Source organism: Vibrio bathopelagicus (genome assembly GCF_014879975.1).
Lineage (GTDB): Bacteria > Pseudomonadota > Gammaproteobacteria > Enterobacterales > Vibrionaceae > Vibrio > Vibrio bathopelagicus.
In genome coordinates this window covers 576,714-634,384 of sequence record NZ_CP062501.1, presented here as the reverse complement: position 1 = coordinate 634,384, position 57,671 = coordinate 576,714, and the positions used below count along the sequence as shown (strand labels likewise).

Genomic DNA, 57,671 nt, shown 5'->3' with positions numbered 1-57,671 from the left:
TCATATGAGCGTCTTTCCTTACACCACAAATACTAATCACGTCATTTAATATCGATTATTAACGTAATCTGTGAAATTACAACCTGTAAATTTGCATTCCATCACACTCGGCGTTCAAATTTTACTTAGGGTTGATCAATGAGTTTACTAAGTGTCCCATTTGTTGGAACAGGCGCAGACACCGCATTACACGTTGTAGCAGGTGTTGTGTTGGTCGCAACAATCGCAGCAGCATGTTACGGCTTTTGGCGTGTTCATGAATTACCAATCAATAAAGCTCACAGTAAAGAGCATCACCAGCTCGGTTTAATCACCGCTTTAACGTGGATTGGCTTCATATGGCACTGGGTGTGGGTACTCGCAGTAATCGTATCGTTTGTTGATATGGAAAAAGCCATTATCAACCTTAGGGATACATGGCGTGCGCCAAGCAACACCAGCACAGATAGTACGAGTAATAATAATGCGAATACTGTCGGCGACGTAAACAGCACCCAATCGGTTGATAATAAGGAGAACCCAGCATGTTAGAAGGTTTGGCTGTATGGGCACTCTTTATTTATTTGCTGCGCTTAGTGGGCATGCCGTGGAACAAAGGTACTAAGGCGTTTGCTTACTTAGGTGGTACGTCTTGGTTACTGTTCGTCTGGGTTGGATTGGTCAACTTTACCCCAATGGATCTGTCTGGCGGGTCGGTTGTACAGTCTCCGCATATTCAGCTGCGTCCAGACTCAACATCGGTCACCGGCAAAACCACCAAGGTTTACATCAGTCCAAACCAAGATGTGACGAAAGGTGAGCTAATCTACGAGATTGATGACACCAAATATGTCATCGCGAGAGATAAAGCGAGCGTTCAACTTGAATCTGCTCACGTTGCCTTAGATACCGCTCGCCAAGAAGTCAACATCGCAAAGGTCAGCCATCAGTCTGCGCTTGAAGACATCAAAGCGTCTATCGCACAAATTGAATCAGCAAAAACAGACTTAGTCCTTCAATCGAAGACACTCTCTCGTTACCAGAGACAAAACAGTGTTGTTGAGCATACGATTACAGAGTCAGACATTGATCAACAAACTGCAGCAGTAGATTTAGCGACTCATAATGTCACGACGTTAGAATCTCAACTGAGTAAGAAAGAAGTTGATGCCGAGAACGCAAAGTTAAACATTCACAAAGCAGAAACAAACGTCAGTAAAAAGCAAACTGAAGTCGACTCTGCAAAGGCAACATTAGCCCAAGCGCAATGGGACCTTAACAGCACCAAAGTCACCGCCCCAACAGATGGCTTTGTGACTAACTTTATTCTTCGTGAAGGGCAACGAGTCTCAATGATGCCTCGTATCCAGATGTATACAGAAGAGAAGTACGTGCTAATGCGGGTTAATCACCAAGCAATTCGTAACGTAAAAGTGGGCCAGCCTGCTGAGTTTGCAACACCTGTTTATCCAGGAAAGGTTTTCTCTGCAACCGTCGAAGGTATTGTCGAAGCGACAGGTGAGGCACAAGCCAGTTTGCTTGGTATTGATGAACAGGTTCGCGTCACAACCGGACGGAACCTTCAAAACAAACACCACTTCGTGAGACTGAAGATCGAAGAAACAGAAGGCTATGATATCCCCGTAGGCTCTGTTGGACTGGCATGGGTGAGCGGCGAAAAACCAATCAGCTTTATGGCATTCTTAGATGTTATCCGTGGAATCATTATCAGAATGAAGTCGCAACTCTACTTCTTCTATTCGATATAACACGACTTCAATAAATTAAAACCAATCGTAAGCCCACATAGACCGATGTCATGCGGGCTTTTTGTTTTAGTGCTTGCCTTAGTTTTAGTCTCTGTTTTAGTTTTAGTTTTAGTATCAAACTGGCTTCTTGTCTTTATCGCTTACTTACAACATTACAACATTACAACATTACAACATTACAACATTACAACATTACAACATTACAACATTACAACACTTGAAAATACTCAAATTTCCTTACTGACAAAATGTAAAATTGGTTGCAGAGCATCAACAATTCGCAAAATGCATTTTCATAATGCAAAAACACCATTCAAATACGCACCAAATTGCTGTAAAACAGCCCAATTCGCAGGTTTAAAAGTTGGCACGCTATCTGCAATGTATATATTGACCCTTCTTAAGCCGAGGGTCACCTAGCCAACTGACGTTGTTAGTGAACCTTTCTTGTTCACGATATATATAGGCCAATTGCGAATATTGCGATTGGCCATTTTTTTGCCTGCAATTTAAGAAACATCGTCCATCTAATATACAGACACCCATTCACGATCATAATCGCTAGGATTCATAGTGAAGCTAAGTCCTGACTCATCATCAACGCCATAGAAAACGTTTTCTAATTATTTTTAAAAAATAAATACAAAAAGTAACCTCATGTTTTAAATGTCTATTTTCAACAAAGCTGTCTTAATGGCGGACTTATTGACAAAACTAGCATTGACTATGTGATTTATATCACCATAATGCGCACGTTTGCCTGCAATACGGCGACCGTTAATTTTAATTTTGATCATTTGCGGAGGTAAAAAATGGCTGCTGATAATAACTACAGTCTAGGGCCGGTTCCTACATCGGCTAGGAAAGGAGTTGCTTCACTCACCATGGTAATGCTTGGACTCACTTTCTTCTCTGCAAGTATGTGGACCGGTGGTTCACTCGGGACAGGTCTTTCATTCAACGATTTCTTCCTCGCCGTTCTCATCGGTAACCTAATCCTCGGTATTTACACTTCTTTTCTTGGCTACATCGGCGCATCTACTGGCCTCTCTACTCACCTCCTTGCTCGTTTCTCTTTCGGTACTAAAGGCTCATGGCTTCCCTCTGCTCTACTTGGTGGTACACAAGTCGGTTGGTTTGGTGTAGGCGTTGCCATGTTTGCGATTCCGGTACAGAAAGCCACGGGCATTGATACCAACACCTTAATTGTTGTATCAGGCTTGTTGATGACCGGTACGGTGTACTTCGGTATTAAAGCGCTAATGGTACTCTCAGCTATTGCTGTTCCTGCAATTGCAATTCTGGGTGGTTACTCTGTACTGACTGCGGTAGACAGTGTTGGCGGGCTAGAACAGTTACAACTCATCGAGCCAGAAACACCAATGGACTTCTCAATGGCGCTTGCCATGGTTGTCGGTTCGTTCGTTAGTGCGGGTACGTTGACTGCCGATTTCGTCCGCTTTGGTAAAAAGCCAGCGAGCGCAGTGTTAATTACAATGGTCGCATTCTTCATCGGTAACTCACTGATGTTTATCTTTGGCGCGGCAGGTGCAGCAGCGACGGGTCTCTCTGACATTTCAGATGTGATGATTGCGCAAGGACTACTTCTTCCTGCCATCATCGTTCTAGGCTTGAACATCTGGACAACCAATGAAAACGCACTTTATGCGTCAGGTCTTGGTTTATCCAACATCACTGGTCGCTCAAGTACTACAATGTCTATCATTAACGGTATCGTAGGTACGATTTTCGCGCTTTGGTTGTACAACAACTTCGTCGGCTGGTTAACCTTCCTTTCGTTGGCAATTCCACCAATTGGTGGCGTAATCATCGCCGATTTCTTTGCGAACCGTAAACGTTACAAAGATTTTGCAAAAGCAGAGTTCCAAACCGTTAACTGGGCTGGCATTATCGCGGTAGCAACAGGCGTAGCCGCTGGTCACTTCCTTCCTGGCATCGTTCCTTTGAACGCCGTGTTTGGTGGTGCGATCAGTTACCTCGTGCTTAACCCTCTATTGAATAAAAACGCTCTGAAATCTCAGGCCGCTTAAGGACACACTATGACAACCTTATTAATCAAGAACGCGAAGCTTCAAGACCAAGATGGCTTGAAACAAATCCTGATTGAAAATGGTCAATTTTCTCGCATTCTCGATAATGACGCGCCAATCGATCATCAAGGTGAGATCCTTGATGCTGAAGGTGGCATTGCAGTTTCTCCTTTCTGTGAACCGCATATTCACCTAGATACGACGCAAACAGCTGGAGAACCTAACTGGAACATCTCTGGCACTTTGTTTGAAGGTATTGAGCGTTGGGCTGAGCGTAAAGAATTGTTATCAATCGAAGACGTAAAGTCTCGTGCGAAACAAACACTGAAATGGCAGATTGCTAACGGTGTTCAACACGTGCGTACTCACGTTGATGTATCTGATCCAACGTTAGTTGCATTACGAGCGATGGTTGAAGTTCGTGAAGAGATGAAAGAGTGGGTCGACATCCAGATCGTTGCATTCCCTCAGGAAGGCATTCTTTCATACCCTAACGGCAAAGAATTGCTTGAAGAAGCTGTGAAGATCGGCGCTGACGTTATTGGTGCTATCCCTCACTTCGAATTCACTCGTGAGTACGGAATTGAATCTCTGCACTATGCGTTCGAGCTTGCACGCAAGTACGACTGCCTGATCGACGTTCACTGTGATGAAATCGATGACGAGCAATCTCGCTTCGTTGAAACACTAGCGGCTCTTGCTCATAAATTCGACATGGGTGAAAAGGTAACGGCAAGCCATACCACAGCTATGGGTTCTTACAATGGTGCTTACGCATCTCGCCTATTCCGCTTGCTAAAAATGTCGGGCATTAACTTCGTCGCGAACCCGTTAGTAAACATTCACTTACAAGGCCGTTTCGATGACTACCCGAAGCGTCGTGGCGTGACTCGTGTTAAAGAGATGCTAGCGGCTAATATCAACGTGTGTTTCGGCCATGATGATGTGTTTGACCCATGGTACCCACTGGGTACAGCGAATATGCTTCAAGTTCTGCACATGGGGCTGCATGTAACACAAGTTATGGGCTACGACCAAATCAACACCTCGCTTGATTTGATCAGCAAGAACTCAGCTCGCACTCTGAACATTCAAGACAACTACGGTATTGAAGAAGGGAAGCCTGGTAGCCTATTGATCCTGCCTGCAGACAATGGTTTTGACGCAGTACGTCGCCAAGTGCCAGTTCAATACTCGGTACGACACGGCAAGGTGATCGCTGAAACGCAACCTGCGAAAACAAAAATTAACTTAGATCAGACAGAAGATATCAACTTCAAGCGTTAATATCGTCTATACTGATGAAGAAAAGGAAGCTACAGGCTTCCTTTTTACTTTGTCATGGCGCGTGACTTTATAAAACTATCAGCTATTAAGGGTAGTTTTGTTAACGAGCACAACATGACAAAAAAACTCGCTGATTTCTCAATCAATGAGTGTACAACCGGAAAGACTGTGTTAACATGCACTCGCTCTGTTAGCCGGAGTTATTTAAGTTAGATAAATAGTAAAAAATGACATGTAAAATCGTTACCCGTTTTTGTAAGTAGTTTTTCCTTATTTCTTAGCAATATTAAATAATTCAATTATCAGCGCATTGCAGTAATGCAATCAACAATTTAGAAAATTTATGAATAAGGGACAAATTATGTCTAACACAAATACTGGCACTGTAAAATGGTTTAACGAAGAGAAAGGTTTCGGTTTCATTTCTCAAGACAACGGCGGTGCTGACGTATTCGTTCACTTCCGTGCAATCGCTTCAGAAGGTTTCAAAACTCTGAAAGAAGGCCAAAAGGTTTCTTTCGAAGTTGAAAACGGTCAAAAAGGCCTACAAGCAGCAAACGTTGTTGCTCAATAATTAGCTTTTAGCTAAAAAGAATTTTAAAGCGCTGATTTTTATCGGCGCTTTTTTATGCCTGAAACAAAACTTCCAGCTATCCTTTTCCTCCTACTCTCTCAACTTACCTATCAAAGCTCATCTTCTACTGACTCTTAAAGCACCGAGAAGACAGCCAATCAATCTATCAAAAACATAGCGATTCTTCTTGGCAGTTGCCAACTTTTCACTGAACCCAAACCAATCGACTTAATGAAACGCCAAGTCTGGCCTTCTCCTTTTGGTCAAAGAACACTCTATTTAATGTTCGATATAAATATGCAATCGATGTCCATAATAAAAATGATTGATTTATCCAACCCTTATCCATTAATTATATAATTTTTAAAGCAAATACATGCAAAATCCGCTAACCTTGTTCGCAAGTGGCTTTAGTTGGTTTGGTATCTGTAGTAAAAATAATGAACAAAGATGAATTTCAGAAATCCACCGCTAATTTGAAAAAAGCGGTGCCTCTTATGATGAAGAATAGAGTGTCGACAACACCTGCAAATTACGCACTTTGGTACACCTATGTCGACAACGCTATTCCGCAGCTCACTAAAGATATGGATGGTGTGTTAGAACACTACGGTATCTGCCCTCCTGCGGTAGGTGAACAGCTCTACAACAACTACGTTGCAAGCAAATCCGAAACCAATATCAATGACTTACGAGCAAACCTAGAACTGTTAGTTTCTGAGGTTTCTAACTCGATGAACGATACTCTCACCGACACTTCAGCTTTCTCTGAGATGATCGATAAGAGCTTCGAAGACTTGTCTCGAGTCGACAATGAAAGTTTGTCTATCGATGAAGTGATGTCGTTGGTTCGTCAGCTGGTTTCAGAATCTCGCAATATTCGACATTCGACTCAATTCTTAAGCTCTCAACTGAACTCTGCAACGTCAGAAATCAGCAAGCTTAAAACACAGCTTGTCGAAGTGCAGAAAGACGCACTATTTGATAGCACAACCACACTTTACAATCGACGCTCTCTGGACCGCGATTTGGAAACATTGTGCGAAGCCAAACAGTCGTTATGTCTGATCCTTCTCGATATCGACCATTTTAAAAACTTCAACGACACCTATGGCCACTTATTTGGCGATATGGTTCTTAAAGGCATTGCGCGTAAGTTAAAACAAATGTGTCGCGAAGGTATTTCTGCTTACCGATTCGGTGGTGAAGAGTTCGCGCTCATCGTTCCAAACAAGTCATTACGCATCGCACGTCAACTTGCTGATACCAATAGACGCTCTCTGGAAAAACTGTCGATCAAAGATCGTCGCAGTGGACAACAGGTCGGTAGCATCACCGCATCATTTGGCGTTGCAGAGCTTGAACCTGGTGAAACAGCAGAATCACTGATCGAGCGTGCTGATAAGCTACTCTACGAGGCGAAATCTCTAGGCCGAAATAGAGTAATGCCGCTGTAGTCTGTAATTATCTAAACAGGTTACCGTTAAGCGGCCTGCTTTCTAAGCTCTAAGCTCTAAAATAGACTCGCAGTTACCATCGAAAAGCAAAAAGCCCCAATCAATAACCAATAGGTTAATCATTGGGGCTTTGTCGTTTATGGGCAGTCGTCAGTGTTTAATGCTAAATAAAATCAGAGTGTCTACCCCATGACTCTGCATCTTTCATAAATACCAAAGGGGTAGCTGCAGAACTAAAGGGCGTAACAGTAGTTAAGACAGTAATCCTCACCACTCTTAGCTCTGAACTCTTTGTCTTCGCTGCATGCTTTTGGTTTACCCTTCTCATCACCTTGAACTAGGCTGATCCAGTGACGTATTGCTGTAGTGATTCCTTCACGCTCAGTATTCGTTTGTACCGCTTCCATTGGTGACTGGCCAAAAGTAGTGCACGACTCTAACTGAATATCATCGATATCGACCAATTCAATGCAACCCGTCCCTTTGTGACAACCAAACATCACTTCTAAGTGGCTTCCACTGCTATCTCGGAACAAGATTGAGTCTGGGTCACACTTCTCCCCCATATAAGCCACAAACTGCTTAGGATGCTTTAGGCCGCTGTGTTGGCCATCTTTGAAGTAAGCCATGATATGGCGGTAATCAACTACGTAGCTCGTTACATCTTGATGTGAGCCGTTCTCTAGTGGGAACAATCGGTCTAGCAGTTGCTTCGCTTTGATTTGCTTCTCAGTTTGCTGTTTGGCACTGATAGTCTCCACGGCAAAGACAGCTTCAGCGATAAATGGTTTTGTTTGTTTTTGGATTTCTGTTTTATCGAATGTAAGCATATTCATAGTCTTTCCCTCTTGACTAACCCGGTGAACATTCACCGATTTTTAAAGCAAAAATGTGTCCTAGAGCAATTATTCCAAACTAACGTTTAATTTATTTGTCATTTTGTGAATTGCTTAGTTTGTAGATTAGCGCTTTTTTACATACAATTTCACAACAAAAATTTTACAATGTGAATTTTACAAATATGGCCTTGTCAAAAAGTTTAGTTCGTCAGTCACATTTCCTAGGTACTAAGATCCGTAACCTAAGGAAGCGTAACCATTTAACCATGGAAGATCTGTCTGCGCGTTGTATTAGAATCAACCCAGAGTACGCACCTTCCGTTTCTTACCTTTCAATGATTGAACGTGGAAAGCGGGTTCCAAGCATCGATATGCTGGAAGTCATTGCGCAGGTCTTTCAGAAGAACCCCACATGGTTCCTCGACGATGAATCAGAACAACAAGCCATCGCTCCTGACAAAGGGAATCGTGGTGGGATAAGTGGCATGGCGCTTGAGCCTAGCTTTCTCTTCTCCAACGACATCCTGCAAATTGCGATACCAGAGATGTTGTCGCAAACCGGTATTTCTGGCCGTCAGTTCGCCCACCTCTTGATTCGAGCTCACCAAGAGAGCAATCAAAACCACTTCCCTGATCTAGAGCGAGCAGCAGAAGAAGTTGGCTTGAAACGCCTCAACCTTGGCGTCGAAGACCTTATCGACATCGCGAGAAACTTAGGCATTCAAATTCGCTGGGTAACACGCACGCCCCAAGACGTGGTAGATGAACTAGGAATCAATGCCAAGCAATTGGTGACTTCGTTCTTCGAACCACCGGGTACAATTTTCTTGAACGAAATTCTCAAAGAGTACCCAACTCGACTGAAATACGATTTATCGGTTTATATTGGCCATTGCATTTTGCACAGCAAGGAAGGGCTTAAGAGTGTGTTGTCGGTCGGTAACAACAATACATGGGACGATAACCAAATATCGGGCTCTTCTCAGCTGAACTCTCAAGACATTCTTCAGGCATGGCGAGACTTCGAATCCAGCTTCTTTGCTGGCGCATTACTGTGTCCTAAAGTTCCATTTAGACAGCTGCTTGATCGTACTGGTTATGAAATCGACGTTCATAAAAGAGCGGGGGTTTCCCCCTCTGTTGCGATGCGCCGAATGACGGTAGTATCGCCCTACCCTCACTGGCACTACTTTGATGCTTATGGGCCGGGGAAACTCAAGGCGGTATACCGCGGGAACGGGATTCCACTGCCTTGGGGGAATATGAGAACGGTCGCCGACCCATGTCAACATTGGGCTGTGTTCCGTCGATTATCAGAGCCTCGAGCGGGTAGCTCAGCTCAGATCTCCATTTTAAATGTGGGAGATGAGCCAAGAATCTACTGCTGTGAATCCATCAATATGACGGATCCTGCGGGTAACAATCGTGTGTTGTGTGCTGGTATAGACTTAAACCCGGCGATTGATGCTCAAGGTGGTAATTCGAGAGACATCGCAGAGCAGCTTAAGGCGTCATGCGTCAGCAATGGTGGCTCGGTAGCAATACCGCGTAACATCAAGAAAGATCTCACGACAGTAGCCAAGATTCTAAATATAAATTGGATTGAACGTGGGATCGAAACAGAGGCGAGGCTTATCTGCTCCAGAGGTGGAGAATGCCCACGCCAACCAAGCTGCTATTCAAAGTGTGGTGGGGATTAGCGAGTCTAATGCAGCAAAGCAACAACACGCTCTCAAATAAGAACATAGTGAATTCGTTTGCTATGTTCGATTCATGAGCTTGGTAAAAATAACCAATAGAACTCAAAATTCAGGCAAAAAAAAACCAATCACAATAAAGGCGATTGGTCATATATTTTGTGTGAACAATATGGGTTCACTAACAACGTCAGTTGGCTAGGTGACCCTCGGCTTAAGAAGGGTCACCATTACTAATGCAGCATACGTGCCAACTTCTCACCTACGTATTTACTACGCATCTGAACACGTATTAGACACGAATTGCTGTTTATTTTGCAAAGTGGAATTGCAAATTGCAAAATAAAACAAAAACGCTAGTGATTATGTTGTTATTAAATAATGATTAACGTTCGATTAATCCTCTCAGAGCCTGCCATCTCCCATTTACTCAGCCTATTTCCAACCTAACAACCCATAAAATCCTTATATGACACACATAAAAAAACGCGAACATTGAGTATCAACATTCGCGTTTCATCGGGTTCGATTCAAAGCTTCTAACGTAAAGCTGCTAGTTTCTAACTGCTCATTGCAGAAGGTGGCTTTCTCAAAAAGCGACCTTCGCGGTAATCAACTTCAACTGAACTCGTCTTTACTTTTGAGCAGCAGGCTTAGAACGATTTCTAGATGGCTTACTACCTGACGGTTTGTTCGTCGAAGGTTTGTTGCCAGAAGGCTTGTTAGACGTTGATTGGTTTGATGAACGGCCAGGGCGGCCATAACTACCACCGTAACCTGATTTCTTCGGCTTACCAGCACCGTTTTGAGCGCCTGAATTGGTGTTCTTCTCAGCACCCCCGGCAGCATTACCACGCTTGTAGTTGCTGCCATTGTTTCTTACAGACTTATCATCACCAGCAACTGCAGAGTTGCTGTCAGAGCCTTTGTTACCTGAGTTAGGCTTGTTCGCATTTGGCTTACGCTTAGGAGCAGAACCTGAACCAGAAACATGGCGCTTGTTCTTACCTGCTGGTTTGTGCCCGCGAGCATTCTCACCAGAACGTTGACCATCAGAGTGTTCACGTGTCTTTTTCGGCTTCTTAGGCTTAATCGGGCGCGAATCCAAACGAGATTCAGGCAACTTGTTTACAGGTGCAAAACCTTCAAGTTCACGGCGCTCAAGCACTTGCTGGATAAGACGTTCGATACCAAACAGCTCACCCACTTCATCAGCACAAACCAATGAAATTGCTTTACCCACTTCACCAGCACGGCCAGTACGACCAATACGGTGAACGTAATCTTCTGATACGTTTGGAAGGTCGAAGTTCACTACTTGAGGCAGTTGCGGAATATCAATACCACGAGCTGCGATATCTGTCGCCACTAATACTCGTACTTTACCCGTTTTGAAGTTCTCTAGGGCTTTAGTACGCGCGCCTTGGCTCTTATTACCATGAATAGGTGCCGCTGAGATACCTTGCTCGTCAAGGAAGTGAGAAAGCTTGTTGGCACCATGTTTCGTTTTGCTGAACACGAGCACTTGTCGCCAATCATTATCTTTGATCAGCTTAGCTAGCATTGGTGCTTTTTTCTTTTTATCTACTGGATAAATGCTTTGTTCAACAGTTGGTGCCGTTGAGTTTGCAGGGCTTACCGAGATTTCAACTGGGTTGTTTACTAACCCCTTAGCCAAGCCACGAATATCATCAGAGAACGTTGCCGAGAACAGTAGGTTCTGACGTTTCTTAGGCAAGAAAGCCAAGATCTTACGGATGTCGCGAATGAAACCCATGTCTAACATACGGTCGGCTTCATCTAACACTAGGATTTCTAGTTGATCAAAGCGCACTGCATTTTGGTTGTATAGGTCAAGCAGACGACCCGGTGTTGCCACCAGCACATCACTACCTTTACGCAGTTTTTGCATCTGAGGATTAATTTTCACACCACCAAATACAACCGTAGAAGTCAGAGGTAGATTGATACCGTACTTAACTACGCTACCATTCACCTGCGCAGCAAGCTCACGGGTTGGCGTTAACACTAGCGCACGAACTTGATTCTGACGTACGCGAGGACCTTTCGATAACATTTCAAGAATAGGTAGTGTGAAGCCCGCAGTTTTACCTGTACCGGTTTGAGCAGCGGCCATAACATCTTTGCCTGTTAAGACAGCAGGTACGGCTTTCTCTTGAATTGGTGATGGCTTATCGTAACCTTGCGCTTCAATAGCTTTAAGGATAGGTTCAGAAAGGCCAAGGGAGGTAAAACTCATAGATTATTTTCTCAGTTGAATAACATTTAGTATGAGCAATACCTCATGAAGACGCATTGCTACTGCTTTTGCTTATCAATTAGATTGATACGGAGCAAAGCGCGGTATTCTGAGGCTTTTCCCCACATTCAGCAACTAAATTCTAATCGTAACTAAGATTCTGTCTAGGTAATCTGGCGCTTCTGTTGGTACATTCTTTCATCCGCGGCTTTTAATAGACCGTCCACATCATGGTAGCTGTTGTTATAAATGACCCAACCGACACTGATTCTGATGTCAATAGAATGCGATTCATAGACAATCGGCGTATCACAGATCGCACATTGCAGCTTATTAGTAATCGAGGCCACATGCTGCTCATCGATAATGCGTGGCAGTAAAACCAAGAATTCATCCCCACCAATTCTCGCCACAATATCAGAAGTACGTAACTTATTTTTTATTCGCTTAGCACACTCAATTAGGACTTTATCACCCGCAGCATGACCATAAGTATCGTTGACCACCTTAAAACCATCGAGGTCGAGGTTAACCACAGCAAAGGTCTTTGTTTTCTGTTTTTGTACAGTTTTGAACGCTTGCTTAAGGCTATACATGAAGTAGCGGCGATTTGGCAACATCGTCAGTTCATCGTGCATGGAGCGACTGTCTGCTATGCGATACAACCGATAAGTTATGATGTAAGCGCTCGCAAGGATAAGCATTAGAGTATAACCCACTAGCCTTACGCCATGGACACGATACCAAGGCACATCCATAAGCACATGTTCATTCCCTGACAACGCAAGGTACCACCCACCATAAGGGAAATTTACTTGTTCAGTGGCAAACGCATTCGTAAATACATGTTGTTCACCGTGGAAGATAGGCCCCTCTTTACCTGAACTGTTCGCGCCACGAATCGCGAGTTCATATTTGTTTTCAATCTTGCCAACACCCACGTCTTCAAGCAGCGCATTTAGATCAATCACTGCACTCGACACCCCCCAATAATCTTGATTGAAGGGAGGATCTCTAAAGATTGGTGTGCGCGTAATCAAGGCTTGGCCACCTTGAAACAACTCGAATGGGCCTGCGATAAATGTATTGCCGATATTACGAGCGATCTCAACCGACTCCCATTGATTTGGGTAATCACGATAATCAATACCCAGGATCTGCTCATTGCCTTCCATTGGGTAAACGAAATTAAGAACGTCATTTTCTGCTAAGCCAATCAGTCGAATATGGAAACCATCTCGAATAATATTTTGCGCAATCTGATCCCACCCTTTTTGATCGCCATCAGGGTTGATGGTCACCAGAGTAGAGAAGTTATTGAGGATATACATATCTGATACGATCGCAGCTTCTATGCGAGATCGAATGATGGAAAGCTGCTTTTTTGCCTCAGAGTATGATTCATTTTTGAGGAAGGTTAATTGCTTGGCATGAAAAACCTCTATGGCGGTTACCACCACCAAGAACAACAACAAAGATAATAATTTGGCAGGCCACTGCTTGCTAGAACGACTTGGCATTTACGAACCTCTAACACATTTGTTCTGTTTACTGCCTTAAATCGGCTCATTTCTGGCTAATTCGTTCAGTATGCCGACAAGCAATTAAAAATCCATACTTTGCGTCGGGTCTCATTTCATTATTGAGCGATTCATCACTTCACCGTGAGTTCACTACACTGATTATTAAATCAAAAAACCTTAATGAACCTTATAAAGCTTACATTGTATTGACCCAAACCTTACATTAAAGGATTCATCAGTGTTATTTTATACTCACCATTAATCAGCTTGGTACCTTACGAACATGAAGCTAAAAACGCTAACTCTGTGCACATTGTTATCAGCCTCCGTTGCAGTTGCGGTTCACGCTCAAGCAACGTCTGATGCGCAAACGGCCTTTGACACACAACAGCCGGCTAACATACAAGAGAACAAACAAGCAACAAGCGTACCAAATGTTCCGTCCCCCGCTGATTCTCTCGACTCTCAAGAACAATCTTTCAAGCAATCTGCCAATCTGATTCGCACAACCTACGAAAGCCAACTTTATACTCTACCTGCCTTCAAAGAGGGTCACTATGGTTTGCGTATGTATCGACAAACATTAGACGATAAATATTCTGCCGCGGTATGGAGTGACATGGCGCGTGTATCAAGCAAGCTTAGCCGTCTATCTAATGATGTTCAAACCATGGAACAGATCGTACTCTACTCAGAAAAGCGCGTGGCTTCGTATGTGGGCGATGACGATGAACGCAGTGTTCGACGCTACAACATCACCAAGCACATGCCGGAATATCTCTACCTTGGCGTTGACCTTCTTGGCTCTATGGCGCGTGCCAATGAGTACGGTTTAGAACACAAGAACGATGCCAAACTACGCGAAATCATTCGTCGTTATGACTTTTCACGATACGTGACTAATGAAGACATGATAAAAGCCTGGGCGGCTCAATTAGCTAATCAGGTCTACTGGCTGCGCCAACTGGGTGAGCAAGATGTCGTAGATGAGTTCGTCGACACCTTCAAAAAAGCGTACCCAGACGACAAAGACAAGAAGCTTTCAAGCCAGCAATACGGCAATAAGATCTATGGTATGACACATGTGATCTTTGGTGATTCGGAATATTACCAACACCAAGTCAGCGAGCAAGAACATCAATGGATCTACGATTACTTCAGAGAGAACATCGATACCATTCTGTTGCGCGCTAAAGAAGATGTGATTGCAGAGGTTGGGTTGACCTTCTTACTTGCGGGCTTAGAAGATGACCCCGTTGTAGAGAAAACTCGACTCGCGATCCAAGCCTCTATCGATGAGAAGTACGGGATGATTCCTTCAATTACTGGCGATTTTGACCTTGAGTACGGTGAACACCGCAACGTGCTGGCGATCATGCTACTCGATTGGCAACAAGTGAACGAAGCACCGACGTTAAAAGGCAACCCTAAAGTGTTTACTACGATTCCGTATGGGCTAATTGAGAACCAGCCATTGAGCAAATAGAAACTCCGAGGTTCGTCTACAGAATCTAAAAAGCCGCATACCTCTCTAGGCCTGCGGCTTTTTACTGCTTGCTACATCGGGACTCGTATCAAGAGTTGTTAATATCAAAACCTGCGTAAATATAAAAAGAAAGACGACATCAAGCTCCTGGCACGACTTTGTTCATCACTATCGTGAAATCCCCTTCAGCATAGCCTTCTATCAGAGAGACATCGTCACACAGCGTTTTACAGAAGCGATAGACACCTTGAGGGTGATAACTCATTAAAGTATTACGCGAAGGATATTGGCTTGAATTGAGAAGATTAAAAATCACAGTTTGATTCGCCAACTCAAACATACGGGTAATCATGTTGGTCAGATAATCAGAATCTCGAGAGATGTAATTCAACGACCCACTTGCGATAACTACATCGTGCGCTTCGAGGCTCATCTTACTCATATCACCCGATAAAAACTGGCAACGAGCTTCGGTGTAATTTTGCTTGGCCTTTTTTAGGAAATCTGCGTGTTGATCAACGCCCGTGTACGATTGAATTCGATAGATACTGTCGAGCAGTTCAAACAACTCCCCGTAGCCACACCCTAAATCCAAAACACTTTTTTTCTCAAAGTCGGCCGAGCGAGCAATCACTTCAAAGCGACATAATTGACTCTCTTCGTTAGTCCAGCCTAAAGACTTAGCCCTATCGCCATTCGAGCGGTTAGTCTGCTTTCGGTGATACCAATACACCTTAAAACGATCACGCCAGTGCATTTAGGGTATCTCTCATAACAGCAATAGCATTGACTCACTCATAAACTTGATGATTTAGACAAAGTGCCACCAATTTTATAACCAATCGCATAACAAACCACCGCGATAGTCACAAACACCAGTGCCGAGAAGAAGTAAGCCACCGATGCCGCTACGCCAGTGCCCCATACAACGCTGAAGACTAAACCGAGATAAGCCTCTTGCGGCCACTGAGAGATAGGAAACTGAGTACCACCAGCAATAAGATAAACCATCGCAAACAAGCCGATAAAGGCGGTGATAAGACCGAAGAGAACGCGCATGTTCATGGGGAGACCTTTGAATTATTGGACTTGGTTGCCACTATCTCTTAATCGAAACCGAATATTCTTAATCGAAATCAAATGTTCTTAATCGCAACCTAATGATATTCAAGTATATCGGATAAAACAGGCTTGCTCTATTACTCTTCCGAGTGAGCCAAGCACACAACAGAGCAATGAAAGTGATGATTTGAATCTGAATCAACCTAACGAGCAGGCACAAAAAAGCGGACACCCTTCTCACGTTAACTCCGTAAGCAAGATATCCGCTTTTACTCAATTTAGGCGCTTGAACTGAATCTAGCTTAAAGCAGGATGAAGATACCCGCTAAACATGCACTCATTAGGTTGGCTAGTGTACCAGCAGCAACGGCTTTCAGACCTAAGTTTGCTACTTCAGCACGACGCTCTGGTGCCATAACACCAATCGAACCTAGTTGAATCGCAATAGAGCCAATGTTAGCAAAGCCACATAGAGCAAAAGTCACGATGACTTGGCTGTGTTCAGATAGCAGCGCTTTATTCTCAACGAAGTCGATGAAAGCAACAAACTCGTTCATTACGATCTTCTGACCGATGTAAGAACCCGCCATTAATACTTCATCACTCGGGATGCCAATCAGCCATGCTAATGGTGAGAACAGGTAACCGAAGATAGCTTGTAGCGTAATGCCCGCAAAACCGAACGTTTCACCTAAGCTTTCTAAGCCGGTGTTAACCATTGCAATCACACTCACGAATGCAATCAACATAGTACCAACGGCTACCGCCACCTTCATACCGTTCATCGCACCACTTGCCAATGCATCGATTACATTGCTTTGGTCAGCTTTATCTAGCTCAATGTGCTCGTAGTCACTTGGCGTACTGCGCTCAGGAACAATGATCTTCGCCATCAGTAAGCTACCTGGAGCCGCCATGAAGCTTGCTGCAATAAGGTATTTAAGTTCAACACCTAATCCTGCATAGCCACCAAGCACACTACCCGCAACAGACGCCATACCACCAGCCATTACAGCAAACAGTTCAGAACGAGTCATAGATTTTAAAAACGGACGAATAAGAAGAGGAGACTCACCCTGAGAAAGGAAGATGTTGCCCGTAGCGACCAAAGATTCAGCTTTACTGGTGCCCAGCAGTTTCTGCACGGCTCCACCAAGAACTTGAATCACTTTTTGCATGATGCCTAAGTAATAAAGTGCCGAGATCAAAGCGCTAAAGAAGATGATAATAGGAAGAACGCGAATCGCGAAAATGAAACCATCAGTAGCAAGGTCACCGAAAAGGAAAGCGATACCAGCGTCCGCAAAACCAAGCAGGCTTGAAACACCATTACTCATGCTCGTTAGCGCCAATTGTCCCCATGGGAAATACAACACTAAGGCTGCAAAACCAATTTGAAGTAACAATGCACGAGACACGGTTTTCCAGTTAATAGAAGAGCGACTCTCAGATAGCAGACATGCGCAAGCAATCAGTGCAATAACACCGACAAGACCAAATAGAATATTCATAATGTGTCCTAGTAATCCTTAAAGAGTGAACATGAGCCAAACAAATGACATCAAAGGAATAGGACAAAGAACCGCAAGCAAAACGCTACGCGATGAAGGAGCTAACAACGTTAGCGAGTGTGACAACGAGTTGTTCATGTAAAAATTCACCTTATACAAGCAGTGGAACGTAGCTGGTCCGGTCCGTGGGGTCATTCACATATCCATGTGACGGCTTGTATTGGCTAAGCACCGGCTTAAAACCGGAAAAGAAGTATAAACAGTTAAGTGAGACTTTCATCACATTTCTTGACGCAAACGATCGCGCGGTCAAGGATTAAACAAAACGCGGTGTTTATCATCATTTACGTGCTTCAAATGCTGTAAACAATCTGTATGAGCTTGATTTTGGAATGTTAAATCTTTAAGAGTATTCGAGTAATCACTCGGTTAATTCTATGTCATTATTTAAGCTTTTCTGTGCTCTACCTCATTTCCGAACACTTCAATATTCATCTTGAGTTTAGATACGTATATACTTTGTTTGATCTCACAAAATAATTATCTATAAAATTCCAATAGAGCTGATTAGATATAACGGGCTTCGAGACTAAGAGAGGAAACACGTGAAGAAAATGGACGCTCCACACGACATGACGAACGGAGCTAAATTCAAAACAAATAGACACGGCTATGTGACAGTAGTTGAATATTATAATACCCATACTGTTATTGTCGCGTTTGAAAACACCGGAAATATCCGCGCTATCAGTGCGGCGAAATTACGTACAGGTCAACTTACCGATCGTTCTGTTGCGCCTGAATCAATTATGATTGGTGAAAAAGTTGAATCCGTTAAACATGGTATTCTTACTATTACTCAAGTTGAATCTGAAAACATTGTCGTTCTCACTAATGCTAATAACGAAGAAATTAGAATGTTATTACCAGCTGTGCAAAAAATGAAAGACAAGGTAGAAGAAATCGACAGTGAACAAACCGAGACTCCAAAACCAACCTCTCTGAGTCAATTAACCAAAAGAAATAAAAAGACCAAAGACGTTAATAATATGCTTAAGAAGATGCTTACCGACTATGGTCGATACGATTAGTGCATTAATTCCGCTATAAACTCCACAATATTCACATTCCGATAGACAAATAAAATAAGCCCTGCCTTTCTCAATAAAATACGTTGCATATTCGAGTGAAAAGTTAAATTTGATCAAAGTCTCACTCTGGATCTTTGCCATAAATTAACGAGATCTACATCACAATCTCATTTTGACTTTGTGATGTGGATCTTATTGAAATCTGAATATTTCCATTACTATGCTCTCACACAATAAGAGAACGAAGTTTCTCAACCCTTAAAATCCAATTGAGACAAATATTATGAAAAAGATTCTTGTAGTTTGCGGTAACGGCCTTGGTACTTCACTTATGATGGAAATGGCAGTAAAAGAAGTGGCTAAAAAAATCGGTTTCGAAGCAGAAGTTGATCACGAAGATCTATCATCTGCAGCATCAAGCAATGCTGATATTTGGGTAGCAGCAACAGACGTTGCAAACCAACTAAAAGAAGGCGGAAAAGAGAACATCATCAGCCTTAAAAATATTTTTGACAAAGCATCAATCGAAGAACAACTAAAAACTTTCATGTAAGGTCAAAATTATGCAAAACTTTTTCGAGTTCATGCTCGGCTTATTAAAAGAGCCAGCAATCATGGTGGGTTTAATTGCTTTCATTGGCCTTGTTGCACAAAAAGCCGATATTTCTACCATTCTAAAAGGCACAATTAAAACCGTAATGGGTTTCCTAATTTTAGGTTTTGGTGCTGGTGCTCTTGTTGGCGCTCTAAATAACTTCTCAGTTGTATTTACAGAAGCATTCGGTGTACATGGTGTTATTCCAAATAACGAAGCGATTGTGGCATTAGCACAAGAAGCATTCGGTTATGAAATGGCTCTAATCATGTTCTTTGCATTCGTTGTGAATATTTTATTGGCTCGTTTAACTCCTTTAAAATATATTTTCTTAACGGGTCATCACACCATGTTTATGTCGATGCTAGTGGCAGTAATTCTGTCTTCAGCAGGCATCGAAGGAACCGTTTTAGTGGCTATTGGTGCAATTCTTGTCGGCACACTGATGGTTGTGATGCCAGCACTGGGCCAGAAGTACACTGAAAAAGTAATGGGTACAGACCAACTGGCTATCGGTCACTTCTCTACCCTTTCTTACATCGTATCGGGTTTCATTGGCAGCAAGTTCGGTGACACTTCAAAAACAACAGAAGACATCCAAGTTCCAAAAAGCCTGATGTTCTTGCGTGATACGCCAGTTGCAGTAGCAACAACAATGGCTATCTTCTTCATGCTTGCGTCTATTATCGCTGGCGGTGAGTTTGTAGAAACGGTATCAAGCGGTCAAAACTGGGTTGTCTTCACCTTCATGCAATCTCTAATCTTTGCGGGTGGTGTTTACATCGTGCTGCAAGGTGTGAAGATGCTGATTGCTGAAATCGTACCTGCGTTTAAAGGCATTTCTGACAAACTGGTACCGGGTGCGAAACCTGCTCTTGATTGCCCTATGGTATTCCCAGTAGCTCCAAATGCAGTACTTATCGGCTTTCTATGTTCTTTCGGTGCTGGTCTACTCGCAATGGCAGTACAAGGTGCTCTTGGTTGGACAATCATTGTAGCGGGCGTTGTTCCTCACTTCTTCGTTGGTGGCGCGGCTGGTGTTTACGGTAACGCAACAGGCGGTTTACGCGGTGCAATCCTAGGTTCATTTACGCAAGGTCTGTGTATCTCTTTCCTACCGATGCTGCTACTTCCAGTACTGGGTGGCCTGGGTCTTGAAGCAACAACGTTTGCTGACTTCGACTTCGGTGTGGTTGGTCTGATTCTAGGGTGGATTGTTTCATGAGCCTGTTTGATTTAGTTGGTAACCAAGGCGTTATCATCAACTCTGAAGAAAACCTAACGGTTGATGCGGCGATTGATGTGACATGTTCAACACTGCTCGCAAGCAACAAAATCGAAGCAAGCTATGTTGAAGCTATCAAGCAAAAACACAACGACATTGGCGCGTACTATGTTCTAGCACCAAAGATTGCCATGCCGCATGCTCGTCCTGAAGATGGCGTTAACGAAGCATCACTGCAAGTGACTGTATTCAAGAAGGGTGTTGATTTAGAGTCGGAAGACAACGGTAACGTTTATCTTTCAATTACTCTGGCGGCCATGGATTCAGATAGCCATATCCATACTATTATGGCGCTGTCTGAACTGTTCCAAAATGATGATGACATTGATGCTATTATCGCTGCAGAAACAGAGCAAGCGATCATCGAGATCTTAAAGCGATACTAGCTTCAATTTTTAGGTCTTAGCCCTTAGCTCCTGCTGATGTTTATCTCCTGAAAGCCCCCATTAAAAAAGCGATAGCCTCGGCTATCGCTTTTCTGTTTCTGGTGCTTAGTCATTTCTCATCGAGTATGAGTTAAGACATCACACTTCGAAAGCAATCATGGCGTTAAAACGCGTACATTCTTTTATCGGTCGATAATTCAAAGCAGTACTGTGCGTGTTTTTCAAGACATTCAAACACTTCTCGATCTAACTTATAGTTTTCAACATGGTCTCTCAAAATCGCCATCGTCTGTTCTAACGTCATACCAGCACGATACGGACGTGACTGAGATAATGCTTGGAACACGTCAACTACTGCAACGATCCGACTCGGTTGATCTAACTCTTCCGCAGTTTTACCCATCGGGTAGCCTGAGCCATCTAACCTTTCATGATGATTGGATGCCCACTGGCAAACCTGAGGAGAACTAAACAACTCTTGCAGTGCAAACCGAGTATCCGTTGCATGACGCTTAATACAACAATACTCCTCTTCGGTTAGCAAATCCGGCTTATGAAGAATGTCATTAGGTGTTTGCAGTTTGCCGATGTCATGGACTAACCCTGCTAAATAGAGTTTGCGCTGAGTTGTGTATGAGTAACCCAACTGCTTGGCAAGATATTCTGAGAGTTGCCCAACCTTCAAAGAGTGCTTAAAGGTAAACGAACTCTTGGTATCAACCACATTGGCAATAAATTCGGCAAAAGCCACGGTCTCATCCAGCGACATTTGTTGAGAGAAGAACGGCACAGGTTCAAAGTTATCCCTCATGTTTTCAATGTAAGGGATCTCCATCGAGAACCAAAAATCATCCAGATCGACGAGCTCACACATATGTTGTACAAGGTTGGTTTCGAACATCTCGTCTGCTTGTTCAGTCAAACGTTCAATGATGCTCGCTTTACCATCTGGTGTCAGGTTTCCATACCGATCTGAAGAAGTGATGCCGTATAGGTAGTCCACTCGATCCGCGAGCATGACAATCGCAGCCAACTCCTTCTCTAACTCACTGATCGGCATCGCCTTAAGTTCAACCCAAGAGGTATGGTGATAAAGCACCGGCTTAGCGAATATAGAAAGAACTGGGCATTCTTTTAGTATTTGGTAGCCCTTTTGACAATGGTGATAGCTCGCATCGGGAACAAACCCTGAAGTCAGACTAAGTTGCTCATCAATTTGCGATACACCGCAGTCGTGAATTAACCCCAATGAGAACGCAAGTTGCGCCTGCTCTTCTTCCCACCCGACACTTAGAGCACATCGATACGCGATGTAACCCACCCTCTGTCCATGATTTTTGCTTTCAAAACCGACGTTATCAAGCGCCTTCGCAATACCAAATAGAGCCTTTCTAAGATCTACGGTTACATTCTGGCAATGTTGAATCATTATTTAAGCCTAGCATTTTTATAGTTTTTATATATTTAGGCTGCCAATACTAATGCATAGCTAATAATTATATACACAACTATTGTAAGGTTTAACGAGTTTCGTGATAGAACTAACGTATCACGTAATATTCGTGCTACAAGTTGTTGCATATTGTTTATTATGCGACATTATATCCTGCTGTTAATCCTACATTTTCAAACCAACCGAGGACTAAAACACATATGTTCGAAACTGTTATAGACGAAGAACTCTCCATCGCATTGGTCGAAGAAAGCTTCGCTACCCACTACGCTGACTATTCACAAAGCCAAAATGAGTATCTTAGCCAGTGGCTAGCATGGCCACCGCACTGTAAAACAGAGCAAGACTTTAGGATTTTTATCCAGCGCTCGTTACACGATTATGCTGAAGGGAAAAGCATGACATGTGCCATCGTGTATCAAGGGAAAATCGTCGGTAACTGCAGTTTCAATACCATCGACCACAATACCAAGAAGGTAACGATTGGCTATTGGTTGTCACAGACTCAACAAGGCAAAGGCATCATCACTCGTGTAGTTCAAAAACTGATTGGTATTGCTTTCAATGAGTTAGGTATGGAAAAGATTGAAATATCAGCCGCCACTGAGAACATGAGCAGCCGTAAAGTTTGTGAGCGCTTACATTTCACATTGGAAGGCATCATCACTTGTAACGAGAACTTGAATGGTCGCATCATCGACCACGCTATTTATGGCCTGCATCGTTTAAAGTGATAAACACATGTATATTAAAAACAGCAAAGCCACAGCATTCGACTGTGGCTTTGTTGTTTTACGAACCTAGAACCTAGAACCTAGAACCTAGAACCTAGAACCTAGAACCTAAGTAGAGCTTAAAGCGCCCAGCTATACGACCTTAGGAATCACGATACTAAATTTAGCGCCACCGTGATTACTGTCATCTATTTTGATATCCCAAGCTAGCTTCTTAGCGGCCGAAATGGCAATCGCAAGCCCCAATCCTGAGCCTCCCGTGGCCGACGTTCTGCTTGAGTCTAGGCGAGAAAACGGCAGAAAGACTTCATCTCGTCTATCCTCTGGAATCCCAGAACCATTGTCTTCAATAACCACCAACCAACTCTCTGAGTTTTCGTCCAGAGTCATCCAAATTTTATCTTGCGTGTAGTTACCCGCATTCTTGAGAATATTATCGAACACCAAACGAGCCATCATGCAGTCGCACTTAATATCGAAATCTCGCGTTATCTTAGATTCAAAACGGATGTTGTCTAATTCCGAATAACGAATCCTATCCAAGCAATACTCAGCAAGATCCGCTCTCACTTTCACCAGCTCAAAGAAAGAGTTATCCATCACGTTCAACTTCGACAGCATGATAATCTCCGAGGTCAGCTCGTTGATGTCTTCAATATAACCATCAATGTCATCAAACAACGCTTGATGATGAATTGGCGCCCCTCTCCTTAAGAGATCCGTCGCTAGCTGAATGCGGCTCAGCGGCGTACGAACTTCATGTGGGATCGCTTGGGCAAATATATGGCTTTGCTTAACTTTGCTTTCGATCTCTTCAGCCATAACGTTAAAGCTGCTGGCAAGGTCAGACACTGGATGTATCTCATCCATACTAGAGCGGGTACTTAACTTACCTCGACCAAACTGCTTCTGTTTCTCAACGAGTAACTCGATTCTTTCCTGGAAACGTCTCACAGGTAAGTAAACGCTAGCACCAATTGCCACAATAACCGCCAACAATAGTCCTATTAAAAAATGCCTTTCAGAGTCTTCATACCATTCAATATCAGGAGAGAAAAAATCGCCTACCTCACTGAATACGAAGCTAAATTTTGAGTTTGGAAGTTGAAATACCGCCGAATAGAGATTGTTGTCACTGAGATAAATCGGCACACCATTTAATGTTGTATATAACTCGCATTTTTGGCAGGGAAGTTCTCCCGACCAATTTTCTAACAGGCGTAAATTGAAGATATAAAATTGTTGGTAGCCTGTTTTATCGAGTTCTTGGTATAGCGAGTTCACTTGATTATGCTGACGGATATATTGTTCAACAAAGTAAGAACCATCGTTAAGAAACGTTTCGATCTCGGTTCTTCGCATGTGCCCTTCACCAAGGTTCAAGAACAAGAAGATCGTCGCCGACATCCCAGTCACAATGCCAAGGTATAGACGGGCGAACATAGAAACTGAACGTAACTTAGTAACAATAAACTTACGCAACCAGCATATACCCCTTGTTGCGAACCGTGCGGATCAACTGTTTGTCTTTTGCGTGCATACGCAGCTTACGGCGTAAACCTGAAACTCGCATGTCAATCGAGCGGTCATTAAACGCGTAATCAATCCCTCTAAATAACTGACAGCACTGATCTCGAGTCACGACCTGACAGACGTTATTAACAAGAAGGTTTAGAATTTCAAATTCAGCCGAGGTCAGCTTGAGATTTTGCCCATATAACGTGGCACTTTGCGCCGTATTATTAATGACAATATCACACTGTTTTTCAGTGCCAGTATCCGTTATACCAACCGTAGGTGACGCTCTGCGCAACAAAGCCTCAATGCGAGCTAAAAGTGCGTGGCCGCGAATAGGCTTAGTAACGTAGTCGTCTGCACCAAATTTAAATAGGCTAACTTCGCTCATCTCGTCCGCTGAAGCGGTAAGCACCAAGATGATTCCGTTGTAGAACTCACGAGCCTGGCGGCAAATTTGAGCACCACTCAAGCCGGGTAGCATCAGATCTAACAGAACAAGATCAGGTTCAGTATTACGAATCGCTTCAAGCGCTAAATTCCCATCATGAACAACGCTGACATTGTAACCTTCCGCTTCAAGATAAAGCGTCGTTAAACGAGCGATCTCTTGGTCATCTTCGACAATGAGCACTTTGGTTTTCGACATTCCTATCACCAGTATTTATTAAAAGCGAGGGCAGTATATATACTGGTCATATATCATCAATGTTGTTATTAGAGCCTTGAGTTTACCGTACGCAAAACATTGTAATCACTTTTGTACATACACGTTTACAAAATACGTCGCTCAGCGACCCGTGTGCCTGAGTTTAGGTAGGTTCTACCAAACGGGGGAAATCACTTTGGGGCTTTACAGAATTACCCAATGCTTACATTTGCTTTATTTTCTTACGCGCACTTACATTTAAGGCGTTTACAAATTCCCATCAAACAAACCATCCGCGCACTAAACTCACACCAGTGAATAACACTATAAAGTAACAACTTATCAGCCTAATAAACCAACGATCTGATGAGTAAATCAAAAGAAATCGATTACTTATTTAATGCTCCAGTATTTTCCATTATTGAGCACACGATAAACCCTGTTAAGAGATAAGTTCTTAACGTAACATTCGCCCAACTAATGGATTGACTCATTATTAGACAACCACCACTTCGACACAGGGCCCTCTTTAAGATGAATAAATCGCTTTCACTGTTAATTACAACTGCAGCTTTAGTCTCAACACCGCTTATTGCTGACACCAATAAACATGACACAGTGAACAAGATTCAAGAACAAGTCAGTGCTTGGATAGACATTCAAGTCACACCACAAAGCAGCATTATTCAGAAGATGGTCTTTAGCTGTGAATTCTACAGTGCCACGCCTTCAATCAAGTCACCGGATGGCAGTGAGAGTAGCAGTGGCTCATACCTCTTTTACTCACACAACGGTGTATTGGGTACCGTGACAGAACCTTACACAACCCAACCATTGCCAGAGTTAACCTTGTGTCTTAAAGAAAACTTCGTGGTCACTAACCAAGATGAAGCTCAGCTGTTGTTCGAAGCCATCGAAACTGTCTATCCAAATTATTCGATGTTCGATAAGGACTTCCCTAAAGAGATAACAGAGCAACCGAATGGATGGCAGTTTATCGATGGTGAGATATTTGATGATAAGAAAGGCTATGTCATCGAAACCACGCCGGAAGGTAAGGTGACGAAAATCATCCGCTCACTGAACCTGTAAAAGATAAAGATAAAGATAAAGATAAAGATAAACAGCTTACTGACTACATGAGTTCAGTAGGCTTCGTTCGCCCAAAATATCTGTTTACCGAGTTTAATATGATGACAAGTTATCAACCTTTCGAGTATCTCCAGTGTCCAATTTGGATATATGACATTGATAAGAAGAGAATAACTTGGGCAAACAGCAGCGCCCTTCCTCTTTGGGAGTCTGAATCTTTATTTGAGCTGACATCACGTGACTTTAGTGTCGAAATGTCAAAGGCGATAGAAGCCACACTTGAAGAATACCAAAGACAGTTTCAGCGAAACCAAAGCATCAAGACATGGTGGAACTTCACGCCCAAGTACATTGCTAAGCGGGCTCTGTGTTTGTTTTCTGGGATCCCATTGCCAGACGGCCGAACTGGAATGCTGGTACAAGTCATCGCAGAAGAAGATAGCCTAAAGCACGACCTCGCTTGTTCTGATGGCTCTAACCTATCCCTGTTGTTTGATAGATCGGGAGCAGTAGTAAGTGCTAACTCTGCATTTTCCCAAAACTATGGTTCGCCGTTTACCACCCTCTCCGATTTCGTTTCAAGTGAAGAGATAGCCGCCCAGTGGTTGTTTTCAGCACGCAAAGGTCGAGAGATTTTAGAAGAAGTCAGCTGCCATATTGGTGATAAAGCTCATCACTTCGATGTGCAGGGAAAATGGCTATTTGATAAGAGTGAGCTGCTGTTAAACCTGACTTGCACAACCAAACAGAAAGAGAAGCTAATAAAGGCCAGATACAACGCGGAACACGACTGCTTAACTGAGCTTTACAATCGCCGTGGCATCACCAACCTTCTGGAAACCAGTATCGCCTATCGCTCACCTTTTGAGTTGATGTTCGTTGATCTTGATGGCTTCAAACTGGTTAATGACACCTATGGCCACAGTGTCGGTGACCAACTGCTCAAACAAGTAGGTGAGCGTCTCAAACAACTCGTTGATGAAACCTGCATGATAGGTCGATTTGGTGGCGACGAATTCATTGTGATTGCCCACATCTGTCGAAACCACAACATCCCGTTACTTTGCTCGCGTATTATTGACGCACTAAATAGAAGCTTCCATATCAGTGGCATTGGCACCTTGTCTGTTGGTTGTAGCATTGGTACGGCACATTTCCCTGATAACGCCGTGGATCAAGAGTCATTGTTGAAGCAAGCAGGTATGGCAATGCACATTGCTAAAGCGAATGGTCGAAACCGCTTCCAGACTTTCACGCCGAACTTAGCGCAGGTTCTGCATCGGAAAGTAGAAATCCGCCATCGATTGACTCAAGCCTTAGAAAACGACGACCTTAATCTGCATTATCAGCCGATCATGAACATCAATCACGGCAAGGTGAAAGGGTTTGAAGCGCTACTTCGATGGTCAGACAAAGAGCTCGGTAACATTGGCCCTGATGAATTCATCACTGTGGCGGAAGAAACAGGTCAGATCGTACCGCTAGGAAAGTGGGTGCTCAATTCAGCCCTTAAGCAGCTATCTATATGGCATAGAGAGTTTGATAGTGAACTGATGATGAGCATTAATATCTCGAGTATTCAGATGCACGCGTCCTTTGCTGAACAACTGTCGGCCATGCTTAACTTCTATAATATCCACCCTCAAAGCATCGCCCTTGAAATCACCGAATCTTCAATGATTTTCAAACACGGTGAAGTTAGGCAGTCGCTGAACGATATATCCAAACTGGGTGTTGAGCTTCATCTTGACGATTTCGGCACTGGTTATTCCTCTCTATCCATGTTGCACGACCTACCAATTAGCACTGTTAAGCTCGATAAAAGCTTTGTCCACGGTTCGCACAAAGGAAGTAAAGCGATTGTCCAAGCGACCCATGCTATCTGTGACAAATTGGGGTTAAAGGTGATAGCTGAAGGCGTCGAGACCAAAACGCAGAAAGAGTTCTTAATCGACTGCGGATACCAGTATCTTCAAGGATTCTTGTTCAGTAAGCCTATTCCCTCAAATGAAGTCGAAATTCAATTTTTATCCGCTTGATAAATAGAAAACTAAAGATTTATTTATCAATAAGTTAGGCTCTTGATTACTTAGCAAACAACATGACGATGTCTTTGTTAACGCTTACGCAGGCTTACATTGTACCAACCAAGAAGAAAATAAACCTAACCCATTGTTTATTAAAATTTTTTATAGAGAAAGCAGTTCATATGTCAATAAACATTTATACCTACTCATTGTAATGACTTTAGCAGATCGATTACTCTCCAAAAGTACCGTCATCAGATTCAATAATTGGTAAACATGAGCAAACAAAACGGCTTCACTCTCTTAGAACTTATCGTCGCTTTATTAATCTTAGCGGTGGTTTCTGCCACGGCCATCGTCAAGTTCTTAGACATTCAAGGAAATGCTCGTGCGAGTAAAATACACGATGTGGCAGGCAACCTACGCACAGGCATAGATATGATCTACGCTAAATCTGCAATCGGTGGTGTCGAAGGGCAATGTAACTATGTCGAGAAAACCGAGGTTGAAACCTATTACGTTTGTCATGGTTACCCAATCGCTTATGTCGATGCCTTAAGGCGTCTGTTGAACATTGATGAAACTGAACTTCACGTCATCAACAAGGAAGTCATACCTGACAGCAATGCAGAGCGAGTAGCCGCTATCTCTTTTGACACTGACAGCTACACCTATTTACCTGAAGGTGATTTTTGTCAGGTGCTGTATCAGCCAGAAAAAGAGCCACAAATCGTCGTCCTTGATGGTGCATGTTAATCAACATTCACCGCTTATCAGCTATACATAAAACCCTACCTTCATCTTCATGTTCGAGTTAGTTTTATTCACTTTATGTCAGTTCTTGTTCAGCTCATTCGTGATTGTATCGCGACTCATATTTGAGCCTCGTTATTTCGTACACTTTTTCCATCCTTACAAAATGAGAAAGAGAATCATGAACAAGAACACCTTCGTTTTACCAGCTATCGTAATTTCAACGGTATGTATGTCACTGTCTGCATTTGCAAATAGCCGTGACAACTCTATCGAAGCTGGTGTGACTTTCATCGGAAATCAAGAACTGGCAAGCTTCGGCTACAGTAAAGAGTTATCGAACAACATCGTTGTCGGTGGCGGTTTCTCATTAGGTACGGAAGCAGTAGATTTAGATGAGCCAAACTCACAAGATGCATGGGGCTTATACTCCAACGTTGGCTATAAATTTGAAATCGCCGAGTTCGATATTATCCCAAAGATCGGTATTAACTATTTGAATGCGGATGTGAAATCTGACAATGCTTCATTTAACGACATCAATATCGATAACGTCTATGGCTCAATAGGCACAACGGTTAACTGGCGCATGATTGGCTTAACGGTGGATTACGGTAAGATCAATGATTCGGCAATGGTGCCAGATGGTTCAGGTGGGACAACACCATTTGAAGAAGATGTAGTACGTGTTACCGCAAGCTTCAATTTCTAGCTTTAGCTTTCAATTGCTAAACCCTTAATTCTCTATTTCTTACCAAAAGAAAGCTGTAGAGAGAGAAAGTATCGAGAGCTCCTATTAGTCAGCCTAATTAGGAGCTTTCTTCTTCATTATGTACTGAAAGTGACACCTATTCACCTTTTGTCAGATGTTGGATCAGCAAGACAAAGAGCCTCAAATCGTCGTTCTTGATGGCGCATGCTAGATGGATTTCGCTCCCACCCTTCTATACAACAGCCCTACCATCGACGTTAAAGTACATCTCGAGGATATTCGTATTAGAACTAGATTTACTATGTTGAGGTAAATAACCAGTTGTGATGAGTAACAATCAGATTATATCGAAGAACAATTGAGAAAGAGTTGAGAAAAATACTTACGACGTGCAGTGTTCACAGTAACCCTGAACAATTTCACCTTGAATGCTCGTATAAAAAATTACTTATTTAAAATGACTCTCGCCTAGAAGCGCACATCCTCACTGCCTTAGCCCCCGCTTGAAAATAATATGTCCTTCAATAACAAATAAGTCATATTAAAATAACAGACACTGATAAAAACACACAATCAACCTTTTAACAAATAAGGTTAATCGAAAACAAGCTCACTACTGATATTTCTATCACTTCACTGTGGATAATTTATCACCTAAATACAAGATTGAATTAACGCTATATAAATCTTCATAATTAATCTTTATCCGTAAAAACCATAATAAATCCTCGAGTTAAATAAGTACAATGAATACCTCCACCACCTAAATTAGCACTTGCTAATCAACTAAGTAAAGCCTATAAAACTGAGTGTTGTAAATGGATAAATACCAGAACAAATGGATTAATCTCCTTTACCTCTTGTAAATCAATGGCATTGATTTATAAATTCAAGTTTTGAATGAACCTCTCTACATCCTTTCATTAAACCCAAATTTATGGGATTAACATCAACATATTGATAGAAAGCCGTGACATTTTAGTTATGTTTTTTAGAAAGGAATCTTTGATTGAATAGAATTTCAATCACCACATATCAATCACACAAATACAATAATGACTGCTTAGGAGTTGAGCCATGCACTGTTCTTTCAACATAAATAACAATAATGAGAGCTTGCAACTAATTTATAATGAAGAAAAAATATATATCAAAAGGGACAGTAATAAAATATCAGAAGAAACCCTTAATAGTAAAGAGAGTTTTGTTCTAAAATTTTTATTAGAACATTCATCAATATCAAACCCTCAATCGGCTAGAGATGTTGAGGAGTCATTTAAATTACATTTTGATGAGGAGTTCAGTTTGTACGCATTAAAAAACATTATCGCGTCGATAAGAAAGAAATATCGTAGCCTATGTAAAAAGGCCAACGTAAATAATAAAAATGAACTGATATCGAATCTCTATAAAGTCGGTTACTTCATCGACCTTGATAAAAGTTCTACCAATCGAATTGCACCGAAGTACAACATCAACCAATTCAAACCCAGCCACAAAGACGTGTTAAAGCTGATGTTCAACGCTTACCAAAAAGAGTTGATAAGATCTTTGATACTTGTGTTCACTGTTTCTTCAATTATCTTATTCGTTGTCTACTTTTTCCAAATCCTTTATACGACGAAAATCGCAGATGAATACAGTCAAAACACCAAAGAAATTGCTGAAGAAGTCATGAGTTACGGCTGCAACAACGAAGGCACAGTCCATGCGTTAAGGCACTCACTCAATCTGGATTCTGTAGTGATGACGACTCCTTTGGGTTCATGTTATGTATCCAAAACACGGTCAAAGATGGTAGAACTCGATCAGATTGATGATTTTTACGATAGCGCTGATTTTGCTTACTCACGATTCACCGACCCTGAGCATGACATTGACCTTACTGTGCGGATCTCCAAAGGCTCAATTGAAGCTCGATACCGAAACTCGTTACTGCCTTTGTTAGTTGACTCTGTCTCCATCCAAAAGAATGGTTACTACATTCTAAACCTTGGAGAAAACAGTAAATCTATCTATCAAGCCCCACTACCAAGCGGTGCGTCCATCACCTTCTACAGTAACGACATTGCCGCGTTGTGGGTTACGTTGGCTCTGCTATTAGCCACCCTGCTCTATCACTCTTATATTTTAGGTTTTGTGGTCTATATACTTCGCTGGAAAAACATATCTTTTGAAGAAGAGCCCATCATCAACACAGAAGATAGTAGCGTGCTGTATTACGAACTGTTGTCTAGGGTACGAAATGTCGGTGTGTTGGACTTTATCAACACCATGAGACGCATCAACCTACTCACTTTCCATACGATTTTACTGATTGAAACCGTCAAAAATGCTAAGGCCAATAACAGCCACGAGATTTATGGTGTGAATGTTTGCCCAAGTGCATTAGTGGGAACGAATTTCGAGAAAATTCGACATCACTTAGCCGCAATGGAAGCAAATGAGTTTGTGGTTGAGATAACCGAATACTCAAATATCGGTTATGGATGTGAAGTGATCGATAACATCAGAGACATTAAAAAGCTGGGCATTACTATCGCGCTGGATGATTTTGGGACCGGAAACAATAACATCGAAATCATCAGTATCATTTCCCCGACTTACCTCAAATTGGACCGTTGTTTTGTCAAAGACATCGAGTCTGGGGAGCATCACCAGGCCGTGCTGCTCAACATCTCTGAAATTGGACGCTTGTCCAACATTACAATGATTTACGAAGGCGTAGAGACTCGCAGGCAACAATATATCTTGTGCCAACTAGGCTACAACCTGCATCAAGGCTACTTGTATAGCAGACCCAGTAACTCAGAAGAGTAAAGCCTCACCCTATTTGAAATGTAGATAAACAATGGTTTCCATTTCAAATAACCACCTTTGATACAACTGCTTGAGAGCCGGCAAGGAAGCTGGCTTCAGGCTCCCTTCCAGCTAAACACTATCCATTCAACCATAAAAACATTCTATCTATTGCTATAAAACCCTTGCCAATTCGAATAAAAAGGTTAGTGTTATACACATGTATATCACCATGCAGTTTTGAATATGACCGAATGGAAAGACGACCAGCCGATCTTTAGGCAGCTTGCCGCAAAGATCAGTGACCAAATTCTTCAAGGTGTTTGGTTAGAACAACAAGCATTACCCTCTGTGCGTGCGGTTGCCGCCGATCTCAAAATCAACCACCTGACTGTCATGAAAAGCTATCAGTTACTGGTTGATGAAGGTCTAGTAGAGAAAAAACGCGGCCAGGGCATGTATGTCGCGGAAGGTGCACTTCAAAAATTGAAAGACTCGGCACACCAAACTTTCATTAACACACAGATCCCAGCCATCGCTGAGACGCTAGGCATCATTGATATGAGTGTCGAAGAACTCGTGAAACAGCTAGAACAACATATAAAGGACAAGTCATGAGTACTTTACTTTCAGTGAAAAACGTAACCAAAACCTATTCAAACCAAGTGGGTGTTGAGAACATCAGCTTTGAGTTAAAGCCGGGGCAAGTGCTTGGGCTGCTTGGACACAATGGCGCGGGTAAATCGACACTGATCAAATCACTGCTTGGTGGGCACAGCTATCAAGGTGAGATTGAGGTGAATGGTTACCATCCTATCCACCAGCACGCAGAACTCATGCAGCACTTATCGTACATTTCAGATGTAAACGTGTTACCTGAGTGGATGACAGTGAAACAACTGCTTCGCTACACCCAAGGTGTACACCCAAGCTTCAACAAGCAAAAAGCCGAACAGACGTTAAGCAGCACCAACATTAAGCTCTCTTCAACGATTAAGCAGCTTTCTAAAGGGATGAAGGTACAACTTCACCTTGCGATCATCATTGCAACCGACACTCAGGTGTTGATCTTAGATGAGCCAACGCTGGGGCTTGATCTACTCTACCGCGATACTTTTTATCGTCACCTCCTAGAGTGGTTCCATGACGGCGAACGCGCCATGATCATTGCTAGCCATGAGGTTTCAGAGATTGAACACCTACTAACGGACGTGTTGATTCTGAAGCAAGGCCACTGTGTGTTGAAAAAGAGCATGGAAGACATCGAGAACGACTATTTCATTATCGATGTCGCAAACAACCATTCAAGCGAGATCCAGAAGCTCAACCCACTGACCTCACAGCCTGGGTTAGGAAGTACTAAGTGGTTACTGGAAGGCCAATATAAAGCGCAAGTTGAGTCATTGGGTAACATCTACAACGTGGGTCTCGCGGACCTATTCCTTGCAACACAGACGGAGAAGGCATAATGCATCCAAGTTTTTACATGCTAGAAAAAGAGCTTATCGAGCACAAAATCAACACTCGATTGCCTCTGTTTGTCGGGTTGTGTGGCTTCTTGCTGTTCGTTAGTCTGTTCTTTAGCGGTCAGGCACAACACGAGTTTTTCTTCCAAATGGAAGTCAACGGCGACGTGAGCGACATCCACAGAGAGTTCGCACAAGATCTTAACTCAGTGATCTACTTTGGCGCAGGCTTGATTTCACTGCTGCTTTCGACGCTTTACATCCCTAAAACGCTGCGTAAAGAGCGCCAAGAAGGCAGCTCAATGTTTTGGAGAAGTATGCCCGTATCGAACGCCATGACTCACTGTGTGAAGCTAGGTTTCGGTTTAGTGGTGATTCCCGCTATCTGCGCTCTGTTGGTTCTATTCGCTGATTCTCTGTTTTGGATTCTGAACGTTTCAAGCGAACAGCAATTAGCACTGATAGTAGAGCAACAATCGCTATTCTATGTGCTAACCAATTGGGTGGTTTTCTTTGGTCGAATGCTGCTGGTTGCGTTAGTTCTATTGCCATTAGCAACGGTTACTCTGGCGATTTCGCAACTGGTTAACTCTCCGCTGCTTGTTATTTTCATCTCAAGCTTTGCGATTAAGTGGTTAGCTATCGCGCTATTCGGATTCTATGGCATCAATGATTTCTTTTCTGTCATCGCATCGCTGCCGATGAAAGTGCTGACGACCAGCAATCCATTCAGTGCGCTTTCAGAAGTCTCTATTCTGTCGTTAAGTATTTACGTACTGCTCGGTATTGGTGGTTACCTACTGAGCCTTAAGTTAAACAGAACCGATGATGTAAGCTTGAAGACGCTGTTCCAACGCTAGAGTCACTGCCTGAACCTAAGCCCTGATCCCTGAGCGGCTAACGTCGTCAGATATCAAAATCTAAATCAAAGCTTCTGAGAAATCGGGAGCTTTTTTATTGGCTGCTGTTTTATTTTTTGGTGTTTTGAATCCTAACAACGGTTTTAGTGATAGAGGCAAAGATACGGATTGGTGATCAGTTTTGGTTTAGTTTTGGTTCAAAGTACTGAGTGAGGTAAAGATAAACTAGGAGGTATTAATGAGCTGACATTGAATTGCATTATTGTTAATGCCTGCCAGCTCTTTGGGGGATGATTTCTTTAGTCGCCGACCAGATGAAGGTCCTTGAGAGTGCTATTGAAATCGGTTTGTTGCGTTTACAGATCTTGTAATCAGTTCTGCTTCTAAGCTTTTAATTCATCATGTTAACTTCAAGCTCTTTCGCTTTTCAGTTATCGATATAAAGCTTATTTCTTTGAAGCTTCTTTCGCTGTGTCTTTCCAGTATTGGATACGAACGCGATGAAGCTGTGCTCTTCTCATTTTTTTCATAAGGGATATTTCCTTTTCTTTAACTGCTCTTCATGAGCTATTTTTATTGCCAACTATTCGAATCTAACGGTGTTTGACGGCCAGATCAATGATACATATCACAAAATATATAGAGTTTTGAGTACCATTTACATCAAAGTATGACCTAGTTATCAACTATGCCTCAATTCAATCTCTTAAGCCGTTGTTCGAAATTTAGATTAGTTATCTCAGATGACAAATTCATTTCAGTATCAATACAGTTCAGTGATACGTATTTAATAGACCGGACCAACATGGATTTAGTTCCCAATAACTCACCTTTCCTGCCATTAACTAGCCTTTCTCGCCTACTACTATCTTCTCCACAACTCATGTTACAGGGTAACTCCTGTTTTTTTGAGCTGGCTATTTTTTATTCACATAAGCCTATACGACACAAACTCAAAATGGGATTATGTTTGTAACGGAAGCGCTTTTAATAGAAAAAGACAGTAATGGATAAAATTAAATGGACGTGATTATGAGTAAAGTAATTCTACAAGGGCATATTCTTGTGCCAGACAACGACCTAGAAGCTGTCACACAAGCGCTGGTTGTTCATAAAGAACTCACACTCTCAGAACCCGGTTGTATCGTATTTCGAGTCAGTCAAAGTTCACTTCAGCCTAATCGATTTGAAGTTTATGAAGAGTTCACTAGTAGAGAAGCATTCGAAGCCCACCAGCAGCGAGTAAAAGCCTCTGAATGGGGTCACATCTCAAAGAACGTAACTCGTCATTATCAAATAACCGACGTTACGACCTCATAAATGTCCGAACCATTAGCCAAGCGCGTCACCAGGTTGATCAAACAAGATCCCTTACGAATGCAAGTTTTAGGTTGTGTCTCTCAACTGGGTTTACCGCAATGCTATGTGGCTGCGGGCTTTGTGCGAAATCGAGTGTGGGACCACCTACATGACTTTGATTCCCCTACGCCACTCAACGACATTGATGTGATCTACTTTGATCGCAGTGATACCTCTTACGAGTCGGCTATTCGATACGAAGCTCAGCTTCAACAGTGGTTACCTGAGTTGGATTGGCAAGTTCGCAATCAAGCCAATATGCACACCCGAAATGGCGACAAACCTTATCAAAGCGCATTAGATGCGATGAATTACTGGCCTGAGAAAGAGACTGCGGTCGCCCTAAAACAAAGTCCAACAGGGGAAATCGAGTGTATTTCTGCTTTTGGCTTAGAGAGCTTGTTTGATTTGAAAATCACACCGAACCCCAATCGCAGTCGCGACGTGTTTGATCAACGAGTCCAATCCAAAAACTGGCTATCCCATTGGCCAAGATTGAATATTGAATAGAGCCGCTGGTAAATCGGTCGAGTTCAAAACTAAACCATTGACTAAAAGCCCAATCAGATCGAACATGCTCCACTTGTTAGCTTAATTAACTTATTAGCTTAGTAACTAATCAACCCATCAACCGCGCGCGGCCACTAACAACTGCACCTTCTCGTCATACTGAGTAACGACCATGAACCAACAATACATGCTGCAAGCTCTTGAAGCTTCGCGCCAAGCCCTGCCTGATTGCCAACCAAACCCGCCAGTGGGCTGTGTTTTGGTCAAAAACGGTGAGGTCGTGTCGGTCGGATACACACAGAAGGTCGGTGGAAATCACGCAGAAGTCGAAGCGCTGAATAGCTATGACGACGGAATGGACGGAGAAATGGAAGGTGTTACGGCTTATGTAACATTAGAGCCCTGCTCTTTTGTTGGCAGAACACCTGCTTGTGCCCACACACTGGTTAAGGCTGGCGTCAAACACGTAGTTATCGCCATGTTAGACCCAGATCCTCGCAATAACGGTCGTGGTGTGGCGATACTCGAATCACACGGCGTGAAAGTCGATGTGGGGCTATCCCAAGCACAAGTGAGTGCCTTTTTAACCCCGTACCTTGGCAAGTCCTAGATCTTAAGCAGTCAGTGTTAATTCAATTTCACACGGTAAAGCGGATTGACTGGCTTATCGACAAAATACGACCAGATATGCTCGTAGACCGCATGTTGGTTAGGAAACGGTGCTAACGCTTTCGCCTCTTCTAAATTGCACCAACGGTACTCAGTATGTTCATCATTCAGTTCAATCGCTTGGTTGGGTGGACATAACACAGCAAACACAGGAATTAGCTGAATCACATTAACGTGTGCCTCGTAAAACTGCTCCAGAAACTGCGCGTTGTACAAGGCTTTCACTTCAATTTTGGTCTCTTCTTCAAACTCACGAACAATAGCCTGCCAGCCTGTTTCGCCCGCTTCAATCGATCCTGCTACATGGCACCAAAATTCGCCTTTCACACGCTTCATTAATAGCATTTTCGTTTGTCCGTCGATCTCTGAAAGAGCGACGCCAGCTACGATGGAAGTATTGAGTGGAATCATAACGTTACCTTAGGTTGAATAAGAGGGCGGCAAAGCTGCCACCCTTCATTTATGAAGTTACCTTCTCTGATTAGAAACGAGAAGTCACTCATCAATTTATGACTATCAAGCGAGACTCCTAAGTTTTGCATGCAAAATGACAACTCATGTATCCCATCATTGATCCATTTCTTATTTGAGGCGCTTTTCGATAAAGAGTAGAATCCCCGCCTTGTACTGTGTTTCTTCACTTTTTATTATTAGAACGTCGGTTTCTAGAAGCCTTGTTTTTAAAGGCCCCTGTTTTAGTCGCTCTGTTTCTAGGCTCTATAATCATACACAGTAGACTCACAACCATTTATCACCAAGATATAAGTACTAAGACGACAATATGCACTCATCCAAACCAACGCACGACTCAGAAAACAGCCACACACCTGAGCATTGCTTCACTCGCTTTCAACAGCCGATCGAGTCATATTCGTTGCCTGAGCGTTTCACCTTCCCGTTCTATTACGAACCACACGCACTGTGTGAAATCGCTTCTCATCAGCTTCAACAATACCTAGAAACACAAACCGATTGGCAACATGACTTCGGGCTAGATTCTGACGCAGGCCGCGGCAAAATGTTTGGCGTATTACTGGTGAAAAGCCCTGAAGGTGAACTTGGTTACTTCTCTGCTTTCTCCGGAAAAATCGCTGACCAAAACTTATTACCTCACTTTGTGCCGCCAGTCTTCGACATGCTCAGCAGCGACAGTTTTTTCCATCAAGACACAGCCGACATGATGGCTGTTAATGCGAAATTTAAAGCGCTGCAAGCGAACGCTGAATACCTTGAACTGTGTGAACAATTAGCACAACAGAAAGCACAGGCAGAGCAAGAGATTGAAGCTCAGCGTTTGTTAATTATAGAAGGTCGAAAAACACGCAAAGAACAACGCGAACAAGGTAAAGAAGACCTTGATGAGCAAGCCTTCGAGCAACTGAATAACGAGTTAAACAGAGCCAGTGTTGCCGACAAAAATCAGCAGAAATATCTTAAACTCAACTGGGAACAGACCCTGAATGAGCTTCAAAGCAAAGTTGACGTGTTTACGACTCAATTGGCTGAACTCAAAGAGCAAAGAGCACACCTTTCTCATCAGCTTCAGCACAAACTGTTTTCACAATACGCTTTCCAAAATGCGGAAGGAAACATTGAGGATCTGAACCAGATCTTTGAAGACACCCCAAACAAGATACCACCAGCAGGTTCTGGTGAATGCGCCGCACCCAAGCTTCTGCAGTACGCGTATTTGAACGGTTACACACCGTTGGCATTGGCTGAATTCTGGTGGGGTCGTTCACCGAAATCGGAAATCCGTAAACACAAGAAATACTACGCTTCTTGTCAGAGTAAGTGTGTGCCGATCCTTGGCCATATGATGAAAGGCCTAGAGGTGGATCCAAACCCATTGCTAGAGAACCCAGCAGAAGGCAAAGACCTCGACATTCTGTATCAAGATGATCACATCGTGGTGGTACACAAGCCAGCAGGTTTCCTATCTGTGCCGGGCAAAACGATTAAAGACTCGGCCTACACTCGCGTTCAAGAAATGCATCAAGATGTTGAAGGGCCATTTGTTATCCACCGCTTAGATATGGCTACCTCTGGCATTCTGATATTTGCTCTTACACGACGTGCGAACAAAAGCCTGCAGAAGCAATTCATTACTCGTGAAGTTGAGAAGCGTTACGTGGCAATGATCGAAGGCGTTCTAGAGCAAGATGAAGGTTATGTTCGCTTACCGCTGCGTGGTGACTTATACGATCGTCCACGTCAGATTGTCTGCTTCGAACACGGCAAGCCAGCTGAAACCAAGTGGGAAGTGATTGAGCGAAACCAAGATACCACCAAGGTTTATCTGCACCCGAAAACTGGCCGCACTCACCAGTTACGTGTTCACTGTTCACACCAAGAAGGGCTAGATATGCCTATCTTGGGTGATGGTCTGTACGGCAACAAAGCCGATAGACTGCACTTACACGCTGAAAGGCTGGCGCTGCATCACCCAGTAACCAAAGAATGGATGGTGTTCCAATTCGACGCTGAATTCTAAGCGTTAAGCCTATTTTCTGCGCTAAGCCTAGGAGATAAACCAGAGTCGCAAAACGTTTGTGACTCTGACTACCTCTTCCTTCTACCCCTTTAGGATAATTCTCCACGCTTATTGCACTACATCAAGGTCCATTTTCTTGCGACGAGTAGCATGCGCCTCTTCTTCTTTCCTTGGGGCCTTTGATATGTCATCAGCTGCTTTGAATTTGCATACCAACACACCAACTTCTTCTGTGATTGCCTCACAAGCACTAAGTTTGAAACCACTCACAGACAAAAAGCCAGACCTAAATTCAGCAATGCTGAGCCTAATTGAAGAAGTTAAAAACGAACTCCCTCTTTACGAGTCGGAGACGTTTATCTGTGGACCGAAAGGAAACTGCTCTGGTTGTTCTAAGAAATTATTGGAGATGGTCGATAGTGAGTTGATGTACTGGGAACACAGTATTTCAATCGGCCAAGGACCCAACTTCGAAGAATTACGCCGTTTTGGTAAGCTGTGCAGCAGTGTTAGACGCGGCTTAGAACGCAATGGCTTGGTAGAAAAACGCCCAAAGAAAAGATAATCAGCTAATTCATAGCTGCCACAACCTTTCCATGAGCATCACAAACTATCGATCATCATTGCAATCCAGCTTGGCCACTAACAGGTTGAACCCGTTCACTATAAAAGTGATAATATTTTGTAATATAATAAGTGCCGAGACAAACCATTAGAGATTTCCCGCCAAGTTCTTGAGCGAATCCATCCTTCATCTCTAGCGTGTCTTAAACCTTCTGAAAACCAACATCACATCCATTAAAGGCCCTTTATTGGATAGCGGGGAAATACCTTGAAGAAACCACAACCAGTACTGGGTAAGACCGGTATGCTATTTTTCCTCGTCATCATCAGTGCGTTTCCTCCATTGACCATCGACTTGTATTTGCCAGCCCTTCCACAAATGGTTGAGGTGTTCAATACTGACCAATCAATGGTCAACCTTACCCTGAGCAGCTACTTCGTGACCTATGCGGTTGGCCTGTTGTTCTGGGGGCCGCTCAGCGAAAAGTTTGGGCGTAAGCCTATTCTACTCATTGGCATCGCAAGCTATATGGTGGCGAGCGTATTATGTGCTATGACCAATAGCATCGAGCAGTTGATTGGTGCTCGTATATTCCAAGCCTTTGCGGGCAGTGCCATCACCGTTATCGCAACCGCCATCGTGAAAGACCTTTATGACGGCCGAGAACGCGAAAAGATCATGGCGACCATCATGTCTCTGGTTATCATCGCACCAATGGTTGCACCAGTATTTGGCGCCTTTCTACTGAAGATTGCATCTTGGAGAATGATGTTCGTTACCCTCGCCGTTTTTGGTGCATTCGCATCAGTATTGGCGCTTTGCTACCGAGAGACACTCGAAAGCAAATACCAAGGCTCTATTTTCCGGTCATGGGGGAGGCTGGGCGTGGTCATGAAGAATCGCTCGTTCATAAAGCTGCTGGTTATTTTCTCCATCACACCAATGGCGCTAATGGGCTTTCTTGCCGCAGGGTCTTATATTTACATCAATGACTTCGGATTGACCGAACAGCAATTCAGTTACGCTTTCGCATTCAACGCATTGTGCGCCTCATTTGGGCCAACGCTTTATATGAAGTTGTCCTACCGAGTATCGGTTCAAAAAGTGATTTCAGGGTGTTTTACTCTATTAGCGATTGCCGGAATCTTTACGCTGACAGTCGGTGGTTTGTCACCTTGGTTCTTTATGTTTATCGCAGCACCAGCGACGCTGATGGTTATCATCATGCGAGTACCAGGCACTAACTTAATGTTGAACCAGCAAGACCAAGACACAGGATCTGCCGTTGCATTGATTCAGTTCTTTAGCATGATTTGTGGTTCACTGGGTATGGTCTTGGTTTCAATCCGCCCAGATTCTCTGATTGAAAACCTAGGCTTTATCCAATTATCGGTAGGTATTCTAGGCGGCTTGATGTGGCTAATGGTCAGAAACAAAGAATATGTAACTAAGAAACTGAGTTAAGCACATCCAAAATAGCTAAGTTTGTACTCAAACACGATTTAGGGCGTCCTCGATCGTATTTGAGGTCTCTCCCTCACTGGCTTTAGCGCATATTGGCTCCAATTACCTCAACTGGAGTCAATCTCATGAAATGGACACACTTACTGTTCGTATTCCTACTTTCCTTTTGTACTTCTGCCATCGCTTCCGATGTCGGATTCACTCAAATCACCTTAACTGACGATCCTAATCGCCCGCTAAACACTGCGATTTGGTATCCCACCCAAGATGTATCAGACACAACCTTGATTGGCGATAACCCAGCCTTCATCGGTACACAAATCATCAAAGATGCAGAAATTCAATCAGGTACTTTTCCAGTAATACTGCTATCACACGGCTACCGAGGAAACTGGCGCAACCAAAACTGGTTGGCAACAGCACTCGCACATCGTGGTTACATCGTAGCGGCGATCAATCACCCGGGAACCACATCTTTTGACCAATCTCCAGAGCAAGCAGCCAAGTGGTGGGAAAGACCGCGAGATATCACACGAACTCTCGATTACCTGTTAAGCGAAGTTCTATGGAAGCAATCTGTTAACGCCAACAATATCACTGCAATCGGACATTCATTAGGAGGCTGGACAGTGATGCAATTGGCAGGAGCGAAAATCGATAGGGCGATCTTCGAAGCTGAGTGTCTTATATACCCTAACCCACGTACCTGTGGACTTTCTGAAGAATTAGGGCTATCGCAAGTCCAAACGGCTGAACCAAACGATAAAGGCCTTTCAGACCCTCGAATACAGCGCGTGGTTAGCCTTGATTTAGGGCTTGCTCGTAGCTTTTCGGTACAAAGCTTCAATAAGATCAATGTACCCACTTTAATACTGGCTGCTGGGATTGATATTGGCGACTTACCTCAGGCATTAGAGTCTGGCTACATGGCAGAGCATATTCCTCTTAGTTCGAGACAATACAAAGTCTACGAAAACGCCACTCATTTCAGTTTCATTCAACCATGTAAATCAGGAGCCGAAGCAATGCTTGAAGAGGAAGTACCGGGCGATGGCATTATTTGTAAAGACGGCTTAGGCGCTTCACGCGGTGAGCTACATCAATTGATATTGAATGACATTTTTGGCTTTCTAAATCGATAAACTTAGAAGTAAACAAACTCAATCTAACACTTATGGCGAGCTTCGAAACTCACTCGGAGTTTGCCCAGTAATCCTTGAAAACTCACGATTGAAATTGGACTTGGTTTGAAAGCCTGATTTCAGGAAGATGTCAGTTATCGTGTCATCACTTTGCTTCAATAGAGTCTTGGCGTACTCAATTCGATAAGCGTTGATCACCTTCGAAATGTTCTCATTATGAGTTTGGTTAACCGCTGACGATATTTTCCGAGCTGGGATGCCTAGCTTTCTCGCCAATCGATTAAGGGACAAATCCGGATCTTTGAACACCTGTTGCTCTCTCATCAACGCGTCAAACTTAGCGACTATCTGCGTGACGTCTTTGTCTTCGCTTACCTTTGGTGTCAGTGCATCAGCTTCGTCAGGTAAGCTATTTAGTGTTGGAAGTTCGCTCTGTTGTTGATTTTGCTTCTGAATCGGAGACGTACTGGTGCTTACAACAATCACAGCCCCAACAATCGCGGGAATAAGAACTAAGTAGCTAATAGATAGGATCAAGTCGGTGTATTGTGCGTTAAGCAGCAAAATATCATACGAGATAATACCGTCCACGAGAGCTGAAAACAGCAAAGCAAAACCAGCAACACGTTCAGCAAGCAAAACATTCGATACATCACTCAGCCTGACTTGCTCTGGAAAGTTAAACGATGATTTCAACAACAAGCAACCATAGCCGAGATATAGCGAGATCAGTAATATATCTATCGCCCCGCCCCAAAGGTGCTCATAAGAAAATGAGCCAACCAGAACAGCGACTGGACCTAACCAATGCAAATGTGTGTTTGGTTTGCTTCGGTGAGCCCCCGCAAAACAGAGCCATGCTGTTACAGGTACGCTTGCCCCTAGAGCTGGCTGTAAGAAACGAAACAATGCAATATCCACCGTCCAACGTAACCCAACAACAGTAATCATCAACGCGCACAACATGATAAACCAAAATGGTTTTTGACTTGTTTGTGGGTAACGATATCGAAGCAAAACGGCCGTGATAAATAACAACAGAGCAGCAACAAATGGCAAGGGAATAGCGAGCATCAAAATTCCATTTATGTTCGAGAAAAGATCATTTCAATATCACGTCACATATTCCGTAAGTAAACCATTGAATCAGTGCGAGTGATAACTATTGAATATCAATCTATGGTAAGTCATTCCTCAGAGAGAAATCTAGAACGAAATCTCGATGGTGTTAAGCCAATGATTTTCATGAAGACTTTTCGAAAGCTGTTTACGTCCTCATAGCCAACTAGGTAGCTGATCTGCTCAACCGGTTTATGGGAGCTTTCCAATAACTCACATGCACTTTGAACACGCACATGTTGGATATAATTGATCGGCGTATAGCTGGTCGCTTTGGTAAATTGACGAATAAAGGTTCTTCGCGTCATAAACGCTTCTTCAGCCAATTGATCAAGAGACAACGAAAGGTGATGGTTCTTTTGAATAAAGCGCTGCACCGAGACAATCTTGTCATTGCTGTGAGCATAGTTTGGCACAAAGCTCTGATAGTAGCGTTGCTCTCTCAACCCCGTATCAAGCACAAGGTATTTACCTAGATTACGAGTATTGGTCGGTGTCGTGTATTTGGTCAGGATAAACAAAGCGAGATCCATCCACGACATCAAACCACCAGCGGTGATAATGTCAGCGTCATCGATCAAAATTTTGTCGACATCAACATCGACCTCAGCATATTGCTCCGAGAATTGTTGTTGTGCTTGCCAATGCGTTGTCACGGTTCGTCCCTGCAACAACCCCGTTTCCGCCAAAATAAACACGCCCGCGCAAGCAGAACACAGTATCGCCCCACGTTGATGAGATTGTACAAGGTAATCCAACAATCCTTCATCCGGCTCTAAATAGTAGCTGCCATCTAAGTTTGGCGGCACCAAAATGATGTCTGCTTTTGAGTTCTCGATTAATCCATCAACCGATTTAGACCAATCGTCGTAAGGCTTAATTTCAACATGAAACTGAACCTGCTCATTGGAAGGTTCGAGGCTATTAGCCAATTGAAGAAACTCTTTCACTCCAAACACGGCACTTTGCAGAGAGCCTGGATAGTCGATGATTTCGACCATTACTGATTTTGTCACTATTGCCATATAGTCTGTCATTTTTGACGTTCGATAAAAACTACAGAGTATTCATAATATCCCTACACCGCAACACACTAAATACAAAGGTATAGACTATGAAGAACACAGCCCTACTACTTATCGACTTTCAAAATGACTATTTCCCTTCATACGAAGGTGCAAAATGGCCTCTGTCTGAAACAGAAAAAGCAGCCGAAAAAGGTGCACAGCTATTATCAGCTTTCAGAGACAAGCAACTTCCTGTGGTTCATGTACGTCATGAGTTTCCGACGAATGATGCTCCGTTCTTCTTGCCAGAATCAGACGGTGCTCAAATCCACAGCAGCGTGACTCCGCTAGAAGGTGAGCCAGTCATCGTAAAGCATCAAATCAATAGCTTTAGAGACACAGAACTGAACAAGGTGCTAAAAGAGCAAGGCGTTGAAAAACTGATCATCGTTGGCGCAATGAGCCACATGTGTATTGATGCTGTGACTCGCGCAGCAACCGATTTAGGCTATGAATGCCACGTAGCGCATGATGCTTGCACAACCTTAGACATGGAGTTCAATGGCGTTAAGGTTCCAGCAGCGCATGTCCACGCCGCATTCATGGCTGCACTGAGCTTTGGTTATTGCAATGTCGCGACAGCAAACGAGCTTGAGAGCCTGCTTAAATAAAGCTCAAAATCAAAAGCCAGCTTCTGAACAATTCTTGTAGATACAAAAAAGGCGCCGATTACGGCGCCTTCTCATTAAAATCTATTTTTACTAAGCTTGAGCCACTTGGCGTGCTGGGTGTTTGATAAACACAGCAACAACAGCCACGATAGCAAGTGCAAAACAGTAGTACGAGTTAGAGACAATCTCTAGCGGCGATAGGTTGAACACAGAACCTAATAGCAATACCTGCGCACCGTAAGGCAATACGCCTTGAATCACACAAGAGAAGATATCCAACAAGCTTGCTGAGCGACGTGGAGATACATTGTTCTCTTCCGCCAATTGGCGAGCCACGCTACCAGACACAATAATCGCTACTGTGTTGTTTGCAGTACATAGGTTCACCATAGATACCAAGCCAGCAATGCCTAGCTCACTCGCACGGCCATTCGCTTGCTTAGAGTGTGAAGAGCCAAACGCACGAATCACACCACTCACTAAGTTAGTCAGGAACGCCAATCCACCTTGGCGACGCATTAGCTCACTCAAACCGCCAATCAGCATCGACAGTAAGAAGATCTCCTGCATGTTGCCAAAGCCTGCATAGATATCTTGAGCGTAATCAGTCATACCGTAGTTCTCAACAGAACCTAGGCTCACGCCACCCGCCAGTAAGATACCAATGGTCAACACGACAAAGACATTCATACCAGATACCGCAAGAATCAGGATGGTGATGTACGGCAGTACTTTCAGCCACTCGATTGGACCTGTTTCAGGAACTTGAGTTGCTGTGCTGTTGAACGCGAAGATAACAATCGCGATAAGAGCAGCAGGAAGTGCAATACGGATGTTCTCTTTAAACTTATCTCTCATCTCACAGCCTTGCGAACGTGTCGCGGCAATCGTGGTATCAGAGATGATAGACAGGTTGTCACCAAACATAGCACCACTCAAAACAACACCCGCTGTCAGTGGAATGCTCATGCCTGCTGAATCTGCAATGCCTAACGCAACCGGAGCAACTGCAGCGATGGTGCCCATCGACGTACCCATTGCTGTCGCAATGAAAGCTGAAATTAGGAAGATACCCGGCAGAATCATGCTCGTTGGAATCGCCGATAGACCAAGATTTACGGTCGCGTCAACGCCACCAGACGCTTTAGCCACGGCCGCAAAAGCACCCGCCAATAGGTAGATCATGCACATTGCAATAATGTCTTTGTGACCGACTCCACCCAGGAATTGTTCGATAGCACGATTCAATTTATCTTTGCTTAGCAACAACGCCAACATCACCGCAGGCAAAGCCGCAATTGGAGCTGGAAGCTGATAGAAAGCAAAATCGACGCCTTGTAATGACATGTACGTACCTACACCAATAAACAGCGCTAGGAACACAATCAGAGGGATAAGCGCCACTGCCGAAGGAGCAATAACCGCATTAGAATTTTTTGAATTGGACATGGAACGACAACACTATAGAACAGGAAGGAGAGCAGACTAATGTCACACTTAGGACTTGTCAACGTCTAGACGTCTAAACGCCCAATTTAATGCAAAGTAATAAGAACCCTATTGAACATCACATAATAGAAAAGGCTATTTACTCACCAGTAAATAGCCTTTCGAGAACAAATTGCCTATGCGTAAAGCAGAGTTTTAGAGAGCTACTCTCTTGATAAACAGAGCTTGCAAAGGACTTAGCGCTTTTGCTTAAAAGTCACTTGATACTCTCCGATATCATCATAAGCAACGGTTGTTAGCTCGTCGAAGTCAAGCTCAACCACACCACAGTAAGACCCTGTAATAATCGCCTCGCCCGCTTCAAAACTGACTCCACGCTTGGTCATCGTATCGATCAACCAGTAGATAGGGTTTTGAGCTAATGCGTTAGGGTGAGCGCCAGAAAATGCCTGAACCTTTCCAGCTTGAGTTATAGCCACTTCGACCTTAGCAGCCGCAAACGCTTTATCTTTCTCTATTTCAGGACCAAGAAATAGGCCTTGGTTTGCCAAGCAATCGGCTAAAACTTCGTAAAATTCTGCATCACTGTCATCAGCAAAGCGAGATTGAATCAACTCCAACGCCATACGACATGAACCAATTGCATCATTGATTTGTGCTTCACTGTAGCCATTTGGGTTCGCAGGCAATGACTTAGTCAGCACAAAAGCGATTTCTGGCTCAACTCGGGCTACCCCTTTGCCTGGCACAGACCCTGTGTCTGCGAACAGTTCACAAACATCTCCTTGCTGCACGTTGTCAGCGAAAATAGGCGCTACGATAAATTTATTTTCTGCAAGAGGTAATAGACACTTCCAGCCCCCCACTCTATCTGCGCGTATTTCAATCATTGATTCTTGAATGGCTAACGCATCATCTAAACTGGTTGGGCGATATTGTTCGATTAATCTTGGCGCTTTAGTTCCCGCGGTGCGACGGCTTAATAACTCTTTAGCCGCCTGCTCAAATACACTTGTCATAATATACCGTTTAAATTTAGAACGATTAGAAATAGGCTTGGACAATTGCATCACTCATACGATGGTTGCACCGTAAAGTGTTCAAAGGCTTATTGTCACATGTACCGCAAGTAAACACATACCTCTAAGTCAATATAACAAAAGAAAAGCCAGCACCTGATGATCAGTTTGCTGGCATTTTGAATATGTCATTGTCGAAGAAGCGCTGTTGATTGCTTATCTAAGCCATTGTCTTGTTTGATCTTCTCAACAATTGCGAACATATTTCTCTGTCTTCAATTTCAAGTTGTATGGTTTGAAGTTCGCAGTCTTCTTTAACGCTCAATTCTTCAATAGTGGTGCGGTAGTTATTGTGTTTGCCTGTGATTATTTGCATCGTCATTACTGTCTCCTAACTTGAATTTACGAACCGCTAAGTGATAATGTCAACTACAAGCACAATGGTTGATACTATCAACTGTATTCCTGAGGATCGTTCATGCCTGATAACACATCGCTAGAGTCTATCTTTCGCTTAGTACACTCTTTTAAACGCCAAATGCGTGAACAGATTGAGAGCTTAGATTCTGAGATCGCACCTATGAACATTCGTGTCATGAAGATCATTACTAAGAAATCTCCATGTACCGCTATCGATATCGCAAACTGCCTATGCCGTGATAAAGCACAAGTCACGAGACTAGTAAATACAACGATCAATCAAGAGCTTGTGAAGAAGTCTCCAAACCCTGAAGACAAGCGTAGCCAATTGTTGGTCCTGACTGATAAGGGTGAAGAGATCATGGGTAAAGTCTCTAATATTGATCGAGACATGCTACAACGAATGACCAAAGGCATGACCGAAGATGAATTAGAACAGTTCAGCAAAATAGCGAACAAAATGGCTAAGAACCTCGAAAGTTGCTCTAAGTAACAAGCAGCCCTTTCGAACAAGCCACTCTTTTCAAAAAGCAAAAACGCCACCGAATCGTAAGATCGGTGGCGTTTTGTGTATAAGCTGGGTTTATACAGATTAGCGGTTTAGCTACGTCTATTTGGATGACAGCTCTAATTCGATGCTAGTTTCCACCATGCTTGAACAGGTACTGGTTCTGAAATCACCAAACGTTCACCCATCATAGGGCTTACCATTTGCACGTCTCGCTCTTTGCTTATAGTGAGAGCTTGTTCCATTGGGTCTTGCCAATCGTGCATTGATAGGTCAAACGTACTGTTGTGGATTGGCATCATCACCTTACCTTGCAGGTCGATGTGCGCTTGAACGCTCTGTTCTGGGAACATATGAATATCAGCCCAAAGTGAGTTGTATGCGCCCGTTTCAACCATGGTTAAATCAAATGGCCCATAGCGCTCACCAATCTCTTTAAAGCCGTTGAAGTAACCGGAATCACCACTAAAGAAGACTTTCTTATCTGAAGCGTTAATAACCCAACTCCCCCACAGTGTTTGGTCACGGTCAAGTAAGCCACGCCCAGAGAAGTGCTGTGTTGGAGTCAAAGTAAACTCGATGTCGGCAGCTATTGCTGATTCCCACCAGTTCAGCTCAATGATCTTTGCTTTATCCACGCCCCACTTTTCCAGTAGCGCACCGACTCTAAGTGGCACCAAAAACGTACCTACTTTATCGGCAAGCACCTTAACCGCACCTTTGTCTAAATGGTCGTAGTGATCGTGGCTGATCACCACCACATCAATATCGGGTAGATCTTGCAGTGTGATTGGTGTTGGATGAAAACGCTTTGGCCCCATCCATTGCACTGGCGATGCACGATCACTGAACACGGGGTCAGTCATCACTAACTTACCATCCAGTTTCATCATCACGCTTGAGTGACCTAAACGGTACGCAACGTCTTCTTGTTCTTCAATCAGCTGTTCTGCTGTCATCGGCATTAGAGGCAATGCAGCACGCGGCACCGGCTCATTCCTTTCCACTGTCACATAGGCTTTCAAGATTGAAAAAATATCAGACATACCCGATTTGTATTCCAGTTCACTGTTAACAAACTTCTTCGGAAGCTTATCTAGATTGTCATTTGATTGTGAACCTGTGCTTACGATAGCGACCACGGCAAGTACTCCTAAAATCGGTAATAGATATTTTTTCATTGGTATCTCTTCAACCGTTGGGAAAACCCAACTCAAAACTACACTGGTAAGTTTACATATCAAAAAACAAAAGTAAACCAATGAGTGTAATTTTTATTAATTGAATTTGGCTCCGAAAAAAGTCCTCAGTCAAAGCACAAGTAAATGCGACCGCCTCCAAACCTGTACAAATATCGCACAACACTCATTTCCAGGATTCATTTATTGACCAACAAGTCAGGTTTTAATTAACATTATATTTACAAATGAACATTGGAAGTTTTAGAAGGGACTCTAAATTGCAATTTACTATACGAACTAAGGCAATATTGGCGACGATCATCGCTGCTCTGGCCATTATTAGCGTGATGGGGATATATTCATTTCAATCAAGCCGAGCCATCTTGATTGATAGAACCTTTGAAAGAGAACTGCCCGCGTCACTTGGCGAGGTGAGCAATGAAATCAACCTTAAGTTGGAAACTCCTATTCTTGCATCAAAGATGATGACGCTTTCACCTTTAATGCAGCAAACCACACTCTCGGAAGAAGAGCTTCGGACCTATCTTCAATCTGTTAAAAATGAATTCAACGCGATCAGTGCCTATTACGTTTCCAACGAAGCGGGCACTTACTACACACATAATGGCGTACTAAAAACCATCTCAGCCAATGAACAAAATGACCAATGGTTCTACCGCTTCATCCAGTCAGATAAAGCATTTGAGCTCTCTTTAGATATTGATGCCGGCACTGGAATCCCAGCGCTATTTGTCAATTATGTAGTTACTCGAAACGGCGAACGTATCGGTGTGACTGGCATCGGCTTGACCTTGGAAAGTATTACCCAATTGATCAGCAATTACAGCGTAGGTAAAAGCGGTATTGTTTTCCTGGTCGATCAACAAGGGCTCATCAAGGTTCACCCAGATAAAAACCTAATTGGTCAGTCACTGGACTCTGTCGGGATTGAAAGTAGCCTACTGCTCGGTAGTCAGCAAACCATTGTTCATGAGGGTGTTGTTGACGGACAGCCTCAAATTCTAGGCTCCAAATCGATGCCGGGTATTGGTTGGACTTTGATTACTCAAATCCCCAAGCAAGAAGTATTAAGTGAATTAAACGGCTTCAGTCAAACCATTATCTTTATGGCTTTATTCATCGCTGCAATCTATACACCAATCGCAGCATGGGCGACCAACAAACTGTTGCTGCCTTTCGTTGAGGTTGCAGAACTATTGCAACAGATAGGAAAAGGCGGTGGCGATCTAACGCTTCGCTTGGATGACTCACGTCATGATGAAATAGGTCAGATTGCAAAAGGATATAACCAATTTGTTCAATACCTTAGCGACCTGCTTAAAGACGTTTCGAATACGGGTCAACAAATATCAGAATCCATTCAGAGCGTGGATGGAATGGCTCAATCAATGGAACAAGACATCAAACAACAAACTAGCCAGATAGAACAGGTCGCCACAGCCATTCACGAGATGGGAGCCAGCTCTGACGAAATAGCCCAAAACGCTAACGGTGCTGCCGATAGCGCGAGCAGAGCTTCAGGTGCGATAAGCATCGGTCAAAAATCAGTCACCGTCACCTCAGAAAGTATCGAACACATGAACCAACAACTCGACGACACCACGGCAATCGTTAATCAACTCGCTCAAGATGCGAACTCTATCGACACTGTGTTGGATGTAATCAGCGGTGTTTCTGAACAAACGAACTTGTTAGCATTGAATGCGGCAATCGAAGCCGCTCGGGCTGGAGAGCAAGGCCGTGGCTTTGCGGTGGTTGCTGACGAAGTAAGAACGCTCGCCTCACGAAGCCAAGCATCAACTGAAGAAATACGCGGCATTATCGAGAAGCTTCAGCATCGTACTCAACAAGCCGTGGCTGCGATTGAGACTAGCACCACTCTTGGGAGTAACTGTCAGGTTGAGGCTTCTAATTCAGAACAGCAGCTATCAAGCATTTCTCAGAGTGTCGATGAGATGAATGCAATAAACATGCAGATCGCCGCGGCGACTGGGCAGCAATCTAATGTGATCAACGAGATATCACCACACATCTCTGGCATTTCTGAAATAGCCAGAGAGAGCGACAATATGATAGAGAAAACGGCGCAAGAGTGTCAGCACCTACGCGCCAAAGCCATGCACTTGACCAGTCTGGTTTCTCAATTCAAATGTTAGCTTCAAAAGCACACGAAATAAGCTTAACTATTAACACTCAAATTAGTCAGCAGACCATACATTTTTGAAATCGGGCCATCCCCAGTTGGTGATGGCCACGTTTTTCAAAATCCCCTGGAAACGTACGGTTTGTAGGTGATGGAACATAGGCACTAGCCAATAATCAGAAATTAACGTGGATGCAACGGGCTCCAACTCTGCCAAGTAATTAGGCAGTTCAACCGATGCTTTGTGATGATCTAAGCGCTGTTTGAGCCAATCACTGTTCATCTCTCCTAGTGCCGAGTGCAAAACAGGGTCATTCATCAACCATGAGAACAATGAAGAAGGGGCATTGTCATCAAGGTTGAGGTTACACAACACTAAGTCTTCTTTTAAATCGCCACTTTGAGAGAGCTGTGCCAGTTCTCGAAAGCTGTAGGTATTCACCTCAACTTCCACACCATATCGTTTCAGTATGTCTGATACGCAAATAGCACATCGATAGAGCGCGTAATAGTTATAAACAGCGATGCTCATCTTTTTCGGCAATTGCGTCTCTTTCGGAGGCGTTCGATACAGTTTCTGCCAACTTGGCAATATGTTCTGAGCAAAAGAAACACTGAACAAGCCTTGGTTTTGTTCCAGTTGAGACAATACCGCTTGTGGGTTAGCTATCCCTGCGATGTACTTACGCTGCTCATCAGTTAACAGACTAGACGCTGAATTCTGATTGAATAGAATAAACAAACACCCATCCTCAACTCGGCTACGAAGGCCATCAGTTTCAGCCGACACCAGCTTCGCATCACTTTTCCCGAGTTGATGAAAACAAGACGAATCTTCATAAGGTGACACCTGCATTTGGCTGTCGTCGAAACGAGCACTGCCCGTCATCGACTCTTCAAACTGCCAGATGGTCACTTCATCAGTTAAAGAACGACAACCATAATAGTGTTCAAATGCGGCAAGCTTGATACGTTCATTATTGGTTTCAACCACTTTGAAGGGGCCAGTTCCAATCACGGCATGAGACACCGAATTTAATGGCGATGGCTCACGGGTCACTTGCGCAGCAGGTTGAATCGAATACTTAACGCCAGCAAGTAAGCCCGCGAAGCCGGTATCTGCTTTGGTCAGTTGAAAGCTGATCCTTAACGGCTGCTCACTGTAAACCGAAGCAACATGAGCTAACTCTGTCTGATAGAAAGGTAGCGGTTGTAAAGCGGTAAACAACGAAACTAGCTGTTTGGCGTCAACGGGTTGGCCATCGTGGAAAGTTAGGCCAGGGCGCAAATAGAAAGTCCAAACCAACTTTTCAGCATCATATTCCCAATGGTGCGCCAGTTCAGGCTTCAACTCGCCCTTGCCATTACAAGTGACGAGGCAACTGAACACTTGCCTGATCAAAAATCGTTCGCTACTACGGTGAATATGGTGTGGGAATAGGTCTTCAAACTTACGTTTATAGGTTAATTGAACGTGCAGTAGCCCTTCACGCATCGTCGCGCCAGAGGTTTCTTGGAGAAGAGATCCAAATACAGCGCGGTCATTGTCTAGAATTGAGAGTGCTTTTTCGTATTTGCCCTGCTCTATCAATTTACTGGCAACATGTTGAGTCAATTCTTGATGGCTAAAACGTAAGGTCAGACTAGAACGTTGATTCCTGCCGACTTTTGGTTCCCACACCACCCATTCAGCCTGATGCATCTTACCTAACAAGGTTCGAGCATGGCGCAAACTGGTGAACAGCTTGTCTGCGACCTCAGTCAAGGTAACCGAATGTGAGAGATTAGGCTCGAACGAATCTAGCCTTGTGTAGTAACGCATCATGTTTAAATCAGACAAATAATGAACCTTTTTAGAAACAACCCTTCCTCATAAGGCCCATTATAAAACACATTGGCCATAAAGTTACGATAAAAGACAAAAACAGGAACAACTTAACAAAAAACCATCTGTTTATTACTTCCTATTAAATGACCATAATTAATGGGTCAGCAAGGAACGACGAGTTCCTACCAAAGCCTAATACAAGAGAAGTAATCATCATGAGAAAATACTATCTTAATAAGTTAAAAAGCACCTGTAGCAAGCTCGAAAGAGAAGCACTACGAACACTTATAGAGCTATGTAACTGGCGTTATTAGTACACTTTTTGGCACCGAGTTAACGCGAGTTGAGTACAACCTAATATGCTCCTACCCCCAATATGAGTTAGGTCTCAACTCGCTTTTCCATTCCAAACACCCTCTCAACCCTGCTGTACCAATCACTCACACATTCGATAACTTTCTGTTGTCGACTCGACAAATTTAATTCGTTTTCTTAGTTAAACAAAAAGCCTTAAGGTTCGCCCCGAAGCAAGCAAGGAGCCTAAGAAAAACTGAAAGCTCAGCTAACAACTAATTTATTTGCAGTTACCAATCAGGTATTAACTAAGGAAACGCCATGCGTATCGCAATTCTTTCTCGCAACGAAAATCTATACTCTACTTCTCGCTTAAAAGCGGCAGGAGAAGCTCGTGGTCACCAGGTCGATGTTATCGACACGCTGCACTGTGATATAGATATCGCGAGTAACAATCCGAAGATTCGCTACATGGGTGAAGAGCTACCTCAATACGATGCTGTTATTCCACGTATTGGCGCTTCCATTACCTTTTACGGCACTGCGGTTGTTCGCCAATTCGAAATGATGGGCACTTTTTGTATCAATGAGTCAGTAGCAATCAGTCGTTCTCGCGACAAACTGCGCTCACTACAACTGTTGTCTCGTAAAGGTATTGGCTTACCAAAAACAGGCTTCGCTAGCCGCCCAGACAAGATCCAAGACTTGATCAAAAACGTAGGTGGCGCGCCACTGGTTATCAAGCTTCTTGAGGGCACTCAAGGTATCGGTGTGGTTCTAGCAGAAACAAACAAAGCCGCTGAAAGCGTTATCGAAGCATTCATGGGCCTAAAAGCGAACATCTTGGTTCAAGAGTTCATTGAAGAAGCTAATGGCGCAGACATCCGTTGTTTTGTTGTGGGTAATAAGGTTATTGCAGCAATGAAGCGCCAAGCTGGTGAGGGCGAATTCCGCTCTAACCTACACCGTGGCGGCACAGCTCAACTGGTTAAACTAACCAAAGAAGAGCGCGCTACAGCGATCAATGCAGCTAAAATCATGGGGTTAAACCTATGTGGTGTCGATATTCTACAATCTAAGAATGGCCCTGTTGTAATGGAAGTGAACTCTTCTCCAGGCCTAGAAGGTATCGAGAAAGCGACAGGTAAAGATGTAGCAGACATGATTTTCGGATTCATCGAGAAAAATGCAAAACCAAACGCTAACCGTACTCGTGGCAAAGGCTGATTAAACGCCGTTTACTCATGATTGGAAAAAACATGAACAATAAAATGATCATAGGGAATACAGAAGCACTTTGCTTACCAGAGTTAGGGATAACTGGACTACATACACGTGTTGATACAGGGGCTCAAACCTCTTCTCTGCACGTAGACAATCTACTATGTGTAAAAACAGACGGTGAAAACTTCGTTGAGTTCGATCTTCACCCAGACGTTTACCACCTAGAAGAGACAGTGCGCTGCAAGGCGAAGCTGAAAACAAGTAAAAGAATCAAATCATCGAACGGCGAAGTTGAGCACCGTTGTGTGATTGAAACCATGCTAAAAATTGGTGGTCAGGAATGGCCTATCGATATCACACTAAGCAACCGTCAAGATATGACTTATATGATGCTGCTTGGTCGTCAAGGCATGAGTGACAAAGTGATTGTTGACCCAGCGGGTGAATTTCTAATTTCTCACTAATTGAACTGCTCCACAGCTCAAATAGTGAGTCAACAACGCGTATTAATTAAGGCCAGTCTTTGAGACTGGCCTTAATTATTTGTGGCGATTTTTTTTGTCTTTAAAACCAAATCGCCAAACAGATTTAACCAAACCTTTAAGTTTGATTTTAGTCACTCGCCAATGTGTCACTGGCCTTCTTGGCGCACTCATCAGCAGATGTTCAAACGCCTGTTGATTAAGCTCAACTTGCCCACCATGTGCCACCAGCAAAGTGTCTATGTGCATGTCATAAATACGCGACACAGAATCACGATACTTATTAGGGTGGAAGATAGGGAAAGGAGGAATGAGCTTATTTTTAACCTCTACCATCAAGTCAGCCACATAGGCAACGCTGTGCGAAGGGGAATAAACAGAAAGATCTCTGTCGGTGTGCCCCGGCGTTTCCAAAACCAACCAATCATCAAAACCCGGAATGCTATCGCCATCCGATAGCTTGTAATCCGGCTTTAACTTCCTCGAATACCAAAGGTTTGCTTTGGGTTTACCTAAACGATTCGCCATCCATCGTGCCAATGCCAGATCGGTCAGGTGCATCAAGATGCCGTCGATACCGTGATACCAGTCTTTGTCTCGGTTTGCTGCGACCAAATGACAGTTCGTTAGCTTTCTGAGCTTATGCGCGGCCCCTGCGTGATCTGGATGCATGTGTGTAACCACAACCGTATGTAGATCAGCAAAATCACGCATAAGCTCTGTTTCGATGAAAGCTTTCAAATGCGGGATGTCGGCTCGACATGCGCCATCAAGTAACAGTAATTTGTCTGGGTACTCCACCAAGTACATATCTTGGATGTAACCTTTAATGGTATGCAGCTGCAAACCCACTCCTTGTAATAAACCAACTGGTCAGACCTATACCATAGCAAACTCACAGCGAATTGTGACTATTTTGTTAATTGAATTGCTTATAACCATGTTATTGACCTAGATTAGAAAGTTACCACCTCTTAAATATCACTTAAAATTCGATAAAATTCAGATACTAACAAACAAATTCTCATTATAGATAAATTCACAACAACATATATTTCGATAAATATCGAAATATATGTTGACGAGAAAATCTCGCGGGCGTATATTTCGAACATTCCAGAAATATAGAGAAACGAATTATGAATATTACACAAGATATGGTTATGGATACCTTAGGTATGTTCGGCTTC

Annotated in this window: 52 protein-coding genes and 1 pseudogene (2 of these 53 cut by a window edge); 34 read left to right on the top strand and 19 right to left on the bottom strand. The window is 43.4% G+C overall.

Annotated features, from left to right (window positions below; all coding sequences use genetic code 11):
• A protein-coding gene (locus IHV80_RS19175; protein ID WP_192891895.1) for an AraC family transcriptional regulator crosses the window boundary here: on the bottom strand, positions 1-4 show its 5' end (the start). Its footprint begins 1,004 nt before the window's first position; the window shows 4 of its 1,008 coding nt (coding positions 1-4); its start codon is at positions 2-4; the stop codon falls past the left edge of the window.
• A gap of 134 nt (positions 5-138) precedes the next feature.
• Here IHV80_RS19175 and IHV80_RS19170 point away from each other — a divergent pair, with 134 nt between their 5' ends.
• The 6 genes from IHV80_RS19170 (at position 139) to IHV80_RS19145 (ending at position 7,117) form a co-directional block, all read left to right on the top strand.
• On the top strand, positions 139-531 hold the full coding sequence (locus IHV80_RS19170; RefSeq protein WP_192891894.1) for an MFS transporter: 393 nt from the start codon (positions 139-141) through the stop codon (positions 529-531).
• Complete coding sequence (locus IHV80_RS19165) at positions 525-1,748, top strand: HlyD family secretion protein (RefSeq protein WP_192891893.1); 1,224 nt, start codon at positions 525-527, stop codon at positions 1,746-1,748. Before IHV80_RS19170 ends, IHV80_RS19165 begins: the two co-directional genes overlap by 7 nt.
• An 812-nt stretch (positions 1,749-2,560) precedes the next feature.
• A complete protein-coding gene (gene codB / locus IHV80_RS19160; RefSeq protein ID WP_192891892.1) occupies positions 2,561-3,799 on the top strand; it encodes a cytosine permease in 1,239 nt (412 codons plus the stop codon).
• Between the two features lie 9 nt (positions 3,800-3,808).
• Positions 3,809-5,086: a cytosine deaminase gene (locus IHV80_RS19155; RefSeq protein ID WP_192891891.1), complete on the top strand. Its 1,278-nt coding sequence runs from the start codon at positions 3,809-3,811 to the stop codon at positions 5,084-5,086.
• Positions 5,087-5,447: 361 nt separating this feature from the next.
• Positions 5,448-5,660 (top strand): transcription antiterminator/RNA stability regulator CspE, encoded by a 213-nt coding sequence (gene cspE / locus IHV80_RS19150; RefSeq protein ID WP_004730009.1) that lies wholly within the window; start codon positions 5,448-5,450, stop codon positions 5,658-5,660.
• A gap of 440 nt (positions 5,661-6,100) precedes the next feature.
• The gene (locus IHV80_RS19145; protein ID WP_192891890.1) at positions 6,101-7,117 is read left to right on the top strand and encodes a GGDEF domain-containing protein; all 1,017 of its coding nucleotides are present in this window, start codon (positions 6,101-6,103) and stop codon (positions 7,115-7,117) included.
• Between the two features lie 233 nt (positions 7,118-7,350).
• On the opposite strand, the gene IHV80_RS19140 is transcribed toward IHV80_RS19145, so the two are convergent.
• On the bottom strand, positions 7,351-7,953 hold the full coding sequence (locus tag IHV80_RS19140; protein ID WP_192891889.1) for an aldolase/citrate lyase/malate synthase family protein: 603 nt from the start codon (positions 7,951-7,953) through the stop codon (positions 7,351-7,353).
• 269 nt (positions 7,954-8,222) lie between these two features.
• Between IHV80_RS19140 and IHV80_RS19135 the strand changes: the two genes are divergently transcribed.
• A complete protein-coding gene (locus IHV80_RS19135) occupies positions 8,223-9,656 on the top strand; it encodes a DUF3612 domain-containing protein (RefSeq protein WP_029223521.1) in 1,434 nt (477 codons plus the stop codon).
• Positions 9,657-10,287: 631 nt separating this feature from the next.
• Here IHV80_RS19135 and IHV80_RS19130 read toward each other — a convergent pair.
• Positions 10,288-11,913, bottom strand: a complete 1,626-nt coding sequence (locus IHV80_RS19130; RefSeq protein ID WP_192891888.1) for a DEAD/DEAH box helicase — start codon at positions 11,911-11,913, stop codon at positions 10,288-10,290.
• Between the two features lie 164 nt (positions 11,914-12,077).
• Positions 12,078-13,433, bottom strand: a complete 1,356-nt coding sequence (locus IHV80_RS19125) for a diguanylate cyclase (RefSeq protein ID WP_192891887.1) — start codon at positions 13,431-13,433, stop codon at positions 12,078-12,080.
• 286 nt (positions 13,434-13,719) lie between these two features.
• On the opposite strand from IHV80_RS19125, the gene IHV80_RS19120 reads away from it, so the two are divergent.
• Entirely contained in the window at positions 13,720-14,922 is a 1,203-nt protein-coding gene (locus IHV80_RS19120) for a DUF3541 domain-containing protein (RefSeq protein WP_192891886.1), read from the top strand.
• A gap of 139 nt (positions 14,923-15,061) precedes the next feature.
• On the opposite strand, the gene IHV80_RS19115 is transcribed toward IHV80_RS19120, so the two are convergent.
• The 3 genes from IHV80_RS19115 to IHV80_RS19105 all read right to left on the bottom strand — a co-directional run bounded on the left by IHV80_RS19115 (position 15,062) and on the right by IHV80_RS19105 (position 17,495).
• On the bottom strand, positions 15,062-15,679 hold the full coding sequence (locus IHV80_RS19115) for a class I SAM-dependent methyltransferase (protein ID WP_192891885.1): 618 nt from the start codon (positions 15,677-15,679) through the stop codon (positions 15,062-15,064).
• 38 nt (positions 15,680-15,717) lie between these two features.
• Positions 15,718-15,987, bottom strand: coding sequence for a hypothetical protein (locus IHV80_RS19110; protein ID WP_192891884.1), 270 nt, complete (start codon positions 15,985-15,987; stop codon positions 15,718-15,720).
• A 299-nt stretch (positions 15,988-16,286) separates the two neighbouring features.
• Positions 16,287-17,495, bottom strand: a complete 1,209-nt coding sequence (locus tag IHV80_RS19105; RefSeq protein ID WP_102434139.1) for a NupC/NupG family nucleoside CNT transporter — start codon at positions 17,493-17,495, stop codon at positions 16,287-16,289.
• Positions 17,496-18,109: 614 nt separating this feature from the next.
• On the opposite strand from IHV80_RS19105, the gene IHV80_RS19100 reads away from it, so the two are divergent.
• The 4 genes from IHV80_RS19100 (at position 18,110) to IHV80_RS19085 (ending at position 20,852) form a co-directional block, all read left to right on the top strand.
• The gene (locus IHV80_RS19100; protein ID WP_192892174.1) at positions 18,110-18,586 is read left to right on the top strand and encodes a hypothetical protein; all 477 of its coding nucleotides are present in this window, start codon (positions 18,110-18,112) and stop codon (positions 18,584-18,586) included.
• 283 nt (positions 18,587-18,869) lie between these two features.
• A complete protein-coding gene (locus IHV80_RS19095) occupies positions 18,870-19,139 on the top strand; it encodes a PTS sugar transporter subunit IIB (RefSeq protein ID WP_009845707.1) in 270 nt (89 codons plus the stop codon).
• Positions 19,140-19,149: 10 nt separating this feature from the next.
• Complete coding sequence (locus IHV80_RS19090) at positions 19,150-20,406, top strand: PTS ascorbate transporter subunit IIC (protein WP_017110802.1); 1,257 nt, start codon at positions 19,150-19,152, stop codon at positions 20,404-20,406.
• Positions 20,403-20,852 carry a PTS sugar transporter subunit IIA gene (locus IHV80_RS19085; protein WP_192891883.1) on the top strand — a complete coding sequence of 150 codons (450 nt, stop codon included), beginning with the start codon at positions 20,403-20,405 and terminating at the stop codon, positions 20,850-20,852. The genes IHV80_RS19090 and IHV80_RS19085 overlap by 4 nt, the downstream gene beginning before the upstream one ends.
• Positions 20,853-21,015: 163 nt before the next feature.
• Here the strand turns inward: IHV80_RS19085 and IHV80_RS19080 are convergent, their stop codons facing one another.
• On the bottom strand, positions 21,016-22,281 hold the full coding sequence (locus IHV80_RS19080; protein WP_192891882.1) for an HD-GYP domain-containing protein: 1,266 nt from the start codon (positions 22,279-22,281) through the stop codon (positions 21,016-21,018).
• A gap of 224 nt (positions 22,282-22,505) precedes the next feature.
• On the opposite strand from IHV80_RS19080, the gene IHV80_RS19075 reads away from it, so the two are divergent.
• Positions 22,506-23,039, top strand: a complete 534-nt coding sequence (locus IHV80_RS19075; RefSeq protein ID WP_192891881.1) for a GNAT family N-acetyltransferase — start codon at positions 22,506-22,508, stop codon at positions 23,037-23,039.
• 132 nt (positions 23,040-23,171) lie between these two features.
• On the opposite strand, the gene IHV80_RS19070 is transcribed toward IHV80_RS19075, so the two are convergent.
• Together IHV80_RS19070 and IHV80_RS19065 are read right to left on the bottom strand one after the other, a co-directional pair.
• Positions 23,172-24,521: a sensor histidine kinase gene (locus IHV80_RS19070; protein ID WP_192891880.1), complete on the bottom strand. Its 1,350-nt coding sequence runs from the start codon at positions 24,519-24,521 to the stop codon at positions 23,172-23,174.
• Positions 24,514-25,203 carry a response regulator transcription factor gene (locus tag IHV80_RS19065; protein WP_192891879.1) on the bottom strand — a complete coding sequence of 230 codons (690 nt, stop codon included), beginning with the start codon at positions 25,201-25,203 and terminating at the stop codon, positions 24,514-24,516. Before IHV80_RS19065 ends, IHV80_RS19070 begins: the two co-directional genes overlap by 8 nt.
• A 534-nt stretch (positions 25,204-25,737) precedes the next feature.
• Between IHV80_RS19065 and IHV80_RS19060 the strand changes: the two genes are divergently transcribed.
• The 11 genes from IHV80_RS19060 to IHV80_RS19010 all read left to right on the top strand — a co-directional run bounded on the left by IHV80_RS19060 (position 25,738) and on the right by IHV80_RS19010 (position 37,391).
• Positions 25,738-26,295, top strand: a complete 558-nt coding sequence (locus IHV80_RS19060; protein ID WP_192891878.1) for a hypothetical protein — start codon at positions 25,738-25,740, stop codon at positions 26,293-26,295.
• A gap of 47 nt (positions 26,296-26,342) precedes the next feature.
• Positions 26,343-28,334, top strand: coding sequence for a putative bifunctional diguanylate cyclase/phosphodiesterase (locus IHV80_RS19055; protein ID WP_192891877.1), 1,992 nt, complete (start codon positions 26,343-26,345; stop codon positions 28,332-28,334).
• Positions 28,335-28,598: 264 nt separating this feature from the next.
• Positions 28,599-29,078 carry a type II secretion system protein gene (locus IHV80_RS19050; protein WP_192891876.1) on the top strand — a complete coding sequence of 160 codons (480 nt, stop codon included), beginning with the start codon at positions 28,599-28,601 and terminating at the stop codon, positions 29,076-29,078.
• Between the two features lie 178 nt (positions 29,079-29,256).
• Entirely contained in the window at positions 29,257-29,787 is a 531-nt protein-coding gene (locus IHV80_RS19045; protein WP_192891875.1) for a hypothetical protein, read from the top strand.
• 1,077 nt (positions 29,788-30,864) lie between these two features.
• Positions 30,865-32,607: an EAL domain-containing protein gene (locus IHV80_RS19040; RefSeq protein ID WP_192891874.1), complete on the top strand. Its 1,743-nt coding sequence runs from the start codon at positions 30,865-30,867 to the stop codon at positions 32,605-32,607.
• 225 nt (positions 32,608-32,832) lie between these two features.
• On the top strand, positions 32,833-33,204 hold the full coding sequence (locus IHV80_RS19035; protein WP_192891873.1) for a GntR family transcriptional regulator: 372 nt from the start codon (positions 32,833-32,835) through the stop codon (positions 33,202-33,204).
• Positions 33,201-34,055, top strand: a complete 855-nt coding sequence (locus tag IHV80_RS19030; protein WP_192891872.1) for an ABC transporter ATP-binding protein — start codon at positions 33,201-33,203, stop codon at positions 34,053-34,055. Before IHV80_RS19035 ends, IHV80_RS19030 begins: the two co-directional genes overlap by 4 nt.
• A complete protein-coding gene (locus tag IHV80_RS19025; protein ID WP_192891871.1) occupies positions 34,055-34,912 on the top strand; it encodes a hypothetical protein in 858 nt (285 codons plus the stop codon). Before IHV80_RS19030 ends, IHV80_RS19025 begins: the two co-directional genes overlap by 1 nt.
• Positions 34,913-35,944: 1,032 nt before the next feature.
• The gene (locus IHV80_RS19020) at positions 35,945-36,232 is read left to right on the top strand and encodes a putative quinol monooxygenase (protein ID WP_192891870.1); all 288 of its coding nucleotides are present in this window, start codon (positions 35,945-35,947) and stop codon (positions 36,230-36,232) included.
• On the top strand, positions 36,233-36,781 hold the full coding sequence (locus IHV80_RS19015) for a nucleotidyltransferase family protein (RefSeq protein WP_192891869.1): 549 nt from the start codon (positions 36,233-36,235) through the stop codon (positions 36,779-36,781).
• Between the two features lie 172 nt (positions 36,782-36,953).
• Positions 36,954-37,391, top strand: a complete 438-nt coding sequence (locus IHV80_RS19010; RefSeq protein WP_192891868.1) for a bifunctional diaminohydroxyphosphoribosylaminopyrimidine deaminase/5-amino-6-(5-phosphoribosylamino)uracil reductase RibD — start codon at positions 36,954-36,956, stop codon at positions 37,389-37,391.
• 17 nt (positions 37,392-37,408) lie between these two features.
• On the opposite strand, the gene IHV80_RS19005 is transcribed toward IHV80_RS19010, so the two are convergent.
• Complete coding sequence (locus IHV80_RS19005; protein ID WP_192891867.1) at positions 37,409-37,861, bottom strand: NUDIX hydrolase; 453 nt, start codon at positions 37,859-37,861, stop codon at positions 37,409-37,411.
• 370 nt (positions 37,862-38,231) lie between these two features.
• Between IHV80_RS19005 and IHV80_RS19000 the strand changes: the two genes are divergently transcribed.
• From IHV80_RS19000 to IHV80_RS18985, 4 genes are all read left to right on the top strand, one after another.
• Positions 38,232-39,944, top strand: a complete 1,713-nt coding sequence (locus IHV80_RS19000) for an RluA family pseudouridine synthase (RefSeq protein ID WP_192891866.1) — start codon at positions 38,232-38,234, stop codon at positions 39,942-39,944.
• Between the two features lie 184 nt (positions 39,945-40,128).
• Positions 40,129-40,509, top strand: a complete 381-nt coding sequence (locus IHV80_RS18995) for a hypothetical protein (protein ID WP_192891865.1) — start codon at positions 40,129-40,131, stop codon at positions 40,507-40,509.
• Positions 40,510-40,776: 267 nt separating this feature from the next.
• Positions 40,777-41,973 carry a multidrug effflux MFS transporter gene (locus tag IHV80_RS18990; protein WP_451923562.1) on the top strand — a complete coding sequence of 399 codons (1,197 nt, stop codon included), beginning with the start codon at positions 40,777-40,779 and terminating at the stop codon, positions 41,971-41,973.
• Positions 41,974-42,098: 125 nt separating this feature from the next.
• Positions 42,099-43,115, top strand: a complete 1,017-nt coding sequence (locus IHV80_RS18985; RefSeq protein WP_192891864.1) for an alpha/beta hydrolase family protein — start codon at positions 42,099-42,101, stop codon at positions 43,113-43,115.
• Between the two features lie 30 nt (positions 43,116-43,145).
• On the opposite strand, the gene IHV80_RS18980 is transcribed toward IHV80_RS18985, so the two are convergent.
• Both IHV80_RS18980 and IHV80_RS18975 read right to left on the bottom strand, forming a co-directional pair.
• Positions 43,146-44,192: a helix-turn-helix domain-containing protein gene (locus IHV80_RS18980; RefSeq protein WP_192891863.1), complete on the bottom strand. Its 1,047-nt coding sequence runs from the start codon at positions 44,190-44,192 to the stop codon at positions 43,146-43,148.
• Positions 44,193-44,302: 110 nt separating this feature from the next.
• Positions 44,303-45,259 carry a GlxA family transcriptional regulator gene (locus IHV80_RS18975; RefSeq protein WP_192891862.1) on the bottom strand — a complete coding sequence of 319 codons (957 nt, stop codon included), beginning with the start codon at positions 45,257-45,259 and terminating at the stop codon, positions 44,303-44,305.
• 89 nt (positions 45,260-45,348) lie between these two features.
• Between IHV80_RS18975 and IHV80_RS18970 the strand changes: the two genes are divergently transcribed.
• Complete coding sequence (locus tag IHV80_RS18970) at positions 45,349-45,912, top strand: cysteine hydrolase family protein (RefSeq protein ID WP_192891861.1); 564 nt, start codon at positions 45,349-45,351, stop codon at positions 45,910-45,912.
• Between the two features lie 90 nt (positions 45,913-46,002).
• On the opposite strand, the gene IHV80_RS18965 is transcribed toward IHV80_RS18970, so the two are convergent.
• From IHV80_RS18965 to IHV80_RS18955, 3 genes and pseudogenes are all read right to left on the bottom strand, one after another.
• Entirely contained in the window at positions 46,003-47,361 is a 1,359-nt protein-coding gene (locus IHV80_RS18965; protein WP_192891860.1) for a Na+/H+ antiporter NhaC family protein, read from the bottom strand.
• A gap of 236 nt (positions 47,362-47,597) precedes the next feature.
• Positions 47,598-48,380, bottom strand: coding sequence for a hydratase (locus tag IHV80_RS18960; RefSeq protein ID WP_192891859.1), 783 nt, complete (start codon positions 48,378-48,380; stop codon positions 47,598-47,600).
• 197 nt (positions 48,381-48,577) lie between these two features.
• Positions 48,578-48,756, bottom strand: a pseudogene (locus IHV80_RS18955) (DUF3861 family protein); the annotation flags it as partial.
• Between the two features lie 102 nt (positions 48,757-48,858).
• On the opposite strand from IHV80_RS18955, the gene IHV80_RS18950 reads away from it, so the two are divergent.
• On the top strand, positions 48,859-49,293 hold the full coding sequence (locus IHV80_RS18950; protein WP_192891858.1) for a MarR family winged helix-turn-helix transcriptional regulator: 435 nt from the start codon (positions 48,859-48,861) through the stop codon (positions 49,291-49,293).
• Between the two features lie 134 nt (positions 49,294-49,427).
• On the opposite strand, the gene IHV80_RS18945 is transcribed toward IHV80_RS18950, so the two are convergent.
• The gene (locus tag IHV80_RS18945) at positions 49,428-50,489 is read right to left on the bottom strand and encodes an MBL fold metallo-hydrolase (protein WP_192891857.1); all 1,062 of its coding nucleotides are present in this window, start codon (positions 50,487-50,489) and stop codon (positions 49,428-49,430) included.
• A gap of 278 nt (positions 50,490-50,767) precedes the next feature.
• On the opposite strand from IHV80_RS18945, the gene IHV80_RS18940 reads away from it, so the two are divergent.
• Positions 50,768-52,666, top strand: coding sequence for a methyl-accepting chemotaxis protein (locus IHV80_RS18940; protein ID WP_226088554.1), 1,899 nt, complete (start codon positions 50,768-50,770; stop codon positions 52,664-52,666).
• Positions 52,667-52,708: 42 nt separating this feature from the next.
• Here the strand turns inward: IHV80_RS18940 and IHV80_RS18935 are convergent, their stop codons facing one another.
• A complete protein-coding gene (locus IHV80_RS18935) occupies positions 52,709-54,493 on the bottom strand; it encodes an SgrR family transcriptional regulator (protein ID WP_192891856.1) in 1,785 nt (594 codons plus the stop codon).
• Between the two features lie 603 nt (positions 54,494-55,096).
• On the opposite strand from IHV80_RS18935, the gene rimK reads away from it, so the two are divergent.
• Positions 55,097-56,002: a 30S ribosomal protein S6--L-glutamate ligase gene (gene rimK, locus IHV80_RS18930; protein ID WP_010428457.1), complete on the top strand. Its 906-nt coding sequence runs from the start codon at positions 55,097-55,099 to the stop codon at positions 56,000-56,002.
• Positions 56,003-56,034: 32 nt separating this feature from the next.
• Positions 56,035-56,463, top strand: coding sequence for an ATP-dependent zinc protease family protein (locus tag IHV80_RS18925; RefSeq protein WP_004733090.1), 429 nt, complete (start codon positions 56,035-56,037; stop codon positions 56,461-56,463).
• A gap of 75 nt (positions 56,464-56,538) precedes the next feature.
• On the opposite strand, the gene IHV80_RS18920 is transcribed toward IHV80_RS18925, so the two are convergent.
• The gene (locus IHV80_RS18920; RefSeq protein ID WP_192891855.1) at positions 56,539-57,327 is read right to left on the bottom strand and encodes an MBL fold metallo-hydrolase; all 789 of its coding nucleotides are present in this window, start codon (positions 57,325-57,327) and stop codon (positions 56,539-56,541) included.
• 290 nt (positions 57,328-57,617) lie between these two features.
• Between IHV80_RS18920 and IHV80_RS18915 the strand changes: the two genes are divergently transcribed.
• Positions 57,618-57,671: the start of a permease gene (locus IHV80_RS18915; protein ID WP_192892171.1), read on the top strand. The gene runs 864 nt beyond the window's last position; only the first 54 of its 918 coding nucleotides appear in the window; the start codon lies at positions 57,618-57,620; the stop codon falls past the right edge of the window.

Bases quoted from the DNA above. Each gene is read 5' to 3' on its own strand.
- IHV80_RS18965 (WP_192891860.1), bottom strand. From the start codon at position 47,361: ATGTCCAATTCAAAAAATTCTAATGCGGTTATTGCTCCTTCGGCAGTG.
- IHV80_RS19015 (WP_192891869.1), top strand. From the start codon at position 36,233: ATGTCCGAACCATTAGCCAAGCGCGTCACCAGGTTGATCAAACAAGAT.
- IHV80_RS19140 (WP_192891889.1), bottom strand. From the start codon at position 7,953: ATGAATATGCTTACATTCGATAAAACAGAAATCCAAAAACAAACAAAA.
- IHV80_RS18950 (WP_192891858.1), top strand. From the start codon at position 48,859: ATGCCTGATAACACATCGCTAGAGTCTATCTTTCGCTTAGTACACTCT.
- IHV80_RS19130 (WP_192891888.1), bottom strand. From the start codon at position 11,913: ATGAGTTTTACCTCCCTTGGCCTTTCTGAACCTATCCTTAAAGCTATT.
- IHV80_RS19135 (WP_029223521.1), top strand. From the start codon at position 8,223: ATGGAAGATCTGTCTGCGCGTTGTATTAGAATCAACCCAGAGTACGCA.
- IHV80_RS19005 (WP_192891867.1), bottom strand. From the start codon at position 37,861: ATGATTCCACTCAATACTTCCATCGTAGCTGGCGTCGCTCTTTCAGAG.
- IHV80_RS19100 (WP_192892174.1), top strand. From the start codon at position 18,110: ATGGACGCTCCACACGACATGACGAACGGAGCTAAATTCAAAACAAAT.
- IHV80_RS19045 (WP_192891875.1), top strand. From the start codon at position 29,257: ATGAACAAGAACACCTTCGTTTTACCAGCTATCGTAATTTCAACGGTA.
- IHV80_RS19120 (WP_192891886.1), top strand. From the start codon at position 13,720: ATGAAGCTAAAAACGCTAACTCTGTGCACATTGTTATCAGCCTCCGTT.
- IHV80_RS18925 (WP_004733090.1), top strand. From the start codon at position 56,035: ATGAACAATAAAATGATCATAGGGAATACAGAAGCACTTTGCTTACCA.
- IHV80_RS19055 (WP_192891877.1), top strand. From the start codon at position 26,343: ATGAGTTCAGTAGGCTTCGTTCGCCCAAAATATCTGTTTACCGAGTTT.
- IHV80_RS19025 (WP_192891871.1), top strand. From the start codon at position 34,055: ATGCATCCAAGTTTTTACATGCTAGAAAAAGAGCTTATCGAGCACAAA.
- IHV80_RS19065 (WP_192891879.1), bottom strand. From the start codon at position 25,203: ATGTCGAAAACCAAAGTGCTCATTGTCGAAGATGACCAAGAGATCGCT.
- IHV80_RS18960 (WP_192891859.1), bottom strand. From the start codon at position 48,380: ATGACAAGTGTATTTGAGCAGGCGGCTAAAGAGTTATTAAGCCGTCGC.
- IHV80_RS19090 (WP_017110802.1), top strand. From the start codon at position 19,150: ATGCAAAACTTTTTCGAGTTCATGCTCGGCTTATTAAAAGAGCCAGCA.
- IHV80_RS19145 (WP_192891890.1), top strand. From the start codon at position 6,101: ATGAACAAAGATGAATTTCAGAAATCCACCGCTAATTTGAAAAAAGCG.
- IHV80_RS18995 (WP_192891865.1), top strand. From the start codon at position 40,129: ATGTCATCAGCTGCTTTGAATTTGCATACCAACACACCAACTTCTTCT.
- IHV80_RS19115 (WP_192891885.1), bottom strand. From the start codon at position 15,679: ATGCACTGGCGTGATCGTTTTAAGGTGTATTGGTATCACCGAAAGCAG.
- codB (WP_192891892.1), top strand. From the start codon at position 2,561: ATGGCTGCTGATAATAACTACAGTCTAGGGCCGGTTCCTACATCGGCT.
- IHV80_RS18985 (WP_192891864.1), top strand. From the start codon at position 42,099: ATGAAATGGACACACTTACTGTTCGTATTCCTACTTTCCTTTTGTACT.
- IHV80_RS18975 (WP_192891862.1), bottom strand. From the start codon at position 45,259: ATGGCAATAGTGACAAAATCAGTAATGGTCGAAATCATCGACTATCCA.
- IHV80_RS19125 (WP_192891887.1), bottom strand. From the start codon at position 13,433: ATGCCAAGTCGTTCTAGCAAGCAGTGGCCTGCCAAATTATTATCTTTG.
- IHV80_RS19060 (WP_192891878.1), top strand. From the start codon at position 25,738: ATGAATAAATCGCTTTCACTGTTAATTACAACTGCAGCTTTAGTCTCA.
- IHV80_RS19020 (WP_192891870.1), top strand. From the start codon at position 35,945: ATGAGTAAAGTAATTCTACAAGGGCATATTCTTGTGCCAGACAACGAC.
- IHV80_RS19085 (WP_192891883.1), top strand. From the start codon at position 20,403: ATGAGCCTGTTTGATTTAGTTGGTAACCAAGGCGTTATCATCAACTCT.
- IHV80_RS19010 (WP_192891868.1), top strand. From the start codon at position 36,954: ATGAACCAACAATACATGCTGCAAGCTCTTGAAGCTTCGCGCCAAGCC.
- IHV80_RS18970 (WP_192891861.1), top strand. From the start codon at position 45,349: ATGAAGAACACAGCCCTACTACTTATCGACTTTCAAAATGACTATTTC.
- IHV80_RS19105 (WP_102434139.1), bottom strand. From the start codon at position 17,495: ATGAATATTCTATTTGGTCTTGTCGGTGTTATTGCACTGATTGCTTGC.
- IHV80_RS19110 (WP_192891884.1), bottom strand. From the start codon at position 15,987: ATGAACATGCGCGTTCTCTTCGGTCTTATCACCGCCTTTATCGGCTTG.
- IHV80_RS18945 (WP_192891857.1), bottom strand. From the start codon at position 50,489: ATGAAAAAATATCTATTACCGATTTTAGGAGTACTTGCCGTGGTCGCT.
- IHV80_RS19035 (WP_192891873.1), top strand. From the start codon at position 32,833: ATGACCGAATGGAAAGACGACCAGCCGATCTTTAGGCAGCTTGCCGCA.
- IHV80_RS19095 (WP_009845707.1), top strand. From the start codon at position 18,870: ATGAAAAAGATTCTTGTAGTTTGCGGTAACGGCCTTGGTACTTCACTT.
- IHV80_RS19050 (WP_192891876.1), top strand. From the start codon at position 28,599: ATGAGCAAACAAAACGGCTTCACTCTCTTAGAACTTATCGTCGCTTTA.
- IHV80_RS19000 (WP_192891866.1), top strand. From the start codon at position 38,232: ATGCACTCATCCAAACCAACGCACGACTCAGAAAACAGCCACACACCT.
- IHV80_RS19165 (WP_192891893.1), top strand. From the start codon at position 525: ATGTTAGAAGGTTTGGCTGTATGGGCACTCTTTATTTATTTGCTGCGC.
- IHV80_RS19080 (WP_192891882.1), bottom strand. From the start codon at position 22,281: ATGATTCAACATTGCCAGAATGTAACCGTAGATCTTAGAAAGGCTCTA.
- cspE (WP_004730009.1), top strand. From the start codon at position 5,448: ATGTCTAACACAAATACTGGCACTGTAAAATGGTTTAACGAAGAGAAA.
- IHV80_RS19075 (WP_192891881.1), top strand. From the start codon at position 22,506: ATGTTCGAAACTGTTATAGACGAAGAACTCTCCATCGCATTGGTCGAA.
- IHV80_RS19040 (WP_192891874.1), top strand. From the start codon at position 30,865: ATGCACTGTTCTTTCAACATAAATAACAATAATGAGAGCTTGCAACTA.
- IHV80_RS19170 (WP_192891894.1), top strand. From the start codon at position 139: ATGAGTTTACTAAGTGTCCCATTTGTTGGAACAGGCGCAGACACCGCA.
- IHV80_RS19155 (WP_192891891.1), top strand. From the start codon at position 3,809: ATGACAACCTTATTAATCAAGAACGCGAAGCTTCAAGACCAAGATGGC.
- IHV80_RS19030 (WP_192891872.1), top strand. From the start codon at position 33,201: ATGAGTACTTTACTTTCAGTGAAAAACGTAACCAAAACCTATTCAAAC.
- rimK (WP_010428457.1), top strand. From the start codon at position 55,097: ATGCGTATCGCAATTCTTTCTCGCAACGAAAATCTATACTCTACTTCT.